This window comes from Rhodococcus sp. MALMAid1271 (assembly GCF_049195265.1).
Lineage (GTDB): Bacteria > Actinomycetota > Actinomycetes > Mycobacteriales > Mycobacteriaceae > Rhodococcoides.
Genome location: NZ_JBMIRQ010000129.1, coordinates 115,124 through 156,136, shown reverse-complemented (window position 1 = coordinate 156,136; position 41,013 = coordinate 115,124). Strand labels below are relative to the sequence as shown.

Sequence of the window (41,013 nt, the reverse complement as noted above, 5' to 3'; positions counted from 1 at the left end):
ACGCGCAGTCTTGGAAATATGGTGATTGTCGCCGTTGATGACGACCTCACCCTCAGGAGCGGCGAAACTGACACCACCAGCAGCATCCTGAATATCCGCCACCGCAAACGAATCAGCCTTCTCGACCGTGTTCTTCCACAGATAGACGGCTGTATATGCCGACTCCATAGGATCCGAGGTCACGCGGTTCTGTCCATACATGTCTTTGAAACTGGAGACGAACGTGTTGTTGGTCGGTGTGTCCAGCGTCTGGAAGTAATTCCAGGCAGCCAACTGGCCTGCCACGTTCTGGACACCGATGCTGCGGACCTCTTCCTCACCTACACACATCGACATCACCGGCATGTCGGCAGCTTTGAGGCCGGCATTGGTGTACTCGCGGAAGAAGGCGACAAGCGAATCGCCGACTACGACGTTGAATACAGCATCGGCATTCGCTGTGCGGACCTTGTTGATGATGGTGGAGAAATCCGTCGAACCCAGCGGGGTGTAATCCTCACCGAGGATCTCGATACCGTTCGCGGCCGCGTAGGCCTTGACGATCGCATTCGATGTCCGAGGGAAGACGTAGTCGCTACCGACCAGGTAGAGGGACTTCACGCCCTGCTCCTTGAGATAGTCCAGAGCCGGAATGATCTGCTGGTTGGTCGTCGCACCCGTGTAGAACACGTTCTTCGAGGCCTCGAGGCCCTCGTACTGTTGGCCGTAGTACAGCAGAGCATTGTTGTCCTCGAACACCGGCAGCATGGCCTTGCGGCTCGCAGACGTGTACCCGCCGAAAACGGCTGCGACACAGTCGCTGCTGATCAGCTTCTCGGCCTTCTCCGCGAACACGGTCGGCTCGGACGCCCCGTCCTCGGCCAGCAGATCGAGTTGCTTGCCCAGCACTCCACCGGAGGCGTTGATCTCATCGACGGCCATCGTAATTGCGTCGCGAATGACGGTCTCGTTGATGGCCGTGGGCCCGGACAGCGAGTTGATCGCGCCGATCTTGACGGTGTCGCCGGATGTGTCGACGCAACTCGGGGCGCCCATGGCGCCGTCGGCTGAGGTGCCGTCGCCTGTCCGGCTGCCGCATGACGAAAGTACGAGGGTGGCACCGAGCAGCAGCGCCGTGGCGGCGGTGCGATGTGAGAGACGTTCCATGTCAGAACCTTTCAGGATCAGGTGGTAAACAAGCGGGACGAGTTGGTTTCGTGTTGCATGGCGTAGATTTCGAGCTCCGGGACGAAGGCCATGGCATCGGCCCATTCGGTCCGGATCGCGCGCTGTGCGCATGTGTCGAGAAAGTAGCGGTCGTCGAACAGTTGCTGCTGCACCCACATCGGACCGGCACGTCCGAGACGGACTGCGGCCGAGAGCAATCCGGAGTACGCCGACCTCAGGTAACCCACTACCGCGAGATGCCGATCGATGCCGAGGCATCGATGCACTATCCCTTCGACCACAGCTTGATTTCCCGGCGTCGAGTTGTCGAGTACGCGGGCCAGGTAGTCCAATGCCGCGGTCGGAGCGAGCACACGCTGGGCAACGAGCGCTAATTGTCGCCCGCACAACGTCGAGGACAGGCGGGCCGATTCGGACAGCTTGTGCGTCGACAGGGCCGAATCGAGGGCGAGAGAGTCGTCGATATCCTCGTGACTCCATGCCAATGCGAGAGCGACGGCGTCGAGGGTGGTCACGGACTCGGAGATGTACGACTGAACCAGCGCTGCGATGTCGCGTTCACGCGCTGCGGAATTGCCGGCGAGCCACGCTTCGAGACCGTTCGAGTGTACGAATCGGCCGGAAGGAAATGCGCTGTCGCACAGCTGCATCCAGCTGAGGTAGGCGATGGATCCAGTATCAGTCATGGCTGTGGCCGTGGTGGTGATCGGCGGAGGTGTTAGACCATCCGTTCCGAGCGAGCTCCACCTGCGACACCTGGCCGGTGATGTGCAACGCCTTCAACGTGGCCTCGGCCGTTTCCGGACTCGTCATCAACGGCGTTGCGACGCGCTCTGCCGTGACATCGAGCGGTGCATGCTGGTTACCGAGTAGATAACCGAGTAGCAGAGCTCGTCGCACGGCATCGGCACCGACGTTGTCCGCGAACTGGACGACGATCGCGTCTTCTTCCGGCCGCTCGACCGCGACGATCGTCTCTCCGTCGTCCCACAACACCGTGTCGACTTCGAGAAACGTCCCACGGGGTAGCCGTAACGCCAGTTCACGATCGCCCGCGGTCCGAACGAACTGCCGGTGCTTCTTGGAATCACCCCATGGGATGTGGACCGGGTCCACGATGCGCCCGCTGTACTTCTCGTCCGAGCGGGAGCCGAGAACTTCTGTTGCTTCCATGTCACATCCTTGCTCTGAGGGGGCCGCGACCGAGGACGACGCGTCGAACGTCGGTCCTGAGTGCCTCGTAGGTGGCCTGCATCGTCGGTGCTCGGTCGGTGAGAAATCGGGCCGATATGCCGATCGAGTTCGGCAACATACTGGCCGCGCCCACGACGCCGGGGGTATCGCGCAGAATTGAATTGAAGCCGGTTTTCAATACCTCGAGCTCTCGCTTCGGTGCGACGACGAGCAATGTGGAGTAGTAGTTCGACGCCGCCACAACGCCCGGACCGAAAGGTCGCTCTGCTGGTTCGAGCCGAACGTTGTCGACAGCCTCGATGCTGCCGTCTATCCGAATCGAGGTACGAGATCGATACATGTCGTACAGAAACCGCTCGCCGTGACCGATTCGACCGGACGCAACGCTTTCGGACCCGACGAACACCGAATCGCCTGTCATGTCGAGCGTGACGGTCTGTGAACTTCTCGAACGGGCGTGCGGTATGGATACCTTCGGGACATGTTCGACGAAACTCCCGTCGGACAACGTGAATCGGTAGTCGTGCACGGCCTCGCCGTCGCCTGCGTAGATCTGTGTCGCCGACTGGGTGGTCAGATGCAGTCGAGTGCCGACCCGAGCGTTGACGTCGGTACGGATGCGGTCGCCGGGAAAGACGCCTCCCGTCGGATTCTGAACGCATAGAAAGGCCATGCCGGGATCGTCTGGATCGAGGTACATGGGCACCGTGATCCGTTGAGGGAAACGCTGTTCGAGCGTTGCGATCTGCGTTCGATCGCGCCGGCCGCACACCACATCGACGGCGAGGATGCCCTCGACAATGGGCGCGGACGCGGTCACGTCGAGACATTCGGCGTCAACATCGCGCCCCGTACGACGGTGTCGAATACCTCGTCCAAACCGGAACCGCTGCGCAGATCCGTGAAGACGGTTGGACGGTCCGGTCGTGCTACCGCACAGTCGCTGCGCATGCGATCGAGATCGGCTCCGACCATCGGGGCGAGATCGATCTTGTTCACCACCAACAGATCTGCCTGAAGCAGACCGATTCCTTTCTTACGAGGGATATCGTCCCCCGCTGCCGTGTCGATAACGAAAATCCAGTAGTCGACCAGGTCGGAAGTGAAGGTCGCTGCCAGATTGTCTCCGCCCGATTCGATCAACACCACCGACAGGCCCGGATACGTCTTCTGCAACGTCATCACCGCACTCAGATTGGCCGACGGGTCCTCGCGAATTGCAGTGTGTGGGCACGCTCCGGTTTCGACGCCCGTAACGCGTGCGGGGTCGATCAGACCGCTTCGGCGGACTCGCTGCGCGTCCTCGTCGGTGACCAGGTCGTTCGTGATGACTGCAATATCGATTCCGGACGCGGCGAACATCGGCAGCAGCCGTTCGACGAGTCGTGTCTTTCCGGAACCGACCGGTCCGCCGATTCCGATTCGAGTTGCTTCGTTCATGTAAGTCCCACTCCTATTTGATCGTGTAGCGGCGGCCCAGCGGGACACGCATCATGGGCTGGCTGGTGCACACCTCACCGTCGACCTCGACGCGGTAGGTATCAGGATCGATGGAGATCGAAGGAAGGTAGTCGTTGTGCAGCAGAGACGCTTTACTCAGAGAACGGGCACCGACGCAGGGCACCAAAGGCGTGGACAACCCGAGACGATCACCCAGCCCGTCCGCAATCGCAGCCTGCGCAACGAAATTGACCGAGACATCCGACGGAGTCTTTCCGAATGCTGCCCACTGCGGGCGATATTTCAGCGGCTCGCAGGTCATGAGCGACGCGTTGGACTCGCCCATCACCGACCACGCCGGGAATCCGCCTTTGAACACCACTTCGGGGCGTATTCCGAAAAACTTCGGATCCCACAGCACGATGTCGGCCATCTTCCCGGGTTCGAGTGAACCGACGGTGTGGTCGATACCGAACATCCGTGCCGGATTTATCGTGATTTTCGCAAGATAGCGAAGGATTCTCGCGTTATCGGCGCCAGTGCCGATGTCATCCGCAAGCGGACCACGGGTCGCGCGCATGTGTGACGCCAACTGCCATGTTCGCGCAATTGTCTCACCGATCCTGCCCATGCCCTGGGAGTCGGATCCCATCGCGGAGATCGCACCCATGTCGTGCAGAACATCCTCTGCCGCAATAGTTTCGCGCCTGATACGCGACTCGGCAAAGGCGACATCCTCGGGAATACGTGGGTTGAGGTGGTGGCACACCATGACCATGTCGAGGTGTTCGTCGAAGGTGTTGCGAGTGTAGGGATTCGTCGGATTGGTCGAGGACGGTAGGCAATTGCTCTCACCGACGACACGCATCACGTCGGGTGCGTGGCCGCCGCCCGCACCTTCGGCGTGATAGGTGTGGATGACGCGACCGTCGATGGCTCGCATCGTGTCCTCGAAGAAGCCACCCTCGTTGAGGGTGTCGCTGTGAATCTGAATCTGCAGATCCAGTTCGTCGCCCGCATCCAGGGACGCGCGGATCGCTGCAGCCGTCGCACCCCAATCTTCGTGGATCTTGAAGCCGATTGCGCCTGCGAGACCCTGCTCGATGATCGGGGCCGGGTCGGCTGCACTGCCGTTGCCGAGGAACCCGAAGTTCATCGGGAAAGCTTCGACCGAGCGCATCATTCGAGCGAGGTTGTTCGGACCGGAACTCGTGATGCCGACGGTAACCGGGCCGAGACCTCCACCGATCATCGTGGTGATACCGCTGGAGATCGCTTCTTCCACAAGGCCGGCACTGTCGAAGTGCACGTGCACGTCGATCGCGCCTGCCGTCGCTATCATTCCTTCGCCGGAACGGACGTCGGTTCCGGTTCCGATGATCAACCCCGGGTCGACGCCGTCCATCAGTCTCGGATTTCCTGCATTGCCCACACCGGCGATCTTGCCGTCCTTGATTCCGATGTCGGCCTTGCGAATTCCCAGAATTGCGTCCATCACGAGGACGTTCGTGATGACGAAATCCAGTGCACCGTCGTTGTTGGTGATCGAGTTGTGCACGGCCATGCCTTCGCGCATGGTCTTGCCGCCGCCGAAGACCGCCTCGTCGCCGTAAACAGTGTCGTCTCGTTCCACCTTTGCGATGAGATCTGTATCTGCCAGGCGGATTCGGTCGCCGACAGTGGGGCCGAAGAGCTCGGCGTACTGCCGCCGGGGAATGCGGAGTGCCATCGGGACTCGTTCCTGATTCGTAGTGGGTTGTCAGTCGGTCACGGCGCCGAGGAATCCGGCGGCATTAAGAGCGTGCAATTGTTCGGTGGAGGGGCCCGCCGTGTCGATGGTCGTGTTGGTCATGTTGTTCAGGCCGTAGACCTCTCGGGTTCCGCCGAAGGCGACGAGTTGGACGACGCGTTCTTCCCCGGGCTCGAATCGAACTGCCGTCCCTGCGGGAATGTCGAGGCGCATGCCGTATCCGACGGCTCGCGGAAACTCGAGCGCCCTGTTGACCTCGAAGAAGTGGAAGTGCGAACCGACCTGCACGGGCCGGTCGCCGGTATTGACGACCGAGGCCGTTGCAGTCGCCCGGCCGGAGTTGAGCTCGATCTCTCCGTCCTCGACGAAGAGTTGTCCAGGTTGGACGTCGGGTTCCGAGGTGTTGGTGCCCGGCCTGATGGGATCGTGGATGGTGACGAGCTTCTGTCCGTCATCGAAGAACCCTTCGACCTGCACAGTTCCCACCAGGTCGGCAACGCCCGGCAGCAGGTCGTCCTCGGTGAGCAGGTTTGCACCCGCTTCGGTGGCCTCGGGAACCGTCGCACCGGCACGCGCTGCTTCGACGACCTCGTCGGCGATGAGCGCACGCGCTTCCGGATAGCTCAGCTTCAGCCCTCGGTCTCGGTGCCTACGTGCGAGTTCGGCCGAGAGGAAGAGCATCAGGCGATCCTCGTCCTTGGGCGTCAAATGCACCTGGAACCTCCTTCTTCGAATCTTGATCCCCATATGGAATATCTTCATATGGAAGTAGATTGGATGAACGTAAGGCACAGGCGAAGGTGCTGCAAGTTTCGTCTCCGGTATTCACATACCGGTTACACGCCGGAAATATCAGATGCGAGAAAGAACTTCGAAGTCGTAGCCGTCGGCCCGGGCGAGATGTACGTCGTGGAACCCTTGCGCGCCTTGGTACTCCACGACGCCGCGAGGTCCGTCGTACGCGAGCCCCGCAATCGAGGCTTTGATCGCCGTCATGTCGGTCGACCCGGCCCGCTCGACGAGATGCGCGAGCGTCAACATCCCCTCGTAGCAACTCTCGGCGGTATTGTTCAGAGGCGGCGCGAACGGGCCGTGGAATCCGGCATAGCGACTTTGCAGGTCGATCGTATTGGCTGAGACCAGCGAACGATAGTAGCCGGCAGAGGAATACAGGTTCTCGGTTGCATCGACACCGCTGCCCATCAACATGCTTTCGTCCATCAACGGGCTGTATCTGAGAATGTCTCGATCGAGCCCACGGCTGGCGAATTCGCGATTGAACAACACTGCGTCCTGCCCGACGAGGAACATGGCCACGGCGTCAGGCCTGTCGCGCTCGATGGTGTCGACGAGCGAGGTCAATGCCCGTTCGTCACCGAAGGCTGCGAAACCGATCGAAGACACGGTTATGCCGAGTGTCGGAGCAGCATCGATCACGAATCGAGAGGAAAAATGCGGCCATACGTAATCGTTGCCGACGACTGCCCAGCTGGCCACTGGAAAATTCTCGCGCAGCCAGGCAAGAGCGGGGGCCACTTGGACTGCAGGAACCTCGCCGACGTTGACCACGTCGGCACCAGGCAAGCCCTCGTGTAACGCGGTGAAGACATACGGGATACGACCGGCAACAGCCCCGACGATTGCATCGCGCACCAACGATGTATGCCAACCGGTGACGGCATGGATGTGACCGCGCTCGATCAGGGCGTCGAGTTCACGCGCTACCAGATGAGGCGCTCTGCCGGAATCGAGAACGACCGATGACACTTCTCGCCCGAGGACTCCCCCCTGGGAATTGATCTCGTGGACAGCGAGATCGACCACCGAACGGCACGAAGGCCCGAAAATTCCTCCGGAACCTTGCATCGGAATCGCGACACCGACAGCGAAGCGATCGCCCATGGGCGTCGTGTCGATTATCGTGGTCATCGTGATCCGTTCCTTGTCTTCGAAGAGCCTACGGTCACGGTGTATCTCCGACGTAAATTATCTGTATCGTGACGGCATACCTCCGTACGAAACTATTTCGATTGGAAGCACGTGAGCAGAGGGACAACCCGGCCACGCGAACGGCCTACGCTGGCGCTTCTGCGGGCATCACGCTCGGCGGCCGATGCAATCGGTGCAGTCACGGCACAGGTCGGACTGACGATCGACCAATGGCTGTTACTCGAATTACTGGTCGATCACCGAACGACCGGATTATCCATGACCCAACTGCGCGAACTGACCGGCCTGACCGGACCCACATTGACTCGTGTGGTCGACCACCTGATCGCCAACGCACTGGCACACCGCGAAGTCGACCCGCTCGATCGGCGTCGGGTACTGGTCCACGTCTCCGTCGACGGAGCACACACCTACCGTTCGTCGGTCGATTCGGTCGACTACGAAGAAGCACAACTCGCCGTCGATTCCAACCATGCACCGACCCTCGACCACACGCGATCCTGAATCGGCACGCCGTAGCGCACGGCGACCTGCCCCGGGTCGTTGGAACCGGTGCCGATATCGCCGCCGACGTAGTTCCTGCAGCGCTTGCATACCGGCCCTGGCGGCGTGTTGTGTATCACTGTGGACTGGGTCGAGAAAGAACTGAGGGTCGCCGGTGCTACCGGTGCGGTCACGGGTGCGGGCGTCATGCTCCCCTGGGCTCTCGAGGGATCGATGTCCTGGTTGGCATTGTTGGTGTTTCCTGCGTTCTGCGGTGCGGTGGCCGGGCTGTTGGTCGGCGTGGTCGCGGTCGGCGGGGGTCGCTACGCGTTGTGGTCGAATCGCGTGTGGCCGGCACGATCACACAGGACTTGGCGACACCGATTCGCCGCGCTGAGCGCAGACTCGACCCGCGGTGTCACCTCGAGCTCGACACTACGCATCTCGTGAATCGGGTAGCGCCCGGATGTGTCGGAGAAAGCAGCGAGCGGCGTCGAGTCGATCGGCATCGTAGTCCTGCCATTTCGAGGCAGGAACGTCCTGGTGCGCAACCTCGACGAACCCCCGTCTCGCGAAGAACTCTGCAGCCTCCCCGCTGACCGTCACCGCGAACAGGTTGCTGACCCCTCGCTCACGGCAAATTCTCACCAGCCCGTCCATCAGTAGTCCGCCCGCGCCCAGCCCCGAAAACTCGGCCACTGTGATCAATCCGGAGACCTCCCCGAATCCCGTTCCGGCATAACGGTCCACCTCGAGACCGACGATTCCGGCAAGGTGTCCGGTGCGAAGGACCCGCGCACCGAGCCCGCCGACAGCCATTCTCGCAATCTCGATCCGGCTGCGCGGCTTGAGTACCCCTTCGTGTACCCCTTGCGCCACCAACGATTCGATGGCGGGAAAATCGTCCACTTGGAGTGCGGCGAGGTGAAGGTACCGACCCTGGGTCAGGACGGTCCCGCGGCCGTCGAAAGTGAGTAGTTCGAATTCGAGATCTTCTGCACAGCAGAGGTTTACGCTGTATGCGCCGCCTGCGAGAGCCTCTTGAGCAGCGGGTAGGAAATCGTCGAGCCCTCGTTCGGCCAGATGAGCGCCGAGACGCTCGCGGTGCACGTCGATATCCGCAAAGCTGCGGGGTGGGTTTCCCCAACCGCCGCCCGGATCGGTCAGCACCGTCTTCGATGCACGAACGCTCGCCGACACGAAACCTGCCGTGCGCGCGACAGCGGAAGCCTCGGCACCGACAACAACGCATTGCGAGTCCGCGGTAGCGAGCCATAGATCGGCTACTCTGTCGTCGCTCCACACCGAGGACGCGTCCATTGTCAGACCACCGACGGCGTCGACGGTGGCCGAAACGCTGTCGACCGGTACCACGAAGATGAAGCGCGTATCGCGAGCACCGAACTCGCCGACCGTGCGTGCCACCGTTTCCAACGCAACAGATCCCAGCACGGGAAGCGCGACAACGATCGTGACCCCGCGGAACTCCTCGATGAAGAAGTCGCGCTCTGGAACAGGTACACCGCTCGATGTCAGTTCCACTGCGGCCTCGCGCGGTACAGGTCGTCTAGGACGCGGCACACGCGGATTCGTCCGCAGATCGTCGCTCGTCACGATCGGCCCAGATCCGATGGCCCGCGACCGTCTGGGTTCCCAACCTCGGTTCGGTGCCACATATATCGGTTCCAGGTCGGTGTACTCACCGGATCGAATTTACACCGGTGCCCGCCCGGCCGATCCTTCGGAGAAGTCGACGGTGGTGCGCTCCCTGGCACGAACCCGGGCGCTCCTCGATACCTGTGGCGTCGACCGAGCGGATGCCCACGCCGACAGGACTCCAGCGACTCGGAACGGCCCTGCCATCGACGCGGTCTGCGCGATATCCTCTGCTCATGGCCGTCGACCCTGTAGTTCGGATATCCCGATTGCGTACATTGATCGATCACCCTCGCACGGGTATCTCGGAACGAGATGCAGCTCAACGCATGCTGAATCGAATACTTCACAACCTGCGTCCTGACACCGCTCCTCGTCGACAGTACGGTTCTGCCCACAGCCGACTCGGCAGACATGCAGGACTCGACACCATCGCCGACATGATTCGAGCCGATATCGCCCTGGCCCGCACCGACCTGCCCACCCCGACACAGGGCGACGACGTTGCCATGGTCGATCCGATTGCGCACGCTCCCAACGGCATACAGTTCGATGTCGCTGTACGCCACGACTGCGAGATCGTCGTCACGATTGTCGGCGTCCCTACGGCGTGGGGCTGGGTCGATGACGGCGGGCTCGACCTCCACTCCCCTGCACTTCGAGCTCTCGTTGACGAGATCGCATCGATCATCAACAGCTACAACCACTCCGGCCAAGACATCACCAACCGATTCTCCGGTCGAGTTCGCGTCGGAGACGCCACCGTCGTGTGGTGACCGAAACGGGCGACCGTCAGCAAGGCGGTAGGTTCGCGAAACGTCGGCAGTACACCATGCTCCACTGCCAGAGAGCTACTTCTCGGTTGCGCGGGCCGCAAGCCCTGCGATGATCAGGTCGAGTCCCACGTCGAACTCGTCGCCGAAGTCGTAGCCGGGGCGCAGTGCACGGCCGAGAGCGAACTCCTTGAAATACGGCAGGACGCCGTCGGGAATAGACGCGAGGATTGTCTCGCCGAGCTCGGCGAGGTCGGGTTCACCATCGAAAGCCAAACTCAGTTCCTGTATCAAGAACCCGTACAGGTGAGCGTCGAGAACGGCGAACGCGTGCCCGGTCAACTCGAGTGACAGTCCACCCTCGCGTAGACACCCGATCACCGCATCGTGGTGTTGCAACGTGGCGAATCCGGCGTTGCGTCGTGAGTCCATGAGGCCCACTGCCCATGGGTGCTTCTTGAGGACCCCCCGGGCCGACTGCGACCTCAGCCGCATTTCCGACTGCCAGTCAGCTCCGATGCGTGGCGCGTGAAATTCCGAGAACACCTCGTCGACCATGCCGTCGAGCATGTCTTCCTTGTTCTTGACGTGGTGGTACAGCGACATCGCCTCCACGCCCAGTCGAGTGGCCACTCCACGCATCGAGACCGCGCGCAACCCCTGACTGTCGGCGAGATCCATTGCGGACCGCACGATCTCGTCGCGGCCCAATGCGCTACCACGATGGATCTTTCTGCTGTCGGTCATTTCTTCGCTTCCTCGATGTGTGCTGCAACCGTTGACGTTCTTACATCGTAAGTCTATCGTCAGGATATGACTTACAGTGTAAGACCACGAGCTGGGACCATGCGGGCAGTCACTCAAAGCACCTACGGCGGCACCGACACACTGCATGTGAACGAGATACCAGTGCCGACCCCGGGGCCGCGCGAGGCCTTGGTCCGCGTCCGTGCTGTCGGGATCGACCGCGGAACCGTCCACCTCATGACCGGATTGCCGTATGCCGTCAGACTCGGATTCGGCCTGCGTCGGCCGAAAGCTGCCGTGATCGGCCGAGATCTGGCCGGTGTGGTCGAGGCAGTCGGGGACAAGGTGACCTCCGTCGCTGTCGGTGACGAGATCATCGGCTCTGCCCGCGGGTCGCTGGCACAGTTCGCGGTGGTACCGGAGTCTCGCCTGTCCCCCAAGCCCGCGAGCTTGTCTTTCGAGGAGGCGTCCGTCCTACCGATCTCGGGCAGCACTGCGCTGCAAGCAGTTCGGGACGCAGGACGCATCGAGTCCGGCAACCGAGTCCTGGTGATCGGCGCCTCCGGCGGTGTGGGATCGTTCGCCGTCCAGATCGCTGCGGCGCACGGCGCGGAGGTGATCGGAGTAGCGAGCGCGGCAAAAGCCGATCTCGTTCGAGCCCTAGGAGCCAACCGCGTCATCGACTACACCCGCGAGGACATCGACGTCCATGGACCCTACGACGTGATCATCGACCTGGCGGGTCTCCGAACGATCGCTCGACTTCGACGGAGTCTGACCGAGAACGGAACGCTGGTGATCGCAGGCGGCGAGGGCGGAGACCGATGGCTGGGCGGAGCCCACCGCCAAATCGGTGCAGCGGCCCTCTCCCCCTTCGTCAGGCACCGGATCACAGCCCTGATCAGCAAAGAACGCGCAGCCGACTTCGCCGAACTGGCCTCGCTGGTCGAGGCCGGCTCAGTCCAACCTGCACTCGACCGCGTCTACTCTCTCGACCGAACGGCCGACGCAGTGGCAGAGCTGGCCGCAGGCAAGGTCCGCGGGAAGACGGCAGTTCGGCTGTGAGCCACCCGACCGAACGACGACCGGGGCGGTCGAGCGCTGAGCGGACAGCACGGTATCGATCGAGGACGTGAAAGTCAGTCGGAGGCAGGCGGAAACAAGTTGTGCAGTGTTCTGCGCAACGATTCGGAACTGACCGGTTTCGTGAGCTCGCCGGCCAGCCGAGCCGAGATGTCTGCCGACAGAGTCGAGTATTCGAGGATTCCTGTGACCAACACGAAGGCCGGGGGGTCGTCGCGACGCTCCACTTCTTCGAGGACGTCGATTCCCGTTCCCGATGGCAGGTGGAAGTCGGAAATCACCAAATCGTGGTGGGAGTCGACGACGGAATCGATCGCCTCGGTGGAATCCGCAGCCTGATCTACCGCCCAACCGAGTCGACGCAGCATATGGCACAAGACCAGACGGCTGACGGCGTCGTCGTCGACCACGAGGGCAACGCGCGTCATCAGGTGGACCCGCTCTCGGTTGGATCCAACATCACGAAGATCTGGTCGAACTGAGTGAGCCGGAACACCCGCATTGCGTCGTCGGACCGAGGGCGAACCAACGTCACGGTTCCCCCTTCGAGCACGCGATCCCGACGGGCACGCGCGAGAACCGCAAGACCCGCACTGTCCACGAAGGTGACGGCAGCGAGGTCGATCACCAAGTACTGCGCCGAAACGAGATCGTCCTGGGAGAGCCGTTCTCGCACGGTCACAGCTTCGACCATGTCCAATCGTCCACCGAGCACGAGAGTTGCTTCGTCTCTGCCCGCAGTGGAGACACTCATGCTGATTGCGGGAAATTCGGCCGCATCGAAATTCGTCACTGACCACTGCTCCTGATGTCGATCCGTAACTCGAGGTGATTTCCGGATCCGATCCGTTCGTACGCGATCTCGCTGACGAGCGAGCGGATGATTCGCAGGCCGTAGCCACGGTCACTGAGCTCTCCGGGCGAACGAACCGTCGGTCCCGGCAGTTCGAACACATCGCCCTGATCGGTCACACGCACTATGAGTCGGTCCGAACTGAGCACCAGACTCAGTTCGATCACTCCACCCTCGGGAAGATTCGCATGGTCGATCACATTCATGCAGGCCTCGTGCACGGCCAGTTCGGCCCGGGGGAAAACATCCGCTGCCGCATCGGGTTCCAGCTGATCCGTCGCGGCTTTGAGCCATCCACCGACCGCGCGCACGGCCAAAGCGTTCGGTTGCAGTTCCAGACGCGATTGCGAGAGTGTGGTCATGCCGGTGTACTCGAGTTCTTGAAGATCACGAGCGTGCAATCGTCGGAGGCCGTGCTGCCGGCCGCGAACGCATGGACCGCGTCGAGGATCGATTCCCCCACTGCCGAGGATCGCTCGAGGTACAGCCTGTGGCACAACTGGTCGAACCGGTCGTATCCGAACAGGTCCCCGTTCGGGTCGGCCTGCTCGGTCAAGCCGTCGGAACCGAGGATCAACCAGTGGCCGAGGTCGAGGTCGACCGTCGAAACGGTGGGCACCCGGCCTCGGATCACCCCGAGCGGCGGCACGGTCGCCGCAACAGGTTCTACTCCCGACGCCCGCACCGCGACGATCGGCGAGTGCCCGGCATTGACCAGGGAGATCGAGCGGCTCCGCTCGTCGACCACACCGAGGGCGAGGGTGATGAACATACCCACCTCGTCCAAATGTTCGTACAGTTCGTCTTCGACACGACCGAAGACATCCACCACCGACGCTTCGGAATGGGCGAGGAAGGCCACTCTGCACGCAGCTACCGCGCGAGTCATCAACATTGCAGCTGGCAGGCCTTTACCTGCGACGTCTCCGACCGCGAACCAGATCGAGTTCTGTGCCTTACCGAACACGTAGAAATCTCCACCGGTGAGCGAAGCAGGAGTGGTGCTGGCGAACACCTCGACCGCGCTCGACCGAGGTGGCTGCTCGATGATGACCGACTGCGCGAGCGCCGAAGCGAGTTGATGCTCACGCTCGACCGCCGCCCTCTCGAGTTCGTATCGATGCAGCTCGTTGAACGCGATCATCACGCCGAGCGCTGACACGATCGCGTCGACGATCGGTAGATCCACTGTCGAAAACGGTTGGCCGGTCCGCCTGTAGAACCCGATGAAATTCCCGCCCTCGCCCTCGGGATCGAGCGTGGCAATGACTGCGTGGTCACCGTCGGTGGTGCGCAGCAATTGGCCGGGTGCCGCAGCGAGGCTGCGCCGAGCAGTCTCCGTACACGGATCGAGCCCCGCCGTGTCACCCGCAGTAGCTATGACTGTGCTTTCGGTGAACAACACGACGAGAAAGGAACTCGTCAACGCAAGCGCCTCGTCGAGCAACAGTCCGATAGTTTCGTCGCTCGCAGCACCCTGGACATTGATCTGGGCCAGGGTCTTCATGGCATGGATGCGGTCCTGGCTGGCGATGAGGGCCTCGGTCAGTTCACCCTGAATCGACTGGAGGCCTCGGACCTCTGCACGTACCCGGCCAGCCAGACGGTCCACCTCCGCAACAGAGTTCGACTCCGACTTCCGACTTCCGGAAGCGTGCGCGATGAGCAGATCGACCGCTTCGTCGAGCGACGTCGGTTCGATGGCCGCACGCTCACGACGAACCTGTGACGACGTCGTACTCACGACGCGCTCGTATCCGCGTCGTCGATGGTGAACACCTCTGCGAGGTCGGTGATTTCGAGGATGACGCGGACCGGGTCGGAGAGCTGGGTCAAGATGACCTCACCACCGAGCGCCGCGGCCGCCTTCTGCAGCCGCACGAGTTCGGCGAGCGCGGAAGAATCCACGAAGGCGACCTGCGACAGGTCGATGCGCACAGTGTTGTTCTCGGCTGTCACCAATGGGAAAACGGCAGTTCGGAATCCATCGGTCTCGTGAGCGTCGAATCGGCCGACCAGGTGTACGAGCCGTTGTGACGGCTCGATTTCGGTTCTGATGATCACGGGCAGGTCTCCTTGTCGTTCGGCGTGGACGTCGCAGCTCGCGCGAGCGAGGAGTCGGGGCGCGTATATCGACCGCTGAGGTCGTAGCGGCGAATACGAATCAGGTCGCGTAGGAACTGCATGCTGACCTTGGCGGCCTCTACGGTCGAACCCGGAGCATCGATCCATTCGACCGGCACTTCGGCCGCACGATAGCCGACTTTGTTCGCGAGATAGAGGATTTCGAGGTCGAACGAGAAGCCATCCACGATCTGCATCGTGAACAGCGTCGATGCCGCATCTGCGGTGAAGAGCTTGAATCCACATTGGGTGTCGGACACCGTCACACCGAACCCTCGCGACACGACGACGCGAAGTGACTTGCTCAGCACTCGCCGCGTCAAGCTCTTTCCGCTGACCGCTGCGCCCTTGGCTGCACGGGAGCCCACGACGACATCGAAGCCCTCGTCGATGAGCGAGTAGAGGCGGTCGAACTGTTCGATCGGCGTCGACTGGTCAGCGTCGGCGAACAACACCACTTCTCCACGCGCAGCGAGCATTCCTCGTCGAACCGCGTCACCCTTCCCGGTGTTCTTCTCGGCGACGACGAGAGTCAAGTTGGCGAATCGCAGGTCTTCGACGAGTGCGACGGTCGTATCGGTCGAACCGTCGTCGGAGACGATCAGCTCCCAGGGCTCACTGCGGGCACTCATGTGCGTAGCGATCGCGCCGATGGTGGGAAGGATGCGCCATTCTTCGTTGTAGGCCGGAATGACCACGGATACAACGGGCTTGGCGCACAACGGCTCGGTGACCCACTTTCGGTAGGCACGGTATGCGGACGAATCCTCGCTCATTGGAAGGCCTCTTTTCGGCTGCGGTTGGAAATCCACGTGCGCGTCATCGACCGGCTCCCGAGAGCGAGGATCAGGAACGCCATGGCAATGCCTTGCATCGCGATCAACGTCGTCATGTCGCTGTGCCAGATCAAGACCAGGACGAGTTGAAGCACAGCAGCGCCGAGGAGATACCAGGATTCGGTCACCAGTGACTGCGAAAGTCTGTAGCTCGCCACGAGATTGCCGATCGCGAACAGTGTGGTCGTCCCGGCGTAGGCGGCCAGTGGAATCGAGAGATCGGAGTACTCGGGGCCGAGGACGAATCCGAGCGCAGGTCCGCCGAGCCAGAGCGCTCCTACTGCGCACGTGGCGCCGATGCCGATGACGGCCAGGATGCCGAATCGGAGGACCTCCGATGACTCACGGCCTGCCGCATGACGCCGGGCAACGACCGGGAAAATCACCGTGGCAACCGACCATGCCAAGAAGAACACAGCACGGCCCACCAGCGCGACGGCAGCGTAGATGCCGGCATCGGTAGGGGTGAAATAAGCTTTCGCGACGAATATGTCGCTGTTGTTGGCGATGATCTGACCGATCAGGAGAACCGACACGAGACCGGCGTACGCCCGCACCTCGGCTCGATCGATACCGTTCCCGGTGCGTGGACTGCGAGACCTGCTCGCGATACCCACCACCACAGTGGTGACGACGAATGATGCTGTCAGAGCTACCGTCGCTCCTTCGACGCCGAAACCCATGGTCACCAGCAGCACGCCCAATCCGAGGCGAGTAACCATCTCCACGACGAACGAGAGAGCAAGGGGTCCGAACATCAAACGTGCTTGCATGACGCCGCGTCCGACCGCTTGGACGAGCCAGAACGGGATTCCCACGGCCAGTATCACGAACGGCCACGATGACGCCGTCTGAAAGATCGTCGACCAGAACGAGGATGCACCTGCAAGCACTACTGCGGTGACGACTCCGGACCCGAGAGCGATGCGTCGGAGTCGACGAGCGAGGAGATCGGAGTCGCCCTCGAACCCCAGTTCGTCGGATCGTGAGATGAATCGTGCTGCTACCAACTGCAGACACAAAGCGATGGAGGTCAGACTGAACAGAAACGTCACCATGAGGTTGGCGTCCGAGAACTCCGCCGGTGTCAGCACGCGTCCGAGAAAGAGATTGAGTCCGTAGTTTCCGATGTTGGCGACCAGCATCGCGATCGCCAACATCGATCCACCGCCCACGAGCCTGCGACCGACCCTCGACGATGCCAATTCGGGAGCAGTCATCTCGTCGTCCGCTTCGCGAGCAACCGCTGGATGTGCGCGACGTGCCACTGCACTACCTCGGACATGGGGATTCCGGTGGCGGCCGCAAAATTCCGCCGACCGAGCGCGGCGCGTTTGACCGGATCGTCGAGAACCTCGGCGATCGCGTCCGCGAGGCTCGATGGGTCACCCGGGCGGAAGTACACGCCGAGAAAACCCTCCTCCTCGACGATGTCGACGAGATCACCGATCCGGGGTAGGACCGCAGCCCGCCCGTACTCCCCCGCCTGGTGAAGTACACCGGAACTTCCCGTGGTCGACGTGTACGGGAACGCTACGACGGACGCCGACAGAAACAGCGGTCCCACTTCGTGCTCGGCGATGTAGCCGGGGAACTCCAGATTCGGCACGTCCGCGTAGCGCTGCGCCGCCGATTCCATGTATCCGGCCGAGTTCGGACTATCGGTGCCTGCGAGCACGAGTCGAGTGTCGTCGTACCCCCGCGCCAGCAATTCTCGGTAGGCCTCCACCAGCATGTCGACGGTTTTGTACGTACCCCATTTACCGAACGCCATGATGGTCCGACGCCCCGGAGGGACCGAGAAAGTGGGCATTGCAACGTCCTCGAAGCTCCCGTGCGGGGCGAGGACGGCATTGTTCGCCCCATACTCTTCGCGGAGAAACTCGACGTATCGCGGGATCGTCAGCGCAACCAGATCAGCGCGCAACAGAGCGCGCGTCAGAGCTCGACCAGCCGAAGTCATCAACTTGGCAGTCAGGGCTGAGCCTGCGAATCCCGCGTCCTTCATGTCGACGTTGTCGGCAAGGTTGTGCAGTACTACCAGCGTCGGCACTCGCCACAGGCGAAGAGCTGCGGGAATCAGCAGTCCCAATGCTCCCGCAATCCGCTTGTCGCCGAAGGTCGCGAACTGCAGGTTGAGCAACACCGCGTCCGGATTCGATCGTTTGATCTCGCGTGGGACACGCCAGAGGTTGGTCAGAGCGTTGAAACGCCAGCATGGACGGAACGAGACGTTCTCCATGTGCTCAGATGCACCCTCAACGGTGTGGTCGGCGTACACGAGGACCTCGTCGACCTCCTCGAGACGAGAGAGGTGTTTGACCAAGTGGTAACCGAACTCGTTCAAGCTGTTGCGGCTCGGTGGGAAAGCCGAGACAACGCCGAGTCGCAGACCCTGCATTTCCGGCTGATCATGCCGTCCATTCGTCATTCGCCACGTCCCGACCTCGTCACACTGCAGGCAAAGTCCTTGCCGGCCGCCCAGTCCATTTCGTTCTTTGCCGCCGTCTCGTGAGACTCGAACGCCTCAACGCTGTTTGGGCAGTATCATAACGCCCAGTCGCTATTTTGGTTTCCAGTCACAGTTCGTATCGCTGAATCCGTTGCGTTTTCGAAGATTCGGCGTGCGGCGTGGCCCGATATGCCGAGTCCGGGTTTCGACTGCAACAGCGAGGGGAGGGGGCTCGAGGCAATGGTCACGCTCAGATGGGCGATCGTCGAGGCACGGTCGCGCGCGATCACCGCAAGCTTCGTGATTGTCTTCCTCGCACTTGCAGCTTTTCTGGTCTCGTTGGTCGTGCTGCCCTCGACTCCCACTGTCCGGTGGGGGTTTGCAGCGAGCCACCTGGCGATCGAAGCGGCGGCGGCGGTGTTGACCGCTCTTCGCGTCGTGTTGGTTCCGCGCGAGCGGATGGCCTGGGGCTCGACGTGCGCGGCACTGGTGTGCCTCGTTGCCGGCGATACCTTCGAGACGCTCACCGGAGGAATGGGTTCCTCTGTCGGACAAGCCAACACAATCCTGTCCCAGATGTTCTATGCGGGGTTCTTCGTAGGCATCTTCGTCGGGCTCGGTCTCATCGTTCGAAGTCGCGTCGCCAACCGAACACGCGATGTCTGGCTCGACGGGCTCATCTCGGGGCTCGGCCTGCTGGCGGTGGTCTCGCTCGTGGTATCGCTTGTGGTGTCAGCGCCCGGCGATTCACCCGGGATCGGTACGTTCATCCCGATTGTCTATCCGGCGGCACCTCTGGTTTTCGTCGCCGTGTTGCTGGGAGCACTCACTGGTCTCGACCGACGTCCGAGCCCCGCCTGGTGGCTTCAGGTGGCAGCCGCACTACTGATGGCGGCATCGAATCTCGTGTTCGTTCGTTCCATTGCCACTGGGGGCTATACCTACGGCTCGCCGCTCGACCTCCTCTGGCCCCTCGCGACCGTACTGATCGCAGCAGCAGCCTGGTCCTCCCCCATGCCTCCGCCTCCGAGCGACTCGACGTTTCGCGGAATGATCTTCGTCCCCGCCACCTTCTCGTTCTGCGCGCTGTTCGTCCTCTGGATCAATGAAATCGGGCCAGGCGTGCTATGGACCAAGCGCTTCGCGATGGCCGCCATCGTCGTCGGGATCGTCCGGCTTCTCTTCGCCGTTTCCGAGGCGGAAAAGCTCCGTCAGCGAGAGAAGCTGCTCAATCGCAGCATCAGGGTTGCGCGAGACGCAGCATTGCAGGCGGCATTGGCCAAGAGCACCTTTCTCGCGACGATGAGCCATGAGATCAGGACGCCGCTCAACGCCGTGCTGGGCATGAACGAGTTGCTCATCGATACCGACCTGAACCCCGAACAGCGCGAATACGTTCAGAACGCGACGCTGAGCGGCTCGCTGCTGCTCGAACTCATCACCGACATCCTCGACTTCTCGAAGATCGAAGCCGGTGCCATCGACCTCGAAGAGCGACAGTTCGAGCTTGCGCGGTTGGTGGACGCGAGCGTCACAGTGCTCTCGTTCGCGGCGCAGAGCAAGAAACTCCCCATCGTCGCCGAGTACTCGACGGACTGTCCGAAGACGGTGATCGGGGACCCGACTCGGCTAAGACAGATCCTCGTCAACCTCATCAGCAACGCCGTGAAGTTCACCGAGCAGGGCGAAGTGCGGGTGTTCGTCTCTCGCGGCGTCTGCGACGACCGGGTCCGGTTCGAAGTATCGGACACGGGACAGGGCATAGATGCTCGACAGTTGGTGACGTTGTTCGATCCCTTCACCCAAGCCGATAGCTCGACCACCCGTACCCACGGCGGAAGCGGACTCGGCTTGTCCATCTGTCAATCGCTCGTGGGCATGATGGGCGGCCACATCGAAGTCGACAGCACGCCAGGGGTGGGCTCGACGTTTCGGTTCGAGATCGATTTGGACGACGTGTCGATCCCGCCCGAGTTCGCCGCGCTCGAACTCGGTTTCGGACCGTGGGGACCGGACTCGCGCCGTTCGTCATCACGTTCGCTACGGGTCCTTGTTGCAGAAGACAACGACACACTTGCATTGCTGTCGACACGATTGGTGGCCAAACTCGGCCACGACGTGTCGGTGGTGACGAACGGTGCCGCCGCTGTCGATGCCGTGACTGCGGAACCTTACGACGTGGTGCTCATGGATGTGCACATGCCGGTCATGGACGGCCTACAGGCGACCCGGTCGATCCGCGCCGCCGGTATCGATATCGCACAACCGCACATAGTTGCGCTGACGGCAGGTGCGACCGAGCGCGACCGCGAGGAATGCCGTGCTGCCGGTATGGACGCGTACGTATCCAAACCATTCACCGGGCAGGATCTCCGACGGGCGTTCCTTGCAGTCGAGATCACCTCCGACGGGCCCGCAGATCCGGCCCCGATTGCTGCCCCACCCCGGCTGTTCGACGAGTTGGACGAACTCGGGCCCTCGGCCAAGGCCGAGGTCTTGAGCGCCTTCTCGGCGCGAAGCGCAGAAGACCTGAGTGCGCTCGAGCGTGCACTCATCGACCGCGAACCAGGCGAACTTCGTTTCATCGCGCATCGCCTTCGCGGCGGAAGTCTGGCGCTCGGTGCCACCGACCTCGCGGCGGCGTGTTTACGCCTCGAGTCCGCTCCGGACGACGAGTCGGCTACGGCGGCGATGGTTGTCGACGTGCGTCATGCACTCGAGGACCTGGCTCGCGTCATCGACACAGAGATTCATGCGCATCCGCAGCCGTGAACGCTCGACGCCTGCCACTGCAGACGAAGCGATAGCACCCATCGTTCGGCCGGTCGGCGTCGACGGTCTGTCCACGAAGTGGATCGCATTGGCCGTCGGCGCGATCTACTACGTGGCATCGCTGGTCATCTTCCGCGACGTACTCACCGCGATACCGTCCGTGCTGCGGGGCGACGCGGTGATCGCGGGCGACGAACTGGTGCCGTTCTTCAACTGGCACAGCCAATTGCTCGATCAAGCCGCCGGTGAGTTCAACGAACTGGTCAACGGATACGAGTTCCGGGTCCGATACTCGTTCCTCACCACCTGGTTTCGGTTCTACAAGGTGCTGCCGTTCGCCATCTTGCTCGTTCTTCCGACGTTGTTCTGGGTCGCATACCTCACGGTGACGCGATTCATGGACAAGGTGTTCACCTCGCTGTCCTCGCAGGCGATCTACCTCGCGACGTTCTTTCCGATCTCCTTGATCTACCTGATCATGGTGTACTCCAAGGTCACCCACTTCTACACCCTGATCCTCGGCCTGGTCCTGCTGCTGATCTCCTCGCTGTGGATGCTCTACGCGCTGCTGTTCGCCGGACGCGCGTGGAAGCGCTACATGGTGCTGGCGTGTGTCAGCACCCTGTTCAACCCCGCGATCCACTACCTGGTGCTGTTCACGCTGTTCTTCGCGATCACCGGCGTCACCCTCCTCGCCGGTGAGGTCGGACGGTGGATACGGCGCGGCGGTCCCGCTCGCGCGCGGCATCTGCCGAATCGTGCGCGCACCTTGATCACCCGATCCGGCCGAGTCCAACGACTGCGGGCATGGCTCCAGTTGGTCGGCGGCACCACGACCGGACGCCTGGTGGTCGCCGGTGTGCTGTACGTGCTGATCACCCTGGTGCCCTACGCCTTGTTCGTGAAGTACGTGGCGCTCGCGGGAGTGACCAATCTGAGCGACACGGTGCCCGGCGACTTCTATTTCATCCAGGACGCGTCGGTGTCGTGGCTGCACCTGTTGTCCTGGGATCTGGCCGGCATCACCGACAAGATCCTCTTCGGTGACTATCTGGCCAAGGTGCCGCGATATCCCAACGCGCTGTACACGATTCTGATCTTCGTCCCACTGATCGTTCCGCCGGTGCGCAGGCGACTGTTCAGCACCCGGTCACATCGGCAACTGCTCGCGGTGATCTATGTGGCCATCGTCTTCGCGATGTGGGCCACCATCGGTTACGGCGAGCCGTTGTGGTTCCCGACCTTCCACCGCACCCTGGCCGCGCTGGCCATCACCGCCAACGAAAGCCATTCCGCCATAGGCAACCTGGTTGTCACCGCCGCCGGAACCGTGGTGCAGATTCTGCGCTTCCCCCATCGGTTCCAGCTGATTCTGTTCATGCTGGCCCCGCTCGTGATGTCACTGACGTTGGCCTATCTGATCGACAGTGTCAGCGGCCGGTGGATGCGCATGCCGGCTCGCACCTCCAGGTCGACCAGCGCCGCCAGTTCGACCAGCACCACCGGATCGCTTCGCAGCACTGCCCGACTTCGCCGGCGCCCCCGACCGAGCGCGGCGACCACGCACACCCGCAGCGCACTGCTGCTCAAGCTGGTGGCCACCGCCTGCATCGGGCAAGTGTTCTTCACACCGTTCTGGGCCAACGATCCCTACCGAATGGTGTTCGCATCCGGCAACATGTCCGGATTCATGTCACCTTTTCCGCTTCAGGATCTGAAGGAGTTGAAACAGGCGCTCAACGAGCTTCCCGAGGGCAAGACGGTCGTGATTCCGCCCACCGAGACCGCAAAGTTGGTCGAAGACTCCAACGGCATCGACCACAAGTTCATCGACAAGTTCTTCATCTACTACCTCGACAAACCGAGCTATTACTACGGGCTCACCGGCGACGTGAAGAACAAGTTCGAGTTCTTTCTCATCCTCCGCGGTCTCTACTACCAGCAGGACTGGTGGATCAACGAGGCGCGCGACATCGAGGTCAAGTACATCGTCGTCAACCGAAAGATCCACGACAACGGAGGAATCGGTGCCGAATACCTCCCCGACGTCGAAAGCTACGTCGAGCCAGGATTGGCCAGACTCGGCGACGACGTAGCTCTGAGATTCGAGAACGACAGCTACGCACTGTACGAGATCACCGATCAGCCTCGGCCCGATCGCGAGACGCTGCTGGTGGACTCGAGTTGGCAGACCTACCTCGATCTGGTGTTCAACCGTCGAAACCTCAGTCGCTGCTACAAGTTCGAGTTCACGCCGTATTTCGACCCGGCCAGTGTTCCCGCCGATGCACCGATACAGCTCATCACCGACGACGAACGTACGTCGGCGCTGAACCTGTACCTGCTGAACAACCCTGATGCGATCTCGAGCCCCGACACCCGGATGTTCGCGTTCAATCCCGACGTCGTGGCGTCGAATTACTATCTGTCACCGATGTTTCGGTCGTTTCTGCTGTTCTCGAACACCAAGTGGAATCGCACGGGCATGATCACCCCGGGGGTGTTCGGTTCGCTTCGCGGATCGTTCATCGGCCTCCCCCGCGCCACGGAGATCGGCGTGCCCGTCGACGTCACCACCGCCGGAAAGTACCGAGTGCTGATGCGCTCGGCCAACACCGCGAACACCCTGCACATCACGTCACCGTCGCTGGCCTACGACCGAACGATCGAGCTTCGATCGCCCGCATCGAACGTGAAACTCTTCCCCACCGACGACGTTTACACCAGCAATCGTGTGGCTGCCGACACCAGCGGTATGTCCGTCGAGGACTTGGAGAAGGCGATACCCGATCAGCTGGTGCCCGTGAACTCAGGGTTCAGCTATCAAGACCTTGGGACGGTGGACGCCGACGTCGGTGTGCACACGTTCGCCATCGACAAGACCGACACCAACCCGATGCTGTTCGAGGGGATGATGCTCATTCCCGAAGACGTCTACCAGAACGTAACGCTGCCCTCGAACGTGACACCCGTGCTCGATCCGAACACACTCGGGTGCTCCGAACGCACCAGGAGCGCAGGCGCGACCGACGGGTATGTCGACCCGGCCGCCAACCCGGCCAACGCGAATCTGACCCAGGACGAGCTTCTGAATCTCGCGGCCGCCGACGTTCAGGACCTCGCACCGCCGGAGGGCGGCGTGGTGGGATCGAGCTGGCTGGGCGTCGCTCTGACCGCCGTACTGCTCTTCCTCAGCGGACTCCTCGTTCGGTGGCGCGCGCGACTTCGACCCGACGAGTTCGACGACCCCCCAACAGAAAAGGAGAACTCGCCATGACCGAGCCCGCACGCAGAATCGTCTTTCTCGGAACCCACGGTCAGTACAACATCGGCGACGAGCTGCTCCTGGACACCTTCCTCACCCAGCTCGGGTCACAGCACCACTATGTGGTGAACAGCTACGACCCCGAGTTCACCAGGACCCAGTTGGCGAGGCGCTTCGACGTCGAGGTCATCGACACCGCAGGTGACCGCCGAAGGTTACTGCGTGAGCTGATGCGTTGTGACGTACTGTGTTTCGGCGGTGGATCGATCGTCAAAGAGCTGTACGCGTCGACCGGTCGCAATCGCTACTCGACTCTGCTGATGATTCTCGCGATCGTCACCTTCACCCACCGCATCGCTCGCAAGCCCATCACCATGCTCAACGTCGGAGTCGGGCCGGTGCGCACTCCCCGCGGACGGCGACTCGCTCGAATGATTCTGTCTCAGGTCGACGAGCTCACGGTGCGCGACGAAAAGTCCCGCGCACTGTGCGCGTCGATCGGTATCACCCCGGTTCTGGCCACCGACGCGGTCTTCTCAGTAGACGCCGGATCACTTCTCGGTGGAACCGAAGCCGACCCTGTGGCAGATGGTTCCGATCCGGTTCGGGTAGCGCTGAACCTCAACTTCGATATCGAGAACCCGGACAACTGGGAGTTGTTCCTCGACCGGCTCGCCACCGCCCTGGTACGGGTCCACGAGCAGCGTCCGATCGAGCTGCACGCACTGCCCATGCAGGCCGGGTTCAAAGAGCACGACGACGCCGAGGTCTTGCAGGAGTTCTCCACCCGCGTTCCGTCCATCCGATTCGTCGAGCACGAGTTGACCTCGCCCGCCGACGCCGCCCGACTGATCCACAGTTGCGACGTCCTGGTGAGCGAACGGCTGCACGCCATCGTCATGGCATCGATCCTCGGAGTTCCGTCCTTCGTGCTCGCCTACGACGTCAAGGTGCGCGAGCTGGCGTCGATGCTGGGGCTGGTTCCCTGGAGCGTCGACATCAACGAGCCCTTCGACGCCGACGACGTCGGTGACCGAATCCTCGACCTCATCGAGCAACGCGAGTCCGTCGCGGCCGAGGTGCATCGACATAGCGCAGAACTGGGGCAGAGGGCCAGGCGCAACTTCGAGTCAGCCAGACAGTGGGTTGCAGCCGCCCGATGAGCGAACCGGGCCGCGGCGAGGGCAACTCGAACGCCGCACGATGCAACCTCGTACTGGCGATATCGGAAGTACGAGGATATGGTTGCCTATGTTCACCAAGGTGAGCCTGTGCTGCTCTGGCGGTGCATGACAGCCGTTTCGAGGAGGGCCCGCCGATGTCCGTCATGACAACCCAACTCGAGGCGCGGCGTATCTCGACCGAACGGCCCGGGGCTGGGTCGTCCGAGTCGGCGGACTCCGCTGTCACCACATTGGCCGATATGCGAAAAGGGCAGACCGCACACGTGGTCGATGTCTGCGATGAGCTCGATCCTGCATCGGCGCGCCGGATGTTCGATCTGGGATTCGCGCCCGGAGCAGAGGTCGAGATGCTGCGCAAAGCGCCGATGGCCGACCCGGTCGTGTTTCGCATTGCCGGCTACGACATCGCGCTCCGACGGGTTCAAGCTCGCTGCATCCACGTGGCGATCACGACGTGACCTGCGGGCCTCACGGGGCCAGCGAACCGTCAGACGCGGGATCGATCGGAACCGACACTCGTATCGCGCTGGTCGGAAGCCCGAACTCCGGCAAGACAACGCTGTTCAACGCGCTTACCGGACTGCGCGCGAAGACCGGAAACTACCCCGGAATCACGGTCGCCAGATACGAGGGCCGGACGCGAGTCGGTGACCGCGACGTTCTCGTCGAAGACCTTCCCGGCACGTACAGCCTCGACGCGATCAGCCCTGACGAGCAGATCGTCGCGGATGTTCTCGATCAGGACGATCTCGTCACCAGCACCCCGAACGGATTGATCGTCACCCTCGATGCGACGACCCTTCGTCGATCGCTCGGCATGCTCGCGCAGGTCTTGAACACCGACCTACCAGTGTGTGTGGTTGTCACGTTCACCGATGAGTTGGCTCGCAGACAGGGCTCGCTCGATATCGAGGCGTTCTCTCGGGCTCTGACCGTTCCCGTGGTGGCAGTCATCGGCGGCAGACGTCAGCAACTCGATCAACTACGCCGCTTACTGCCGTCCCCCGGCGCTTGGCAGCGCCCTCCGGTTCTGCCTCCTACCGCTCCACGGGAGGTGACGAGCTGGATCGAATCGATCCTGGACACTGCGGGGTATCGGTTACCCGAGGTCGATGCCCGCACCCGGCGCATCGACTCGATTCTGTTGCATCCGGTCCTCGGCACCGTCGTGTTCTTCGTGACGATGTTCGCCTTCTTCCAGATCATCTTCTCCGTCGCGGCTCCCTTGCAGGGCTACATCGAGGACTTCTTCGCCTACCTCGGAGATCGAGTGGACCGCTTGGTCACCATCGGGTGGCTGTCCAGTTTCTTGTCCGACGCCATCCTGAGCGGGGTGGGCGGGGTTCTGGTGTTCCTCCCCCAGATCGCCCTGCTGTTCATCCTCGTCTCCTTCCTCGAAGGAGTCGGATACATGGCGCGGGCGGCGTTTCTGATGGATCGCGTCATGTCCAAGGCAGGTCTGGAAGGGCGTGCTTTCGTCGCCCTCCTGTCCTCGCTCGCATGCGCCATCCCCGGCATCATGGCCACCCGAACACTGCCATCGACGCGCGACAGAATCGCCACCATGATGGGCGCCCCGTTGATGACGTGTTCTGCGCGTCTTCCCGTGTATGTGCTGCTCATCGGCCTGCTGGTCACTCCCGACAAACGCGTCGGCCCGTTCGGAGCCCAGGGCGTGGTGATGTTCGGCCTCTACCTCGTGGGCGCTCTGTCGGCGATGGCCACGGCCTGGTTGTTCTCCCGGATCGGACGTGGGTCGGGGCCACTGTTGCCGTTCTACATGGAGATGCCTCCCTATCGGCTGCCGTCATTGCGATCGGTGGCGTTGTCGGTGTGGGATGCCTGCAAGGGATTCCTCCGTAAGGTCGGCAAGATCATCCTCGTCACCACAATCATCCTGTGGGTGTTGCTCACTGTTCCGTTCCGCAGCGACGCCGACCTCCAGGCTGCGGGTGTCGATCCGACCGACCAAGCGGCTGCCTCGAGTTATGTCATCGACCACAGCGCAGGTGCCGCTGTCGGCCGGTTCGTCGAACCCGTCTTCGAGCCGCTCGGCTTCGACTGGCAGATCAACGTGGCCGTCCTCGCTTCTCTGTCTGCTCGCGAAGTCTTCGTCGCGACGATCGGCCAGGTCGCGGCCGCGCAGGATCCGGACAATCCAGGGACTGCACTCGAGAACATGACAGCTCAGTCCGGTCCGAGGGCCGGTGAGAAGCTCTTCACTCCCCCGGTCATCGTCGCGCTTCTCGCCTTCTTTCTCTATGCGTTGCAGTGCATGTCGACGATAGGCGTCATGCGCCGGGAGTCGGGCACGTGGAAATGGCCCGCGATAGCCTTCGGGTACATGTTCGTCGTTGCCTGGGTGATGGCGTTCGCCGCCAAAACCGTCGTCGGGGCTTTCGTATGAGTGCGGTGCGACAATGACCATGGTGCTGCAATGACCATGGTGCCGACGCACCCCGAGTCGGTGGTCGGTGAGCCGTCGGTGCTCCGCTGGATCATTCCGGCCGGCCTACTGCCGTTCGTCGGCCCCGTTACCACCGCTCCTGTCGCACTTCAGAGTTCGATCGACGACGGCACGATCGCTCGGATCGACGTCGAACCGACGGCGATACGGATCAGGCTGTCCGCCGGTCGATCATGGCGGACCGAGGGTGATCGAATTCGGAGGGCTCTGCACGGCGCTCTCGCGGTGCCCGATGCATGGATGCCGCAGGTCGACGCCTCTCCTGACGCGATCCTTCGAATGGCAGTGCTCGAGGTCATCGACGGTGACGTCGGCGACTACATTCGATCTCACGGTGGGATCATCGAACTCGTCGGTGTTTCCGACGGACGAGTCCGATTGTCGCTGAACGGTTCCTGCGCTCACTGCCCCGCGTCCGACGTGACACTGACCGAACGAGTCGAACGCGCGGTGCGTACCCGGTTTCCCGCCGTACGGGAGGTGACCGCGGAGAGCGACAAAGGCCTCGCAGGCGGTCGACGGCTCCTCGGAATCATCCCGACCAGACGCGCGCGGTAACCGATCGGCGGGGACCGAAGCTGTGGTCTACTTCATCGTCCGGTGTGGTCCAGTCGACCGACACGAGCGTAGAACTTCGAGGGTGTGGTCCGGTGGCATTCGTCACGACTTTCGGTGTGGCTCTGCTGGCCGCGGTGCTGTTGTCCAGCTTGTCCGCGCGCAGCCCTCTGTCGACCTCGGGCATATTCCTGTTCGCGGGCCTGATTGCCGGCCCGTTGGTCTTCGATGCCGAACGGCTCGGCAGCGACACCGTTCGTGAGATCGCCTCGGTGACACTGTTCGCAGTATTGTTCGCCGACGGTCAGCGCGCGCCGATCTCCAAGTTGCGCCACCAGTGGATGGATCCGACCCGAGCGCTGTTCATCGGGATGCCACTGACCTTTGCCGTCGTCGCTGTGCTGGCACATCTGTTGATCGGTTTCGATTGGACGACCTCGTTGCTCATCGGTGCCATTCTGGCTCCGACGGATCCGGTGTTCGCTGCCGCGCTGGTCGGCCGCGACGACGTACCGTCCCGTCTTCGAAGTCTGCTCAACATCGAGAGCGGGCTCAACGACGGTCTCGCGCTTCCGGTGGTGCTCATTCTGATCGGCACGCTGGGCGGCCAGATCGACGAGACCACGTCACTGGGCCCCGTGTTGTTCGAAGTCGTGCTCGGCGTCGTTCTCGGCATCGTGGCACCGGTTGTCGGTTCCCTCCTGGTTCGGCTTCCAGTACTCGGTGTGACACCCCGCGCGCAGTCGGCCGGGCCCCTGGCCATCGCGATTCTGTTGTTCGTCCTCACCGACACGATCGGTGCCAATCCCTACATCGCGGCGTTCACCGCAGGAATCACACTGGCGAGCGTCGCCCCGCACGCATCGGAATCGTTCGCGCCCGTGGGTGAGTTGACCAGTGAGCTGGCGAAGAATGCCGCCTTGCTGGCGTTCGGCGCGCTCATCACCCCGGCTCTGCTCGGTCAGGTCGGCGTCACCGGATGGATTTTCGCGGTACTCGTCCTCGTGGTCGGCCGACCGATACCGGTGTTGCTGTCGTTGATCGGCAGTCATCGGCTCGCGCGCAACGAGCGATTGTCGGCAGCGTGGTTCGGGCCCAAAGGATTTGCGAGCGTCGTGTACGGGTTGTTGGTGCTGTCGTCCGGAATCGATTCTGCGGAGAAAGTGTTCGCCATCATCGCGGGAACCGTCATCGTCTCGATCGCTCTGCACAGCGCAACCGACACGCCCGTGGCAATTCTGCTGCACGAGGAACCGGCCGAACCACCGGTGACGGGTGCCCGATGAGCCGGAAGCGGCCCGCTGGTTCGTGATATCGTCCCGACCAGAGCTACTCGCATAGCCACCCCAGCTGCAGCAGGTGCCCGCGTCGCCTGGGTCAGCGCTCGACGGGCAAGGTCCGACGGATCTGCGATAAGACCTTGTCACACTGTGTTGTACGCCGTGTCCCTGACTTCCGACCGGTGCAGCAATGCGCGGGAGTGCTGCACACAGGATTGGAACTCCAGTGACCAAGAATCATTCCGACAAGCGTGCCGCACGATCGTATGCGCAGGCCCACGCGCTTTCCTATCGTCAGGCTCTGACGAAAGTTCGAGCGGCCCGCGCCGATCGCACGTCGCTGTCACCCTTCGCGCAACGCCTCTTGATCGAGGCGGTCGAGGGATGCGGTATCCGACACTGGGCATCGGTGGAGGAATGGAATGGCGTCGGTCGGGCGACGGTCACCGACCTCGGCGGCGAGAGGTTCGTACTTACCGTCGACAGCGTCCTGCTCGTACTCTGCGAGCACCTGGCCGACAACCCCACACTGCAGCCGAACGACATCGACAGCTATTTCGCCGACGAGGCAGTGCAACGGCTCCTGTTCGGCAGCGTCATCTACAGACTGGATCTACATCGCGGCCGGGGCCTCGTCGCGTGAGATACGCACGGAACCATTGGCAAGAATCTTGGAACGCGAGACATCGTCTCTTTCCACCTTCAACACATAGCGCACCCCGGGGCTTGCGGCAAGACCCCGTGCAGGGCTCAGAATGACTCGCTGTTGCCAATGAACAGCTGATCGGAGTTCTGTGAAACCCACCGCCCCAAGCGTCTTCGAACTACCGGGCGTCTTCGATTTACCGGATAATCTGGCGCTCGAGCGCGATCGGACGTTGATCGGGCATGACCAGGAACATTTTTCAGCACTCCTTTCGAGTATCGAGCAGTCTCGATCCGATACCGAGGCGCGGTTGGCGGCCGTTCGTACATCGACGGGCCGGATGGGGCAAGAGGTGATGGAGCGGGATTTCGAGATTCATCGTCTGAGCGCGCGCTTGCGCTCCCTCCGCCGCTACGGGGCAGATCTGTGCCTGGGTCGTGCTGACACCCTCGACTCCGACGCACCCGTGTACATCGGCCGCCTCGCAATGTTGGGACCCTCTGGCGAACAGCTCCTCGTGGACTGGCGCTCCCCCGCCGCAGAGCCGTTCTTCGGCGCCACCCACGCGAACCCCATGGGGCTGAGAAGTCGGCGTCGGTATCGATGGACCAACGGCCGAATCACCGACTACTGGGACGAGGTGTTCGACTCGACGGGACTTGGCACCGATGCCGCCCTCGACGATCAGTCTGCCTTCATCGCCAGTTTGGGCACCGCGCGATCACCGCGGATGCGAGACGTGCTCGGCACAGTCCAAGCTGATCAGGACGCGATCATCCGAGCAGATGCGCACGGAGCACTCGTGGTAGACGGAGGGCCCGGGACAGGCAAAACGGTTGTCGCTCTTCACCGCACCGCCTACCTGCTCTACGCGGACTCGCGCCTCGGTCACAACCGAGGCGGCGTGCTGTTCGTCGGCCCCCACGAGCCCTACCTGGCGTATGTCTGCGATGTACTGCCGAGCCTCGGCGAAGACGGCGTACAGACATGCACCCTTCGTGACCTCGTCGTCGAAGGAGAGCACGCCGTCGAGGAGGCCGATCATGCGGTCGCACAGCTCAAGGCCTCCGTCGACATGAACGCGACGATCGAGGCGGCGATCGCATTCTACGAGCAGCCACCCACGCAGAACATGACTGTGGAAACGCAGTGGGCGGACCTGAACCTCACACCGGACGATTGGATCGAGGCGTTCCGCGCACCTGAGCCCGGCACCCCGCACAACGAAGCTCGTGAGCAGATTTGGGACCTGCTGGTGACCATTCTGACCGACCGATATTCGGGCGACGACGCCACCACCGAGGAGGTGCGAAGATCGTTGCAGCGTCACGAGGACCTTCGCAACGAACTCGAACGGTCCTGGACGATCGTCGGCGCTGCCGACCTCGTCGCCGATCTCTGGAGCGTGCCTGCCTACCTCCGCCGGTGTGCGCCCTGGCTCAGCGCGGAGGACGTTCGCGCACTACAACGACCGGATCCGACGCGATGGACGACGGCAGATCTGCCGTTGCTCGACGCCGCCCGGATGCGGCTCGGCGATCCAGAGCACGCCCGGCGTACTCGGCGTCGAGAGCTGGCGGCGGCCGCCGAGCGCGCGCGGATGGATCGCGTCATCGCAGAACTCATCGCTGCCGACGACGAGATGATGGCAGCCCAGCTGCGCCAGGAGGGAATTCGTGATGCCCTCGTCGATGAATCCGGATTCGAGGAGATCCCCGGAGATCGACTGGCAGGGCCGTTCGCGCACATCGTGGTCGACGAAGCGCAGGAGTTGACCGACGCCCAGTGGCAGATGATTCGGCGACGGTGTCCGTCGGGCAGCATCACCGTCGTCGGAGACCGCGCGCAATCGCGTCGAGGCTTCTCCGAATCCTGGCGCGAACGCCTCGATCGGGTGGGAATCGACCGGGTCGACATCGCCACTCTCGGTGTCAATTACCGCACACCCCGGGAGGTGATGGCGGCCGCCGAGCCGATGATCCGGACGGTCCTGCCCGACGCCAACGTTCCGGTCTCGATCCGAAGCAGCGGGATACCCGTCGAATACGGCGATGCGGCCGATCTGTCATCGCTGATCGACAGTTGGCTCAGCACGAACGCCAACGGAATCGGCTGCGTGATAGGCGATCCGGCCTTTCCCGAATCCGCCCGCATTCGGTCGTTGGCGCCGCAGTTGGCGAAGGGACTCGAATTCGACCTGGTCGTCGTCATCGATCCGCACTCGTTCGGGTCGGGAATCGCAGGTGCCGTCGACCGGTATGTCGCAATGACCCGAGCGACGGGTCGGCTGATAGTTCTGACCTCTCATCCCGATGCCGAGCTCAGTGAGTCCAGCACCGCATGAACAGCGGGGCTCGCGTCGGCGCTGCGTCTCCAGGCCGCCTGCACCTCACGCGTGGGCGTGCGTACCGGCGCAACTGCGATCAGACCGTCGCTCAGGGTCGGCCTGGCGAGCCGGGGAACGAGCGCGAGAACATCGTCGCCCTCGACCAGTGCGAGCTGCGTGGAGAAATCGTCGACGAGATGGCGCACATCGATCTCGGTGGGCGTGTCGGCGAACAAACGCCGAAACCACTGGTGGCACACCGTTCCCGCGGGGCTGGTCACCCACGGGTAGCGGGCCAGATCCTCGTGGTTCAGCGCAGACCGACGTCGGGCGAGCGGATGGGTTCGCTTCATGATCACGTCGCCGTGGTCGGTGAGGATCGTCTGCCGAACGATCGAGGGTGGTGACGCCGCAGGAACTCCGTCGGCGTCGTGTATCAATGCCAGATCGGCAGTCCCGGCGTGCACACTGTGCAGCGCCCGATCGGGATCTTCTTCGCGGGTGATCACCGTCAGATCGGAATACTGCATGCTCAGACGACGCAGTGCAGGGGCAACGATGCCGCGAAGGGCCGTCGAGAAACCGACGAGGCGGACCACTCCACGTGGGACGCCTCCGTCCGCCGACCTCGCCGCCTCGACGCATCGCTCGAGGGCGTGGAACACCTCGTCCGCCGTCTCGACCACCGCCCGACCGGCCGGGGTGAGTACGACGCCCCGTCCCGCCTGAGCGAGCACCGGCGTGCCGATCTGCCGTTCGAGCCTCTTGATCTGTTGAGAGATCGCCGAAGCCGTGTAGCCGAGCTCGTCGGCCGCACTGGCCAGCGTGCCGAGGGCTGCCACCGCGCGGAGGGCATGCAGTGCGCTCACGTCGATCATGAAGCAAATCTACGCAATAATGACGAAAATGCATTGCTGGACCGGATTAATTTTACGGTTCACACTCTCCCTTGTGACCAGCATTCATTCGGCCTCGTCGATCTTCGGTACCAACCTCGTCGCCATGGTGACCCCCATGCACCGGGACGGGAGGGTGAGTCGAGCAGGCGTCGATGCACTTGTCGATCACCTGCTGGCGACCGGGTGCGATGGCGTGGTCGTTGCCGGCACCACCGGCGAAGCACCGACCCTGACCACCCACGAGATCTCGGAACTACTGGCGCAGGTCCGAGATCGCTCGAACCACGCGTTGACGGTGATCGCAGGAGTTGGAACCAATGACACCTCGGCGGGAATCGACATGGCACGCTCCGCTGCGGCCGCCGGTGCCGACGCCCTGCTGATCACCGCCCCCTACTACTCCCGTCCAACTCAGGCCGGCATCACAGCGCACATTCTCGACATCGCCGATGCCGGTGGGCTACCGGTCATGGTGTACGACGTTCCGGTGCGCACCGGCGTCGCCATCGAGGGGTCGACGTTGATCGAGCTGTCACAGCATCCATCGATCATGGCCGTCAAGGACGCGAAGGGCGACCTGTACGAGGCGATGACTGTCATGGCGTCGTCGGACCTCGCCTACTACTGCGGAATCGACGAGCTTGCATTGCCCTATCTCACCTGCGGGGCAACAGGATTGATCAGCGTCACCGGCAATCTCGTGTCCGACCGGAACGCCGAGCTGATCGCTGCCGTCAGCGCCGGAGATCTGGCGAGGGCGAACGCGGTGCAGCGGTCGCTGTTGCCGTTGACCACCTCTGTCATGCGCACGACGCAGGGCGCCATCATGGCGAAGGCGGCGTTGGTCGGGATCGGCGTTCTCTCGGACGCCACCGTCCGCCGACCACTCCTGGAATCCTCCGCCGCCGATCTCGAGCGACTCCATGAGGCGCTGTGTGCGACCGGAATCGATCAGGAATCGATAAGCGCTCGCGTATCGATACGACTAGCGTGAGCGCATACACAACTCGGTGCAATCGACGATGTGAATCTCGATTGCCGCGAACGATCAGGGAGACACCGCGAGCATGGCTACGAAGAAGGTCACGCAGGACTCGGCTCTGCACGCCGCCGACAGTCACGATTTGATTCGTGTACAGGGTGCACGGCAGAACAACCTTCAGGACATCAGCGTCGACTTGCCCAAGCGACGACTGACCGTCTTCACCGGCGTGTCCGGCTCGGGCAAGAGCTCGTTGGTCTTCAGTACCATCGCCGCCGAGTCGCAACGGATGATCAACGAGACCTACAGTGCCTTCGTCCAGGGCTTCATGCCGACTCTGGCTCGCCCCGACGTCGACGTCATGGACGGACTCACCACGGCCATCATCGTCGATCAGCAGCGCATGGGAGCCAATCCCCATTCCACAGTCGGCACTGCCACCGACGCCAATGCCATGCTCCGCATTCTGTTCAGCCGTGTCGGAAAGCCGTATATCGGTTCAGCACAGGCATTTTCGTTCAACGTGGCGTCGGTGTCGGGTGCCGGGGCATACAAAGTGGACAAGGGCGGCCGTCAGACCACGGAGAAGAAGTCCTTCTCCGTGACCGGCGGCATGTGTCCGCGCTGCGAGGGACGTGGCTCGGTCAGCGATTTCGATCTGACCGCCCTGTACGACGCGAGCAAGTCGCTCAACGAGAGCGCGATCACGATTCCCGGTTACAGCATGGAAGGCTGGTACGGCCGAATATTTCGTGGCTGTGGATATTTCGATCCCGACAAGCCGATCTCGAAGTACACCAAGAAGGAACTCGACGATCTGCTGTACCGCGAGCCGACGAAGATCAAGGTCGAAGGCATCAATCTGACCTATTCGGGGCTGGTGCCTCAGATTCAGAAGTCGTTCCTGTCCAAGGACGTCGACGCCATGCAGCCTCACATTCGAGCTTTCGTCGATCGCGCGATCACCTTCACCACCTGCCCGGACTGCGACGGAACCAGGCTCAACGAGGGGGCTCGGTCGTCGAAGATCAAGGGCGTCAACATCGCCGACGCATGTTCGATGCAAATCACCGATCTGGCGGATTGGGTGGGCGGCGTGAAGGAACCGTCGGTTGCACCGCTGCTGACCACACTCCGCGAAACTCTCGACTCGTTCGTGGAGATCGGACTCGGCTACTTGAGCCTGGATCGTCCCTCGGGAACCTTGTCCGGTGGAGAAGCTCAGCGCATCAAGATGATTCGTCATCTCGGGTCGTCGTTGACGGATGTGACCTATGTGTTCGACGAGCCGACCACCGGCCTGCACCCGCACGACATCGAGCGAATGAACAACCTGCTGCTGCAGTTGCGAGACAAGGGCAACACGGTTCTGGTGGTCGAACACAAGCCGGAGACGATTTCCATTGCAGACCACGTCGTCGATCTCGGCCCCGGTGCCGGAAGTTCCGGCGGGCATGTCTGTTTCGAGGGCACCGTCGACGGGTTGCGGCGCAGCGATACCGTCACCGGCCGCCATTTCGACGATCGGGCGGCATTGAAAGAATCGGTGCGCGAATTCTCCGAGGTACTCGAAATTCGCGGCGCGGACTCCCACAACCTGCGCGACGTCGACGTCGACGTTCCGCTCGGTGTGTTGGTTGTGGTCACCGGCGTCGCAGGCTCCGGCAAGAGCTCACTCATTCACGGATCGCTCTCGGCAACAGACGATGTGGTCTCGGTCGATCAGGGGGCGATACGGGGGTCGAGGCGAAGCAACCCAGCGACGTACACCGGGTTGCTCGATCCGATTCGCAAGGCGTTCGCCAAGGAGAACGGCGTCAAACCCGCGCTGTTCAGCTCCAATTCGGAGGGTGCATGCCCGACGTGCAACGGCGCCGGCGTCATCTACAGCGATCTCGCGATGATGGCCGGAGTCGCCACGGTGTGCGAAGAGTGCGAGGGCAAGCGATTCCAAGCCTCGGTACTCGAGTACCACTTCGGCGGTCGCAACATCGACGAGGTCTTGTCCATGTCGGTCGCCGAGGCCGAGGAGTTCTTCTCCGGCGGCCCAGCGAAACTGCTACCGGCACACAAGATTTTGCAGCGTTTGAACGATGTGGGACTCGGCTACCTGAAGATCGGACAGCCATTGACCACACTGTCCGGTGGAGAACGGCAACGCCTCAAACTGGCCACACACATGGCCGACACAGGCGGGATCTACGTGCTCGACGAACCCACCACCGGACTGCATCTCGCCGATGTGGACAAGCTGCTCGCTCTGCTCGACCGGCTGGTCGACTCGGGCAAGTCGGTGATCGTGATCGAGCATCATCAAGCCGTCATGGCCCACGCCGACTGGATAATCGATCTCGGTCCAGGCGCCGGGCACGACGGCGGCCTCGTGGTGTTCGAAGGAAAACCGTCCGACCTGGTCGCAGACGGTTCCACGCTGACAGGACAACACCTGGCAGCGTACGTCGGGAGCTGACAACCTACGAACGTGAGGGGAAGGACGATGCCGTGACCATCCTGCCGCACCGGACTGCAACCGCACTGGTGGTCGTCGACGTGCAGAACGACGTGATGGCAAGCGTCCACAACAGACAGCGCGTCATCGACAACATCCTGGTCTTGGTGTCCCGGGCACGGGACACCAGAACGCCGGTGATCTGGGTGCAGCATTCATCGGACAAGGAGCTGTTCTTCGGAACCGACGGTTGGCAGCTCCTCGACGAATTGCCCGTCGAGCCGAGCGATCCGATCGTTCACAAGAAGCACGGCGATGCCTTCGAGGGCACCGGCCTCGAAGCCGACCTCGCTGCGTTCGGTGTGGGCCACGTCGTCATCGCCGGCGCACACACGGACTTCTGCATCAGGTCCACGCTGCACGGAGCCCTGGTCCGCGGATACGACGTGACGCTGGTGAGCGATGCCCATACCGCGGAGGACATGACCGAGTGGGGTGCGCCGCCACCTGCGCAGGTCATCGCGCACACCAACATGTACTGGGACAATCAGACCGCTCCTGGCCGGACTGCCGCGGCCGTCGTCACCGAGGGTTGCCTTCAGCGCACCGATACGCTGAACCCTCCATGGTCACCTTGCTGCTTGCCCTAGTCGGCTTCGCGCTACTCGATTCGCTCGACGTGTTGCTGATCGGCGTGACTGCTGCCCTCGCGGTGCACTCGAGAACCACTCGCCGGTCTCCGTTTCCCTCCGGGCTGGCCTTCGTCGGCGGAGTGTTCACGGCGACGACCACATTCGGCATCTTGACCGTTCTCGGCATCGATTTGTTCACCGAGCTGTTCGACTTCACCATCACACCCACGGTTCGGTATCGGACAGAACTCGTGGTCGGTCTTGTCCTGATCACTCTCGGCGGCGTCCGGACCACCGAACGCCGCCCACCCGAATGGGCAGCTCGAGTCGGTTCGAGTATTCCCGTCCTCGCCCTCACCGGGCTGACGATCGGTCTGGTGCAAGGCCCCACGGCCGTGCCGTATCTCGCTGGGCTGACGATGCTCTCGACGTACGATCCCCGTCCGCCGTGGTGGCCGGCCATTGTCGTCGCCTACTGCCTGATCGGGTTGCTACCGCCCATCCTCGTGCTGATTCTGGCGTCCAGGAAGGGCCGACGCGCCAGGCGGGCGTTCACCGCGACCGTCCGGGCGCTCACCCGCTACGGCCCGCCGACGGTGCGCGTCGTCTTCATCGTGCTCGGTGTCGTGCTCGTCGGCGATGCGCTCGTTCATGCCCGAGCTCTCGTGTAGATAACCGTCGTAAGCTCGTGCACATGGCACTCGATCACGGCGATCCCGGTGACGCACCGTCCATTCCTCCTCCCCTGTCTCCGGTGGTCGACGATCGGCGTCCCTCCGCTGCCGAGGAGGCGCGCACGATCGCTGCGTCCACCAACATGGCGACGCTTGCCAGTCTGACGGCGGGCGGCGATCCCTGGGCCTCGTTCGTCACCTATGGCTTGCTCGAAGGCGCTCCGGTTCTCTGTGTTTCCCGGATGGCCGAGCACGGCCGCAATCTCGACGGTGACCAGCGGGCGAGTCTGTCGATCGTGGCACCGCGATCGCAGACCGACCCGCTGGCATCGGGCCGCATCACATTGGCGGGTGTGGTCGAGCGACCCCAAGGAGACGAGTTGTCAGCGGCGCGGGAGGCGCATCTGGCGGGGGTACCGGCTGCGCGGTACTACCTCGACTACAGCGATTTCACCGTGTGGGTCATGCGCGTGCAGCGAGTTCGATGGGTCGGTGGTTACGGTCGCATGGATTCTGCAACCGCCGAGGCGTATGCCGTGGCCGAACCGGATCCGGTGTCGCCGACCTCCGCGTACGCAATCGACCATCTCAACGCAGATCACTCGGCGTCTCTGGCCGCGATGGCCCGCGAGCTGGGCGGCTACCCGGACGCGACCTCCGCCGAGTGCGAGGCGGCCGATCGGTACGGACTGGATCTGAAGGTGCTCACACCCCGCGGTGTCGCCTACACCAGAGTCGGTTATGCGACACCGATCGACTCGGCTGCCGAACTGCGTGCTGCAACCGTGGAACTGGCGAAGCGGGCCGTAGGCGGGCGATAGGGTTTCACTGCGAACTTCCGTCTGGACCGGTACAGACACCTTGCCGAGACGCCACAGTGGATGGCGACTACCGTTGTCCCCACACAGCAATCGTTAGGGAGCAGGTAATGAGCATCCAACCGCTCGAATCGAAGCGTCACCGTGTCGTCGTCATCGGTTCCGGGTTCGGAGGACTTTTCGGCGTCAAGGCACTCAAGAGAGCCGACGTCGACATCACCCTCGTCGCCAAGACGACACATCATCTCTTCCAGCCCCTCCTGTACCAGGTCGCGACCGGCATCCTGTCCGTCGGCGAAATCGCTCCGACCACGCGCGTCATCCTGCGTAAGCAGAAGAACGCCGAGGTTCTGTTGGGCGACGTGTTGAACATCGATCTCGACTCGAAGACGGTCACCTCCAAACTGCTCGAACGCGTCACCGTCACCCCCTTCGACAGCTTGATCGTCGCGGCCGGCGCACAGCAGTCCTACTTCGGCAACGATCACTTCGCCGAGTTCGCGCCGGGAATGAAGACCATCGACGACGCACTCGAACTGCGCGGACGCATCCTCGGTGCTTTCGAACAGGCAGAGCTGTCCGACGATCAGGAGGAGAAGGACCGTCTGATGACGTTCGTCGTCGTCGGCGCGGGCCCGACCGGGGTCGAGCTCGCGGGCCAGATCGCCGAGCTCGCCGACCGCACCCTCGACGGGGCCTTCCGCAACATCGACCCGCGCGACGCCCGCGTCATTCTGCTCGACGCTGCACCTGCCGTGCTCCCGCCCATGGGCGAGAAGCTCGGACGCAAGGCCGCCGAGCGGCTCGAGAAGCTCGGTGTCGAGATCCAGCTCAACGCGATGGTCACCGACGTCGACAACGACGGCCTGACCGTCAAGGAGAAGGACGGCACGACTCGTCGCATCGAGGCGCAGTGCAAGGTGTGGTCCGCGGGTGTCCAGGGCAGCCCCCTGGGCAAGCAGCTCGCTGATCAGTCCGGCTCGGAAACCGACCGCGCCGGTCGTGTGCTGGTCGAACCGGACCTGACGGTCAAGGGCCACCCGAACGTGTTCGTGATCGGCGACCTCATGGCGGTCAAGGACGTACCCGGCATGGCGCAGGGAGCGATCCAGGGAGCCACGTATGCAGCCAAGCTGATCAAGGCGTCGGTCAAAGGCGAGGACGATCCCACCCAGCGGGCCCCGTTCAAGTACTTCGACAAGGGCTCGATGGCAACGGTGTCTCGGTTCAACGCGGTCGCCAAGGTCGGCAAGCTCGAGTTCGGCGGCTTCATCGCGTGGCTCATGTGGCTGGCACTGCACCTGTATTACCTCGTGGGCTACCGCAGCCGAATCACGACCGTCATCTCGTGGTTCGTGACGTTCCTCGGAAGAGGCCGAGCTCAGATGGCGTCGACCGAGCAGCAGGTGTTCGCTCGCCTGGCCATCGAGCAACTCAACTCTCTCGAACGCGCGAACGCGATCGACGAAGACAAGGTCGAGGAAGCTCAGGAACGCGAGAAAGCTGCAGGCTGACAGGCTGCCCACTCTCGTCGTGCGCCTTTTGCGTACTCATAG

Annotated in this window: 38 protein-coding genes; 19 read left to right on the top strand and 19 right to left on the bottom strand. The window is 62.6% G+C overall.

The features are described from left to right. The 8 genes from urtA to ACOQFP_RS26540 all read right to left on the bottom strand — a co-directional run. The coding region (gene urtA, locus ACOQFP_RS26575; RefSeq protein WP_421586014.1) for an urea ABC transporter substrate-binding protein at positions 1–1,146 on the bottom strand (1,146 nt) is incomplete at its 3' end. A gap of 17 nt (positions 1,147–1,163) precedes the next feature. Then, positions 1,164–1,853: an urease accessory protein UreF gene (locus ACOQFP_RS26570; RefSeq protein ID WP_421586013.1), complete on the bottom strand. Its 690-nt coding sequence runs from the start codon at positions 1,851–1,853 to the stop codon at positions 1,164–1,166. Continuing rightward, complete coding sequence (locus ACOQFP_RS26565; RefSeq protein ID WP_206487619.1) at positions 1,846–2,340, bottom strand: urease accessory protein UreE; 495 nt, start codon at positions 2,338–2,340, stop codon at positions 1,846–1,848. Before ACOQFP_RS26565 ends, ACOQFP_RS26570 begins: the two co-directional genes overlap by 8 nt. Position 2,341: 1 nt before the next feature. Then, the gene (locus ACOQFP_RS26560) at positions 2,342–3,181 is read right to left on the bottom strand and encodes an urease accessory protein UreD (RefSeq protein WP_206487621.1); all 840 of its coding nucleotides are present in this window, start codon (positions 3,179–3,181) and stop codon (positions 2,342–2,344) included. Further along, on the bottom strand, positions 3,178–3,801 hold the full coding sequence (gene ureG / locus ACOQFP_RS26555; protein WP_341244947.1) for an urease accessory protein UreG: 624 nt from the start codon (positions 3,799–3,801) through the stop codon (positions 3,178–3,180). Before ureG ends, ACOQFP_RS26560 begins: the two co-directional genes overlap by 4 nt. 13 nt (positions 3,802–3,814) lie before the next feature. After that, entirely contained in the window at positions 3,815–5,530 is a 1,716-nt protein-coding gene (gene ureC / locus ACOQFP_RS26550) for an urease subunit alpha (protein WP_206487625.1), read from the bottom strand. A gap of 30 nt (positions 5,531–5,560) precedes the next feature. After that, the gene (locus ACOQFP_RS26545) at positions 5,561–6,265 is read right to left on the bottom strand and encodes an urease subunit beta (protein WP_421586012.1); all 705 of its coding nucleotides are present in this window, start codon (positions 6,263–6,265) and stop codon (positions 5,561–5,563) included. A gap of 138 nt (positions 6,266–6,403) precedes the next feature. Beyond that, positions 6,404–7,480: a substrate-binding domain-containing protein gene (locus ACOQFP_RS26540; RefSeq protein ID WP_241256295.1), complete on the bottom strand. Its 1,077-nt coding sequence runs from the start codon at positions 7,478–7,480 to the stop codon at positions 6,404–6,406. Between the two features lie 111 nt (positions 7,481–7,591). On the opposite strand from ACOQFP_RS26540, the gene ACOQFP_RS26535 reads away from it, so the two are divergent. Continuing rightward, the gene (locus ACOQFP_RS26535; protein WP_206487632.1) at positions 7,592–8,005 is read left to right on the top strand and encodes a MarR family winged helix-turn-helix transcriptional regulator; all 414 of its coding nucleotides are present in this window, start codon (positions 7,592–7,594) and stop codon (positions 8,003–8,005) included. 120 nt (positions 8,006–8,125) lie between these two features. Then, positions 8,126–8,434 carry a hypothetical protein gene (locus ACOQFP_RS26530; protein WP_421586011.1) on the top strand — a complete coding sequence of 103 codons (309 nt, stop codon included), beginning with the start codon at positions 8,126–8,128 and terminating at the stop codon, positions 8,432–8,434. Here ACOQFP_RS26530 and ACOQFP_RS26525 read toward each other — a convergent pair. After that, positions 8,420–9,526, bottom strand: coding sequence for a GNAT family N-acetyltransferase (locus tag ACOQFP_RS26525; RefSeq protein ID WP_421586010.1), 1,107 nt, complete (start codon positions 9,524–9,526; stop codon positions 8,420–8,422). The two genes, ACOQFP_RS26530 and ACOQFP_RS26525, sit on opposite strands and share 15 nt — an antisense overlap. A 554-nt stretch (positions 9,527–10,080) precedes the next feature. On the opposite strand from ACOQFP_RS26525, the gene ACOQFP_RS26520 reads away from it, so the two are divergent. Beyond that, positions 10,081–10,416 carry a hypothetical protein gene (locus ACOQFP_RS26520; protein ID WP_421586009.1) on the top strand — a complete coding sequence of 112 codons (336 nt, stop codon included), beginning with the start codon at positions 10,081–10,083 and terminating at the stop codon, positions 10,414–10,416. A 75-nt stretch (positions 10,417–10,491) separates the two neighbouring features. On the opposite strand, the gene ACOQFP_RS26515 is transcribed toward ACOQFP_RS26520, so the two are convergent. Next, on the bottom strand, positions 10,492–11,160 hold the full coding sequence (locus ACOQFP_RS26515) for a TetR/AcrR family transcriptional regulator (RefSeq protein WP_421586008.1): 669 nt from the start codon (positions 11,158–11,160) through the stop codon (positions 10,492–10,494). Positions 11,161–11,307: 147 nt separating this feature from the next. Between ACOQFP_RS26515 and ACOQFP_RS26510 the strand changes: the two genes are divergently transcribed. Further along, entirely contained in the window at positions 11,308–12,225 is a 918-nt protein-coding gene (locus ACOQFP_RS26510) for an NAD(P)-dependent alcohol dehydrogenase (protein WP_421586007.1), read from the top strand. Positions 12,226–12,299: 74 nt separating this feature from the next. Here the strand turns inward: ACOQFP_RS26510 and ACOQFP_RS26505 are convergent, their stop codons facing one another. From ACOQFP_RS26505 to ACOQFP_RS26470, 8 genes are read right to left on the bottom strand one after another with little or no spacing between them, the layout of a single operon-like run. Further along, on the bottom strand, positions 12,300–12,671 hold the full coding sequence (locus ACOQFP_RS26505) for a response regulator (RefSeq protein ID WP_206487642.1): 372 nt from the start codon (positions 12,669–12,671) through the stop codon (positions 12,300–12,302). Continuing rightward, positions 12,671–13,036, bottom strand: coding sequence for an STAS domain-containing protein (locus ACOQFP_RS26500; protein ID WP_421586006.1), 366 nt, complete (start codon positions 13,034–13,036; stop codon positions 12,671–12,673). The genes ACOQFP_RS26505 and ACOQFP_RS26500 overlap by 1 nt, the downstream gene beginning before the upstream one ends. Next, positions 13,033–13,458 (bottom strand): ATP-binding protein, encoded by a 426-nt coding sequence (locus tag ACOQFP_RS26495; protein WP_206487646.1) that lies wholly within the window; start codon positions 13,456–13,458, stop codon positions 13,033–13,035. The genes ACOQFP_RS26500 and ACOQFP_RS26495 overlap by 4 nt, the downstream gene beginning before the upstream one ends. Next, a complete protein-coding gene (locus tag ACOQFP_RS26490) occupies positions 13,455–14,840 on the bottom strand; it encodes a PP2C family protein-serine/threonine phosphatase (RefSeq protein WP_421586005.1) in 1,386 nt (461 codons plus the stop codon). The genes ACOQFP_RS26495 and ACOQFP_RS26490 overlap by 4 nt, the downstream gene beginning before the upstream one ends. Then, the gene (locus ACOQFP_RS26485; protein ID WP_206487650.1) at positions 14,837–15,160 is read right to left on the bottom strand and encodes an STAS domain-containing protein; all 324 of its coding nucleotides are present in this window, start codon (positions 15,158–15,160) and stop codon (positions 14,837–14,839) included. Before ACOQFP_RS26485 ends, ACOQFP_RS26490 begins: the two co-directional genes overlap by 4 nt. Next, positions 15,157–15,996: a dolichyl-phosphate beta-glucosyltransferase gene (locus ACOQFP_RS26480; protein ID WP_421586004.1), complete on the bottom strand. Its 840-nt coding sequence runs from the start codon at positions 15,994–15,996 to the stop codon at positions 15,157–15,159. The genes ACOQFP_RS26485 and ACOQFP_RS26480 overlap by 4 nt, the downstream gene beginning before the upstream one ends. Continuing rightward, a complete protein-coding gene (locus tag ACOQFP_RS26475) occupies positions 15,993–17,276 on the bottom strand; it encodes an oligosaccharide flippase family protein (protein WP_421586003.1) in 1,284 nt (427 codons plus the stop codon). Before ACOQFP_RS26475 ends, ACOQFP_RS26480 begins: the two co-directional genes overlap by 4 nt. Beyond that, positions 17,273–18,487, bottom strand: a complete 1,215-nt coding sequence (locus ACOQFP_RS26470; protein ID WP_421586002.1) for a glycosyltransferase — start codon at positions 18,485–18,487, stop codon at positions 17,273–17,275. The genes ACOQFP_RS26475 and ACOQFP_RS26470 overlap by 4 nt, the downstream gene beginning before the upstream one ends. Before the next feature lie 261 nt (positions 18,488–18,748). Here ACOQFP_RS26470 and ACOQFP_RS26465 point away from each other — a divergent pair, with 261 nt between their 5' ends. The 9 genes from ACOQFP_RS26465 to helR all read left to right on the top strand — a co-directional run bounded on the left by ACOQFP_RS26465 (position 18,749) and on the right by helR (position 33,021). Then, on the top strand, positions 18,749–21,280 hold the full coding sequence (locus ACOQFP_RS26465; protein WP_421586001.1) for an ATP-binding protein: 2,532 nt from the start codon (positions 18,749–18,751) through the stop codon (positions 21,278–21,280). Further along, positions 21,261–24,557: a hypothetical protein gene (locus ACOQFP_RS26460; RefSeq protein ID WP_421586000.1), complete on the top strand. Its 3,297-nt coding sequence runs from the start codon at positions 21,261–21,263 to the stop codon at positions 24,555–24,557. The genes ACOQFP_RS26465 and ACOQFP_RS26460 overlap by 20 nt, the downstream gene beginning before the upstream one ends. Beyond that, positions 24,554–25,708: a polysaccharide pyruvyl transferase family protein gene (locus tag ACOQFP_RS26455; protein ID WP_421585999.1), complete on the top strand. Its 1,155-nt coding sequence runs from the start codon at positions 24,554–24,556 to the stop codon at positions 25,706–25,708. Before ACOQFP_RS26460 ends, ACOQFP_RS26455 begins: the two co-directional genes overlap by 4 nt. A gap of 155 nt (positions 25,709–25,863) precedes the next feature. Then, positions 25,864–26,187 carry a FeoA family protein gene (locus ACOQFP_RS26450; protein ID WP_206487662.1) on the top strand — a complete coding sequence of 108 codons (324 nt, stop codon included), beginning with the start codon at positions 25,864–25,866 and terminating at the stop codon, positions 26,185–26,187. Then, positions 26,184–28,136, top strand: coding sequence for a ferrous iron transporter B (feoB, locus tag ACOQFP_RS26445; protein ID WP_421585998.1), 1,953 nt, complete (start codon positions 26,184–26,186; stop codon positions 28,134–28,136). Before ACOQFP_RS26450 ends, feoB begins: the two co-directional genes overlap by 4 nt. 30 nt (positions 28,137–28,166) lie before the next feature. Continuing rightward, a complete protein-coding gene (locus ACOQFP_RS26440; RefSeq protein WP_421585997.1) occupies positions 28,167–28,754 on the top strand; it encodes a NifU family protein in 588 nt (195 codons plus the stop codon). A 92-nt stretch (positions 28,755–28,846) separates the two neighbouring features. Then, positions 28,847–30,037, top strand: a complete 1,191-nt coding sequence (locus tag ACOQFP_RS26435) for a cation:proton antiporter (protein WP_341244295.1) — start codon at positions 28,847–28,849, stop codon at positions 30,035–30,037. A 220-nt stretch (positions 30,038–30,257) separates the two neighbouring features. Continuing rightward, entirely contained in the window at positions 30,258–30,674 is a 417-nt protein-coding gene (locus ACOQFP_RS26430; RefSeq protein ID WP_421585996.1) for a hypothetical protein, read from the top strand. Positions 30,675–30,825: 151 nt separating this feature from the next. Further along, the gene (gene helR / locus ACOQFP_RS26425; protein ID WP_421585995.1) at positions 30,826–33,021 is read left to right on the top strand and encodes an RNA polymerase recycling motor ATPase HelR; all 2,196 of its coding nucleotides are present in this window, start codon (positions 30,826–30,828) and stop codon (positions 33,019–33,021) included. On the opposite strand, the gene ACOQFP_RS26420 is transcribed toward helR, so the two are convergent. After that, on the bottom strand, positions 32,982–33,881 hold the full coding sequence (locus tag ACOQFP_RS26420; protein ID WP_421585994.1) for a LysR family transcriptional regulator: 900 nt from the start codon (positions 33,879–33,881) through the stop codon (positions 32,982–32,984). The two genes, helR and ACOQFP_RS26420, sit on opposite strands and share 40 nt — an antisense overlap. A 73-nt stretch (positions 33,882–33,954) precedes the next feature. Here ACOQFP_RS26420 and dapA point away from each other — a divergent pair, with 73 nt between their 5' ends. The 6 genes from dapA to ACOQFP_RS26390 all read left to right on the top strand — a co-directional run bounded on the left by dapA (position 33,955) and on the right by ACOQFP_RS26390 (position 40,971). Next, on the top strand, positions 33,955–34,896 hold the full coding sequence (dapA, locus tag ACOQFP_RS26415) for a 4-hydroxy-tetrahydrodipicolinate synthase (protein WP_421585993.1): 942 nt from the start codon (positions 33,955–33,957) through the stop codon (positions 34,894–34,896). Between the two features lie 73 nt (positions 34,897–34,969). Next, the gene (locus tag ACOQFP_RS26410) at positions 34,970–37,354 is read left to right on the top strand and encodes an ATP-binding cassette domain-containing protein (RefSeq protein WP_421585992.1); all 2,385 of its coding nucleotides are present in this window, start codon (positions 34,970–34,972) and stop codon (positions 37,352–37,354) included. Positions 37,355–37,386: 32 nt separating this feature from the next. Then, entirely contained in the window at positions 37,387–37,983 is a 597-nt protein-coding gene (locus ACOQFP_RS26405; protein WP_421585991.1) for a cysteine hydrolase family protein, read from the top strand. Beyond that, positions 37,959–38,636: a GAP family protein gene (locus tag ACOQFP_RS26400; protein ID WP_421585990.1), complete on the top strand. Its 678-nt coding sequence runs from the start codon at positions 37,959–37,961 to the stop codon at positions 38,634–38,636. The genes ACOQFP_RS26405 and ACOQFP_RS26400 overlap by 25 nt, the downstream gene beginning before the upstream one ends. Positions 38,637–38,659: 23 nt before the next feature. Beyond that, positions 38,660–39,460, top strand: a complete 801-nt coding sequence (locus ACOQFP_RS26395; RefSeq protein WP_421585989.1) for a HugZ family protein — start codon at positions 38,660–38,662, stop codon at positions 39,458–39,460. A gap of 107 nt (positions 39,461–39,567) precedes the next feature. Further along, entirely contained in the window at positions 39,568–40,971 is a 1,404-nt protein-coding gene (locus tag ACOQFP_RS26390; protein WP_206487682.1) for an NAD(P)/FAD-dependent oxidoreductase, read from the top strand. Positions 40,972–41,013: the final 42 nt, after the last annotated feature.

Bases quoted from the DNA above. Each gene is read 5' to 3' on its own strand.
- ACOQFP_RS26420 (WP_421585994.1), bottom strand. From the start codon at position 33,881: ATGATCGACGTGAGCGCACTGCATGCCCTCCGCGCGGTGGCAGCCCTC.
- ACOQFP_RS26465 (WP_421586001.1), top strand. From the start codon at position 18,749: ATGGTCACGCTCAGATGGGCGATCGTCGAGGCACGGTCGCGCGCGATC.
- ureG (WP_341244947.1), bottom strand. From the start codon at position 3,801: ATGAACGAAGCAACTCGAATCGGAATCGGCGGACCGGTCGGTTCCGGA.
- ACOQFP_RS26400 (WP_421585990.1), top strand. From the start codon at position 37,959: ATGGTCACCTTGCTGCTTGCCCTAGTCGGCTTCGCGCTACTCGATTCG.
- ACOQFP_RS26410 (WP_421585992.1), top strand. From the start codon at position 34,970: ATGGCTACGAAGAAGGTCACGCAGGACTCGGCTCTGCACGCCGCCGAC.
- ACOQFP_RS26470 (WP_421586002.1), bottom strand. From the start codon at position 18,487: ATGACGAATGGACGGCATGATCAGCCGGAAATGCAGGGTCTGCGACTC.
- ureC (WP_206487625.1), bottom strand. From the start codon at position 5,530: ATGGCACTCCGCATTCCCCGGCGGCAGTACGCCGAGCTCTTCGGCCCC.
- ACOQFP_RS26395 (WP_421585989.1), top strand. From the start codon at position 38,660: ATGGCACTCGATCACGGCGATCCCGGTGACGCACCGTCCATTCCTCCT.
- ACOQFP_RS26515 (WP_421586008.1), bottom strand. From the start codon at position 11,160: ATGACCGACAGCAGAAAGATCCATCGTGGTAGCGCATTGGGCCGCGAC.
- ACOQFP_RS26475 (WP_421586003.1), bottom strand. From the start codon at position 17,276: ATGACTGCTCCCGAATTGGCATCGTCGAGGGTCGGTCGCAGGCTCGTG.
- ACOQFP_RS26480 (WP_421586004.1), bottom strand. From the start codon at position 15,996: ATGAGCGAGGATTCGTCCGCATACCGTGCCTACCGAAAGTGGGTCACC.
- ACOQFP_RS26520 (WP_421586009.1), top strand. From the start codon at position 10,081: ATGATTCGAGCCGATATCGCCCTGGCCCGCACCGACCTGCCCACCCCG.
- ACOQFP_RS26450 (WP_206487662.1), top strand. From the start codon at position 25,864: ATGTCCGTCATGACAACCCAACTCGAGGCGCGGCGTATCTCGACCGAA.
- ACOQFP_RS26570 (WP_421586013.1), bottom strand. From the start codon at position 1,853: ATGACTGATACTGGATCCATCGCCTACCTCAGCTGGATGCAGCTGTGC.
- ACOQFP_RS26455 (WP_421585999.1), top strand. From the start codon at position 24,554: ATGACCGAGCCCGCACGCAGAATCGTCTTTCTCGGAACCCACGGTCAG.
- ACOQFP_RS26565 (WP_206487619.1), bottom strand. From the start codon at position 2,340: ATGGAAGCAACAGAAGTTCTCGGCTCCCGCTCGGACGAGAAGTACAGC.
- ACOQFP_RS26540 (WP_241256295.1), bottom strand. From the start codon at position 7,480: ATGACCACGATAATCGACACGACGCCCATGGGCGATCGCTTCGCTGTC.
- ACOQFP_RS26460 (WP_421586000.1), top strand. From the start codon at position 21,261: ATGCGCATCCGCAGCCGTGAACGCTCGACGCCTGCCACTGCAGACGAA.
- ACOQFP_RS26440 (WP_421585997.1), top strand. From the start codon at position 28,167: ATGACCATGGTGCCGACGCACCCCGAGTCGGTGGTCGGTGAGCCGTCG.
- ACOQFP_RS26495 (WP_206487646.1), bottom strand. From the start codon at position 13,458: ATGACCACACTCTCGCAATCGCGTCTGGAACTGCAACCGAACGCTTTG.
- ACOQFP_RS26505 (WP_206487642.1), bottom strand. From the start codon at position 12,671: ATGACGCGCGTTGCCCTCGTGGTCGACGACGACGCCGTCAGCCGTCTG.
- ACOQFP_RS26390 (WP_206487682.1), top strand. From the start codon at position 39,568: ATGAGCATCCAACCGCTCGAATCGAAGCGTCACCGTGTCGTCGTCATC.